We start from the raw sequence: 57,671 nt of genomic DNA on the forward strand, positions 1-57,671 counted from the left end.
CACATCATACTTATCCAAGTAAAAAAGTTTCTAAGGCTGACGCTGAAATTGTTGAATTGGGTACGCCGGAAACCGCTAACCACCGTATAATTAATAAATTGCTGGTAAATAGCGTATTGCCTACTTGTCAACTGCAAATGGGTATGACTGAGCTGAAAAGCGGAAGCGTTTGGAATACCATGCCTGCGCATACACACGATAGAAGAATGGAAGTATATTTCTACTTTGAAGTGCCGCAAGGACAAAGTGTATGTCATTTTATGGGTGAGCCTCAGGAAACCAGACATATCTGGATGCAAAACGAGCAAGCTGTAATTTCACCTAACTGGTCTATCCACTCGGGAGCAGGTACCAGCAATTATACCTTTATCTGGGGAATGGCAGGTGAAAACCTGGATTATGGTGATATGGACCATTGCGCAATTAATGATTTGAAATAATTATCAAACAATTTATTATGAAGAACCCATCATAAGCATACCGCTACAAACAGTAATGTATATGCTTATGATAGCTTCATAACCGAAAACAAAATATATACTCATGAAAATATTTGGCTTTTTATTGTTGTTTCCAGCCTTGTATGCGCCGGTAATGGCGCAAACCAAGGCTACCATCACGGTAAGTAACCCTTCAAAACTGGAAAGAACTAATGCTGTTGTTCCTGTAAACTGGAGTAGTGTTACCGCAAAATATCCGGCTATTGATACTGCCAATTTTAAGGTTGTAAATTCCTTAACAAAGAAGGAAGTTCCCTTTCAATTGGAGCGTCGTGGAGAAGCTACCGTTAAAAACCTTCTGGTGCAGGTTAGCTTGAAAGCAAATGGTAGTGCAAAACTGCTGATTGTACCGGGTAAACCGGCTGCTGTTGTTAAAAAAACTTATGGTCGTTATGTTCCTGAACGTTATGATGATTTTGCATGGGAAAACGATAAAGTGGCTTTCCGTATGTACGGAAAGGCATTGGAGACCAGAAAAGACAATGCTTTTGGAACTGATGTTTGGGTAAAAAGAACGAATAAGCTAGTCATCAATGAATGGTATAAAACCGGTGATTATCATACAGACCATGGTGATGGAATGGATTATTACAGCGTTGGTTTTACATTGGGTGCTGGTGATGTTGCTCCAATTATAAAGGATTCGATTGTTTTTGCTAAAAACTACCATTATTGGAAAGTATTGGATAACGGTCCATTACGTACTACATTCGAGTTGGGTTATGATGCCTGGGACGTGGCGGGTAAATCGGTAAAGGTTACAAAAACCATTTCTTTGGATGCTGGATCGCATATGAACAGGGTTGAAGCACTTTACACTTACAGTGGTGATGTTTTACCTGTAGCAGTGGGTATTGTAAAAAGGAAAGAACCTGGAACCATTTTAATGGATGAGCAACAAGGTATTGTTGGTTACTGGGAGCCTCAACATGGTGCTGATGGCACAACCGGAGTTGGTACTATTGTATTGGGAGAGAACTTAAGCATGGGTACTGATGTTAAGCATTTACTTACACGTGCATCGGCCACTAACAACAAACCTTTTGTTTATTATAATGGTTCGGCATGGAGTAAAGCAAATGAAATTACCAATGCGCAGTCATGGTTTAATTATCTGAGTAATTTTAAAAATCAATTACAGCAGCCTTTAAAGGTTAGTGTGCTGTAGTATTAAAAGAAATAAGAAAATGGCAATATTAGATTTATTTAATTTAAAAGGGAAAATAGCTTTAGTTACCGGTTGCAAACGCGGTATTGGTAAAGCAATGGCCGAAGCTTTAGCTGAAGCAGGAGCCGATATTATTGGCGTATCTGCTAATCTGGAACTGGATGGTAGTGATGTAGAAGTTGCGGTAAAGGAATTGGGGAGGAACTTTTATGCTTACCAGTGTAATTTTAACGATCGCGATTCTTTAAAAGCATTCTGTGAAAAAGTGAAAGCGGATCATCCCGTAATTGATATTCTGGTAAATAACGCAGGTACGATCCTGAGAAAGCCAATTGCTGAACATCCTGATGAGTATTGGGATGAGGTAATCGCGGTAAATCAAACTGCTCCATTTATCCTTACAAGGGAAATTGGCAGGGATATGGTTGAAAGAGGGAGTGGGAAAATCATTTTTACTGCTTCATTGTTAACTTTTCAGGGCGGCATAACTGTTCCGGGATATGCAGCCAGTAAAGGTGCAATCGGACAGTTAACTAAAGCTTTCGCTAACGAATGGGCAGCAAAAGGTGTAAATGTTAATGCTATTGCTCCCGGATATATCTCTACAGATAATACAACTGCATTAAGAGCTGATGAAAACCGTAGTCGTTCTATTATGGAGCGTATTCCTGCAGGTAGATGGGGTGAAGCTGAAGACTTTAAAGGTCCGGTTTTATTCCTGGCTTCTGAAGCTTCCAGTTACATGCACGGTACTGTTATGACGGTAGATGGTGGATGGATGGGCAGGTAATGTCTATACATTTTAAATAATATTTAAAAGCAGGCTGTTTTACAGTCTGCTTTTTTTATATTCGAAAACCAAATACCATAAACAAATGAAACACCGTTACTTATTAATTTCTTTTGTACTTCTTAGTACGAATATCGCCTTTGCGCAAAAGGAAACAGTTTATAAAACCTGGAACCCGGAGCAGGAGCAGACCAGTGTTGTTGCCGGACAAGGCTGGCATACGGGGATACAGAATTATTACGATCGTTTACCAGTAAAAGTTGAATCCACAGTTCGCAAACCGGTTTGGAGTTTATCTAAAAACAGCAGCGGTCTTAATCTTCAGTTTAAATCAGATGCTTCGGAAATTGTTGTAAAGTACAAGGTGACCGGACCAGTACAAATGTCACATATGCCTGCAACTGGTGTTAGCGGAGTCGATTTGTATGCAAAAGATGCTAAAGGCAATTGGATTTGGTCGGCAGGCAAGTTCTCCTTTGGAGATACCATTGTATACCGTTTTCCAAATTTAAAAACTACGGATAGTAAAGTCCGGGAATATACTTTATACCTTCCTTTGTACAATTCTGTAAAATGGATGGAAATCAGTGTGCCTGAGGAAAGTACTTTTACTCCAGGTTTAAGCAAGCAAAAACCAATTGTAGTTTATGGAACTTCAATTGCACAAGGTGCTTGTGCCAGTCGCCCGGGCTTAGCCTGGACTTCCATCGTAGGGCGTAAGTTAAATGTGCCGATGATCAATCTGGCCTTTTCTGGCAATGGAAGATTAGAAAAGGAGATTGTTGAATTGCTTCCTGAAATTGATGCCAGGTTATATGTATTGGATTGCTTACCTAACTTAACGGGAGCGGCTTTTACTAACGATGAAATTAAAAAGAGAATTGAAGATGCGGTAACTCATTTGCAGCTGAAAAAACCAGGCGTTCCAATCCTGCTTACAGAGCATGATGGCTATACCGATGACGGCATAAATTTAGAGAAGAAAAAGGCTTACGAGCGTGTAAATATTGCACTGAGAGCTGCTTTTGCTGCCTTAAAGGCTAAAGGTGTAAAGAATATATACACCCTAACAAAAGCAGAGATCAATCAGGACATTGATACCATGGTGGATGGAACCCATCCAAATGATATTGGCATGATGCGTTATGCTGATGCATACGAAAAAGCCATCAGAAAAATTAAATAGGCGTGTGGCAGCTACTATAGATTACTTTCTATAGCGCCTACTTTTTCACGATACAGGTCTAACGGCCCATCCAGCAATACCGCAATTACGGTCAGGTCTTTATCCAGCCGGGGTTGCGGTATTGGAATATAAATGATACCCGGAACCGCACTCCAGTAAAGCTTATTGAAGAGCTGAGGTTCGATCATCGTACCTTCTCCAACAATTCTAATCCTGCTGATCTTGTTTTTGATACCTTTTAAAGCAATAGGACCGGTTGGTGTTCCTTCAACAAAAAGATACAGTGTTTGCTTGTCTGCCGATAAAGCGCTAGCTCCCTGATAATGACCACCAGGTAAACCCTTGCTTGTTTTATATAAAGCTTCAGCATTTTTTGTGATCCAGTTGTACAACCCTGGAGATAGGGTGTTTTTATCTTTTTCAAGTCCTATTCCATCGACTGCAAGTGAGGTGTTCAGGAAAGGGTTGTTACCTGCATGCAATGAATTGGCAAGTTTTTTAAGTAGAAGCTGATCAGCAGTGCCTTTTTCTTTCAGGTCTGCAAAACTGGTGTTTGGCGTCGAAAGCTCATGTAATTCAATCGGCTGATCAAATTTTATAGCAATAACTGTTACATCCTGATCTGCTGCTGAAGAAGGAATTTTTACCAGTAGGTCGCTTCCTTTTTTGCTGAAGCTAGCTGCCATCTTTGTCCCTACAATTTTAGCGCTAACAGGCTGTGATTTGATGCCTCTCAGCAATAATTCTTCGTTGGTTTTAGTGGCCCAGTCAGCATAAACATAGAGTGTTTTTTTATCCTTAGATAAGGCTGTTTTTCCGCTGAAATGCCAGGCAGGAATTCCCGCCCTTGTACCATATATTGCTTCGGCATGTTTATTCGTCCAGCGGCCCAATTGCTTTAGGATGTTTACCTGCTCATCAGGAATGGTGCCATCGGCTTTAGGACCGATATCAAGTAATAAATTACCACCCATACTGATACAATCCACCAGTGTTCGGATGATCATATTAGGTGATTTATATTTGTAATCATAAGGCTGATAACCCCATGAATCGTTCATGGTATAACAAAGTTCCCAGTAGTCATTATCTGGCTTTAAAACGGGAATACCTTGTTCGGGTGTTTCATAATCTCCATGATGGTTTAAACGGGAGTTGATGATGATATTGGGATTGTATTTTTTAAGATTGCTCAATATTTTGGCACTTTGCCATTCTTCACCTGTATGCTCCCAGTCCCCGTCAAACCACAGCAGATCCGGTTTAAAACTGGCAGATAATTCATCAAGTTGTGTATGGAAATAGGTGCTGAACTTGTTCCAGCGGGCAGGAGCTTCTGCTAATTTGTATCTTTTACGTTCTCTTGTAAAGCCATCATAATCCGGGTGACTCCAGTCGGGCAAGGAGAAATAAATGCCTGTTTTTAATCCTGATTTTTTTAGTTCAGTCACAAAAGGGCTGATCAGATCCTTTTTGGCCGCACTGTTTTTTAGTGTAGTAGTCGCGTTCTCAGTTTTCGTATCCCATAAGGCAACACCATCATGATGCTTGCTGGTAATTACTGAGTATTTTGCTCCACTTCCTTTAATCAGTTTAACCCATTCCTGAGGGTTATAATTTGCAGCATTAAAACCATTGAGCTGCTTCATATAGTTATCGTGGCTCAGGTAATTGTTAAAAAATGACCATGATTCAGCAATACCGTTTACCGAGTAAATCCCCCAATGGATAAAAATACCAAGTTTGGCATCTTTAAACCACTCCATTTTTTGAGCTTTCGCAGAAATATTTTCTTTAGTTGTCTCCTGGGCAGAAAGCTTGCAAAGAGGAAGCAAAAACAATAGTATAAACAGGCTTTTAAATGGTGTGGTTCTAGTCATCATGGTTCAATAAATTATTTGCTAAGGTAAGATTTCTGATAGTTTAAAGGGCTTTGGCCGGTAATGACCTTAAAATGTTTATGAAAGCTGGCGAAATTATGAAAGCCGCTTTCATAACAGATTTGCTTTACATTCATACTGTCTTCTATCAGTAGTTTGCAGGCATGTCCAACGCGGATTTCGCTGATAAACTGGGTGTAAGTTTTTCGGGTTCTCGTTTTAAAATAGCGGCAAAATGAATTGGGACTGATGTTGGCAACAGCGGCCATTTCTTCCATCTGTATTTTCCTTTTAAAATTGGCCAGTGAATAGTTATAAATAGCATTGATCCGGTCATTCTCCGTTTCTTCAAAATTATTTCGGAAGCCTATTGATGATAATGGCTTATCCAGCGAGCTATTTTCTATAGCCAATAAGGCCTCCATCAAAAGAATGATTCTTCTGGGACCTGAGGCCAGGAGGATCTCCTCCATAAGTTCCCCAACGTGTTTTTTACTTTTGTTAATGATCTGAATTCCTCTTTGCGCTTTTTCCAGTGTTAACTTCATACCCTTGTTTTCAGGTAGCGAAAGAAAATGGTTTCCCCAAAAGTTTTCACAAAAATGAACTACAACAACATCGGCATTGTTTTCCTCACCTTCATTGAAATAGCTGTCGTCAAACTTCCAGTAATGGGGTAGATGGGCACCAACAAGGACAATGTCGCCCGAATTGAAACGTTTGATGCTATCGCCAATAAACTGTGTACCATTGCCTTTTTTAAAGTAAATCAATTCTACTTCGGCATGATAATGCCAACGGTTATTGATGTAAGGTACTTTGTCTCTCCTGGCACTAAATGAATTGACCAGATTGTTAGAAACTTTAAGTAGTTGAGGTTTCATGATATTCGGTTTGGTATTGGAATCTTAAATTTATAAAAATCTTTTATAATTACCTTATATCTGTCAATATTATGACGAATTATGCCAATATCGTTTAATCTATTTAATTTCAGCGCAAAAATTGTCTGTAACGACTTTATTTGCTTCATCTGTAACGAATAATATTCATACAGATCTAACGTTCTTAAATGCTTTCCCCTCTTAAAATAAATTAATGCTTAACTCAAAAACAAAAGGAACTATTTTTTTACTCGTATTGATTGGCCTGCTCTTCAATCAACAATTAAATGCGCAAACAAAAAGAGTAGTAAGCGGGGTGGTTAAAGACAGCACCGATTTGGGGATACCGAGCGCGCATATCCGTTTGATTGCAGGTAAGGATACCATAAATACGAGTTCTGATAGTGATGGTAAGTTTTTACTTAGCGGCATCAGGCAGACTGGTTTTGATATACTTGTTCGTGGTATTGGTTATAAGTCTCATGCTGGTAAGTATACATTTACCGACAAGCAAACTGAATTTGAATTGGGTGGGATCGTCTTAAAGCCTGATGTCCAGATGTTGGATGAAGTGGTTATTAGCGGAAAGGTCAGCCCGATAAGGGTAATGAAGGACACTATAGAATACAATACTGGAGCTTATGTGGTTAGGGAAGATGATCGGGTTGAAGATTTGCTAAAGCAGTTGCCCGGTATGGAGGTAGATGAGGAAGGAAAAGTAACCAGTATGGGTAAAGAATTGACCAAAATCAGGGTTAATGGAAAGGATTTCTTTACGGGAAATGTGAAGGAGTTCATCAAACAGTTGCCTGCAGAGATGCTTTCACATATCCAGGTAATAGATGATTATGGTGATGAAGCCAATTTCACTGGGATAAAAACTGGAGAACCCAGAAAAGTATTAAACCTGGTTACCAAACCTGAAAGAAACAGAGGGCGGTTTGGAAACTTCGGCAGTAATGCAGGGACGAACAATCGCTATGGATTTAATGCAACTGGAAATTTATGGAATGGGGATCGTCAGACAGGGATGAATACCAGCGTAAGCAATTCCAATAATAGTGCAGGAATGAGCCAAAGTATTCTTGCCGGGGGAAGTATCCGACAACCATTAAATAAGCAGCTTTCTATTAGTGGGGGGTATAATTTTAACCAGAACCGCAACGAAAATGAGATGGAGAGCGCTGTAGAAACGATTAATGAAATTGGAACAATTTATAATGATAATAACAGTAAGTCAAATCAAAAAAGTGCGGGCAACTCCGTAAATATAGATGTAAATGGTCGTTTGAAGGATGACTTTTTTCATGCTTCTGTGGGAGGGAATTTAACCAGTGATAAGTCAGTTCGTAAATCTAACTCAATCCAAACCGGAGCGATACGCCAGGACCAACTTAATGAAAGTGGGAGCAGCAATGACAATCCGGGACTTTCAACAAGTTTTAACTGGGGCAAGAGACTTGGTAAAAAGAAAAAGCGAACTGTTATGATAAATGCCGGAGCAAACATCAATAGTACCAATGGTGATGAGCATATTTTTACGCAAACAGGCTATTATGATAAGGAAGCAGATGTTTTGGTTAAGGATTCTTTACTAAACCGTTTAGTGGACACCAGGAATAAAACCAATAGTTTTAATGCCGGTTTTAGTTTTAGTGAACCCATTAGTAAAGCTACTGATACTGTAAAAAGAGAATCTATTGATTTAAGTTATGCACTTTCTTTAAATTCCACCAATAATAGCTTGCAAACAAGTGTTTTAGATGTGCAGGGAAGAACAAATCACGTTGATTCATTAAGCAATATATACACCTCTCAGTTCCTTAGTCATAATCTGAGATTGAGTTATCGATACAATTCAAAAGCGTATGATTACAGTTTTGGTTTATCCATGCAGCCAAGTACGCTGACCGGTAGTTATGAAGGTAGAGCTGATAAGGTCAATCAAACTACGGTGAACATGAGCCCGACTGCAGATGCAAGATTTTTACTTTCGAAAAGCCAGTCTTTAAACTTAAATTACAACGGATATACCACTGCCCCTCGTTTTGAACAGTTGCAACCTGTTCCGGATTCTAGAAATTTACTAAATGTAATTATTGGAAATCCAAACCTTAAAACATCCTTCAATCATTCTGTAAATATAGGTTACAGGTTATTTGGAAATACCAGTGGCAGAGCATTACAAATAGGTTTAAATGGCAATGTAGTCCAGAACCAGGTGGTAAGCAATGTTAGTCTAATCCCTGATACTTTAGGTGGTTTTAAACAGGAGACCCGTTTCGAGAATGCAAATGGGAATTACAACTTTGGAAGTAATTATTCGCTGTCCTTGCCTTTTGCAGAACGTAAGTACAACCTGTCGTTTGAAGGGAATTTAGGTTATTCAAATGCTGTAGTATACGCCGATAATGCGAAAAACTATAATCGGGGCATCAATTTTAGTCAATCGCTAAGAGCGTCCTTAAATACAAAAAAAGTATCGATGGGTACCAGCGTTAACTATAGTTTTAATGCGAATGATTATTCTTTGGCAACGGCAAATTCAAGGGATATAGAAACCTGGTCTTTTAATTTGAATTCCAGGATTATAGCTTCAAAATATTTATCCGGTCAGGTGAATGCTTCGAAGAGGATTAACAATGGTTACTCGATCAATTCAACCAACCCTTTATTGATAGGAGCAACCATTGAAACCACATTTTTAAAAAACCGAATGGCTTCCTTATCTCTTCAGGCAAGCGACTTGCTCAATCAGGGAAATACGGTAAATAGGATCATAACTAATAATTCAATTATCGACAGCCGTAGTAATCAGGTAACCCGCTATGTAGTGATGAATTTTTCTATGAGATTGCAGAATTTTGGTGGTAAGAAAAAGAGTTGAAAAAAGTGTGTTCAAACTTTCATTTATTAAAAAAGATAATTACATTTGAGCTTACCCTTTCGAGGGTATGTTTTTCATAGGTAGATGTAGGGTCGAAAATTAATTTTCGGCCCTTTTTTGTTTGGCCTGCTTCCGTATCTTTATACCAGTTATGAGGAAGAAGAAGAAAGTCATTATTGCCATTACAGGAGCCAGCGGCTCTATTTACGCTAAGTTATTGCTGGATAATCTCTTAAGGTTATCTGATCAGGTAGATAAGGTAGGTGTGGTGATGTCGGACAATGCCAAAGAAGTGTGGCGCTTTGAGTTGGGTAACGAAGAATATGATAATTACCCCTTCACTTTTTATCCAAAAATGGATTTCAACGCGCCCTTCGCATCGGGTTCTGCAAAATATGACACGATGATTATTATTCCATGTTCCATGGGAACCCTTGGTCGTATAGCTCATGGAATTTCAAATGACCTGATTTCAAGAGCTGCGGATGTGATCCTCAAAGAACGCAGAAAACTGATCGCAGTGGTTCGGGATACTCCTTTTAGCCTCATTCACATCAATAATATGAAGACGGTAACCGAAGCAGGAGGGATTATCTGCCCTGCAAGTCCTTCATTTTACAGTATTCCTAAAACGATCGAAGAGGTAGCGCAAACGGTAGTAAGCAGGGTTATCGACCTGGCAGGCTTTGAACAGGATAGTTATCGCTGGAATGAGGAATAATATCATCTAAAACCTTACCTTTGCAAAATTCTCAAACAGCTAATTCCGTTTGAGTAACAATAGATACAGAATGAAGAAAGTTGCATTTTATACATTAGGCTGTAAGTTGAATTTCTCTGAAACATCAACAATTGGCAGGTTATTTACCGACGCAGGGTATGCTGTTGTAGATTTTACAGATGCTGCGGATGTATATGTGATCAATACTTGTTCTGTTACAGAGCATGCAGATAAGAAGTGCCGTAAGGTAGTAAAAGAGGCCCTGAAATATGCCCCTAATGCATATATTACTATTGTTGGTTGTTATGCCCAGCTAAAGCCTGTCGAAATTGCTGAAATTGAAGGCGTGGACATGGTTTTGGGTGCGGCCGAGAAGTTTAGAATTGTTGAATTTATTTCCGACCTGACCAAGCAGCCTAAAGCTGTAATTCACCAGCAAAACATAGAAAAAGTAAATCATAATTTTATTGCCGCCTATTCTATCGGCGATCGTACCCGTACCTTTTTAAAAGTACAGGATGGTTGTGATTATCCTTGCACCTATTGTACCATACCTCTGGCGCGTGGCGGAAGCAGGAGCGATACCATCGAAAATGTAGTGAACCGTGCTCAGCAAATCGCTGAAAGTGGGGTTAAAGAAATCGTATTAACAGGGGTAAATCTTGGCGATTTTGGAATAAGAGATGGTAAGCGTGAAGATAAGTTTTTTGACCTCGTAAAAGCATTAGATGAGGTTGAAGGTATTGAACGAATCAGGATTTCTTCAATCGAGCCTAACTTACTAAGCAATGAAATCATTGAATTTGTAGCCACCTCGAAAAGATTTGTTCCGCATTTTCATATTCCGCTACAATCAGGTTCTAATAAAATATTGGGACTGATGAAGCGTCGCTACCAACGCGAATTGTATACCGAGCGCGTTGCTAAAATTAAAGCAGTGATGCCGAATTGCTGCATTGGCGTTGACGTAATTGTGGGCTTCCCGGGTGAAACCCATGAAGACTTTTTAGATACCTACCAGTTTTTGAATGAATTGGATATCTCTTACCTACATGTGTTTACCTATTCTGAACGTGAGCAAACAGAAGCTGCGGAGATGAAAGGTAGCGTTGCGGGAAGTACCCGTGCAGACCGTAGCAAAATGCTTCATATCTTGTCGGATAAAAAACGCAGAGCTTTTTACCAATCGCAATTGAATACTATTGGTGAAGTTCTTTTTGAAGACGATCAGAAAAATGGATTTATGCATGGTTTTACCAAAAACTATGTGAAAGTTAAAGCCAAGTATGACCCAGTTATGGTAAATGAAATCAAAACGGTTAAATTGGTCGAGTTAACGGCAGATGGTGAGGTAGAAGTTGCAGAAACACAAGAAGTATTAGCGCATTAATCTTATATTCGCATAAAACTATTTTAGCTTTATGTTTCCGACCGTATCTCATTTTATAGAATACCTTTTAGGTATACAAGTTCCGCTTCCCTTTAATACATTTGGTGTTTTCGTAGCCCTGGCCTTTATTGGCGGTTATTGGGCTTTTACAAAAGAATTTAAGCGTAAAGAAGCCCTTGGGGTTATACATGCAATCAAAAAAACGATTACCATTGGTAAACCCGCAAGTACCATAGAGATCGCTTCTAACGCAATTTTTGGTTTCCTGATCGGTTACAAACTTGTTTATGCATTATTAAATTATAAGCTTTTTGTAAGTGACGCTCAAACGGTATTGTTGTCTACCAAAGGAAATATCTTAGGCGGCTTATTCTTTGCCGGCCTATTTGCATACTGGGATTATCAGGAAAAAAATAAAGTAAAACTAGACAAACCTAAAGTCGTAGAAGTAACCCAGCATCCTCATGAATTAATGGGTAACCTGATTGTATGGGCTGCAGTTTGGGGCTTTTTAGGAGCCAAGATATTTGATAATCTAGAACACTGGGACAGTTTTGTAGCCGACCCAATTAATAGCCTGCTTTCTTTTAGTGGTTTAACTTTTTATGGCGGACTGATCTGTGGTGGTGCTGCAGTTCTATATATCGCCCGTAAAAATGGAATAAAGGTATTACATATGCTGGATATTGGCGGACCTGGGATGATGCTTGCCTATAGCATTGGCCGTATTGGTTGTCACATGTCGGGCGATGGTGATTGGGGGATTCCAAATCTAAATCCTAAGCCGGTTTCCTGGCTGCCTGATTGGCTTTGGGCATATTCTTATCCAAATAATGTTGCTAATGAAGGTGCACCTATCCCTGGATGCGTTGGTAAATTCTGTAATGAATTGGTTCAACCTGCATATCCAACGCCACTTTATGAAGTAATTGTATGCTTTATACTGTTCCTTATCTTATGGAAATTACGCGATCGTATTAAATTGCCGGGAATGATGTTTGGAATTTACCTGATGATGAATGGTGTGGAACGTTTCTTTATCGAACTGATCAGGGTAAATACTAAATACAATGTTGCAGGAATACAGTTTACGCAGGCGGAATTGATATCGTGTCTGATGTTTTTAGCTGGATTGCTGCTTGTCCTTTACTCGGTGAGAAATAAAGAAAAATTGGCTAATTACTAATCCTTATAGGTTGAATTACGAATTATTATGTTCTAAAGTGGTTGCCATCACCCGGCTGACCGGCAATTTCATCAGAAAAGAATCTATGAATTTTGATCCGAACGCGATTGAATTCAAAGGCTTGAACGACCTGGTTTCGTATGTGGATAAACATGCCGAAATTCAGTTGGTTAGAAATTTAACCAAGCTTATTCCTGATGCCGGATTCACTACTGAAGAAGAAACTGAAGATGTTAAAGGAGCGGTTTACAATTGGATCATAGATCCTCTGGATGGAACAACCAATTTTATTCATGGCATACCCACTTATTCAATTAGTGTTGCTTTGTATGAAGAGGATAAGCCTGTAATAGGAGTGGTTTATGAAATCAACAGGGGCGAGATGTTTTACACCTATAAAGGTGGCGAGGCTTATCTAAATAATAAGCCTATAAGGGTTTCTTCAAGATCTGTGCTGTCGGATAGTCTCCTGGCTACCGGATTCCCTTATCACGAATTTGATAAACAAGCTCAGTACATGCAACTTTTTGCCGAAATGATGCGTAGATGTCATGGTTTAAGAAGGATTGGCTCAGCAGCGGTAGATTTGGCTTATGTAGCCTGTGGCAGATTCGATGCCTTCTTCGAGTACAACCTGAACTCCTGGGATGTAGCAGCCGGTGCTTATCTGGTACAACAGGCAGGGGGACATGTAATAAACTTTGGTGGTGGTGATGAATTTATGGATAAACGGGAAATTTTAGCGACTAATGGTAAAGTTACCGGGGAAATTTTAACAACGATCAAATCGTATTTTTAAAAAGCTACGAATAATGTTTTAGCTAATGAAGTCATTATAAGGAACTTTTGGAGTGCCAGAAAAAAAATGTTGATTGAGGAACAAAAACCAGAAAATAAAATTAACAATCTAAAACTTTGAAAAACAAGCATGAAATTGCGTCAATCCGCCTTTAAATTTGTCTTTATGTTAATGATGAGCTTGGTGTCAATATCGCTCTATGCGCAATTGCCTGAAGAAATTCAATGGAAACACCTGGTAAAAACCTACTCCTCAGACAGCACAGAAATGGTATTAAGCCTTAACGGAAAAGCATTGCAGGGAAAGTATAAAATTCCTTTTGATGAAGGCGGTTTCGCGTTGTATACCATTAAAAATGGATTGATAAACGGAGAGGCTTTTTGGTATTCGAATGCCGGAAATATGGAATGTAAGCTCTATTACAAAAAAGGAGTACGTAACGGTTTAAAGGAAAACTATGATAGTGAAGGTCATATGTGGCTTCGTCAGGAATACAAGGATGGGAAGCAAGATGGTATAAGTGAAATGTATAGTAATGGCAAGCTAACTAATAAGGCGACCTATAAAGACGGTAAAAAGCACGGTGGGTCTTTTACCTATACCGGAGAACAGATAACTACAGAAAGTTATTATGAAAATGGTATGCAAAGTGGTCTTTATAAGACTTATGCCAATAATGGAAAAGTTATGCTTGAGTCTAATTTCAAAGACAATAAGCGTCATGGTTTGCATACTATGTATTCAAATGGGGTAAAAAACATGGATTTTATGTACGATAATGGCGAAAAACATGGTGTTGCACACATGTACAGGCCGGACGGTACAGTAGTTTTCGAGCATTATTATCTATTGGGAGAAAAAGTGAGCAAAGCTGATTTTGAAAAAAATCAACAAAATTCGACTAAAAAGTAGTGCATTTATGCTGTTAAAAGCCAGGATCGTAAAAGTGATTATAAAAAAAACAGGCTTGATTTTTATCAAGCCTGTTTTTTTTATAATCCAGAATGAACGGGCTTTTTTACAAAGCTTCCGATACTACTTCTTTTACTTCAGGAACCATACGTTGTAATAAGTTCTGAATTCCTGATTTAAGTGTAATTGTAGAAGATGGACAGCCGCTGCAAGAACCTCTAAGTTCTACAGTTACTACACCTTCATCAAATGATTTGTAGCTGATTGCTCCACCATCCTGTTCAACCGCAGGACGAACATAGTCATGCAGGATCTGCTGTATTTTAATCTCCAGTTCAGTTCCTTCGAATGCAGGAGCTTCTGCTGAAGCATCTTCTTTGATTTTGTATTCTGATTCAACTGCACCTTTAACAAACTCTTTCAGGATAGGCTCGATATCTGGCCATTCCGCATCCTCAGTTTTGGTTATTGTTACAAAATTACTTGCAAAGAATACACCATTTACAAAGTTGAATTTAAACAGTTCCTTTGCAAAAGGAGAGTGCTCTGCACTTTCTTTAGTCGCAAAATCTTCGCTGCCATTGATCAATAATTTATTGACCATGAACTTCATTGTAGCAGGGTTTGGTGTTTGTTCTGTATATACGTTGATCGTCATTGTCTTAATTTTTATACAAAAATAAATAATTCATTGCTTCAATTCCCTTCGCAGGTGTCTGTTTTAGGTCATTAAATCTTAAAACAGTATTAGAATACTCCAGTGTAATTAAATGGAGTGATTTTTTTCAATTCCACCTTAATTTGCTCATTTACATTTAAACCATCAATAAAATCAGCCATAGTAGTAGCTGTGATTTTCTGGTTGGTACGTGTAAGGTCTTTTAAAGCTTCGTATGGATTCGGGTAAGCTTCTCTTCTTAAAACGGTTTGGATGGCTTCCGCTACCACTGCCCAGTTGTTTTCCAGGTCAGCAGCAATCGCCTCATTGTTCAATAGGATCTTATTCAGACCTTTCAAAGTCGATGCCATAGCAATCACTGTATGCGCCATTGGTACGCCTACGTTTCTTAATACTGTAGAGTCTGTTAAGTCTCTTTGTAAGCGTGAAATAGGCAATTTAGCAGCAAAGAATTCAAATAAAGCATTGGCAATACCTGCATTACCTTCTGCATTTTCAAAATCAATAGGATTAACCTTATGTGGCATAGCCGACGATCCTACTTCTCCTTCTTTTATTTTTTGTTTGAAGTAGTTTTTAGAGATGTAAGCCCAGATGTCTCTATCCAGATCGATAATGATGTTGTTGATGCGTTTTAATGCATCACATTGCGCTGCAAACTGATCGTAGTGTTCAATTTGGGTAGTGTGTTGCGCACGGGTTAAGCCTAAAGCTTCGTTTACAAAGCGATTAGAGAAATTAACCCAATCAATGTTCGGATAAGCAATATGGTGCGCATTGAAATTTCCTGTTGCTCCACCAAATTTTGCGCTATTCGGAATGTTTTTAAGGTTGTTCAATTGAATTTCCAAACGCTCAGCGAATACCAGGAACTCTTTACCTAGTTTAGTAGGAGAGGCAGGTTGACCATGCGTGTGCGCCAATAAAGGCACATCTTTCCATTCATTTGCTAACTCTTTTATTTTTCCAATTAGTTGTTGGATGTTTGGATAGTAAACTTCATTTAAGGCTAGCTTAAATGTAAAAGGAATAGCGGTATTGTTGATGTCCTGTGAAGTTAAGCCAAAATGGATAAATTCTTTAAAGCTTTCCAGGCCCAGCAGGTCAAATTGCTTTTTTATAAAATACTCAACAGCTTTTACATCATGGTTGGTTACTTTTTCTGTGTCTTTAACCTCCTGTGCGTGTTCATCGTTGAATTGCTCATGAATCAAACGGAGTTTTGGATAGTTTGCTTTGTCAAACTGATCTAGTCCAGGTAATCCGGCCTCACATAATGAAATGAAGTATTCAATTTCTACATAGACTCTGTATTTAATTAATGCAGACTCTGAAAAATATTTAGAAAGGTTTTGGGTTGTATTTCTATAACGCCCATCAACCGGTGAAATAGCTTGAAGTGGAGATAAATTCATGAATGTAACTGTTTTTGCAAACGCAAAGGTAACATTATTAGCCGTTTTTATGAATTATGACTGGCTGAAATTGAATTTTTGGGCAATAAAAAAAGGCTTTGGAATTACCAAAGCCTTTTTTATAAGATCAACTTAGCTTAGTGAGCTGGAGCTGTAGTCTCAGTAGTAGTTTTAACTGTAGTGTCTTTTACAGCTGAATCAGTAACTGTAGTATCAACAGTAGTTACAGTTGTAGTTGAATCAACAACTGTAGTATCTGTAGATTCGCCAGTTTTTTCAGATGATTGACAAGCTGCTACTGATAAAGAGATTGCTAAAGCTAAAAAGCCAAATTTAAATGCGTTTTTCATTGTAATTCTATTTTAAATAATTAATTAATTTTATTGATTAATACCTGAAAGTTTAAAAGGTAACCCAGTGATTTCAAAAAAAAGTAAAATTATTTAAATAAAAATTCTTTTTAGTGTTATTTTACTGATTTACAATCGGATAAGTTTTTCAGGTCCTAATTCCGAGCCGCAAATATATCATCATTTATTTATTGTTTTCAAATTTATTTTCTTTTTATTTTAATAATGTTCGATAATGGGTTATAATGAGTCGGATAGATTCTTTTTCATTTTAGGTACGTTCCTTGTTAATACATGCGTTAAGAGATAATAGCAGAAAAAATATTTTTTTTAGCTAACATTGGGTTACCATTCACGTATAAAGGTATTAATTGGTGAGTAATAAGTTAAGCAGTTCAGTTCCAGAAGATAGAGAGGTTGTTTTAGGCATCTTAAATAACTCAGAAAAAGCACTAAATAAATTGTACACGGGGTATTTTCCGATGATATTACAATTTATATTGAATAATAACGGTGATGAGGATGATGCAAAAGATGTGTATCAGGAAGGAATCATTGTTTTATACAATAAAATTAAAAGTGGTAATTTTGAACTAAGCAGTAAACTAAAAACGTATATATATTCAGTTTGCAGAAGAATTTGGTTAAAGAAGCTTGCACAGCAAAGCAAAAAATCAAATAACGTTTCGGACTTTGAAGATGTAATGGCGGTTGAAGTGGATGTTGAACAGCACGAAGAGAAAGATCAGCAATTTGAAAAAATGCAGTCAGCTCTGACTCATCTGGGGGAACCATGTAAGACTATTATTCAGGATTATTATATAAATAACCTTTCAATGCAGGATATCTGTGAAAAGTTTGGCTATACCAATGCGGACAATGCCAAAACACAGAAGTACAAGTGCCTTCAAAGGTTAAAAAAGTTATTTTTTCAATCTTAAATTGATATGAGGAACGAGATAGAATTAGAAGGTATTATTGAAGATTATCTGAATGGTAAACTTAGTGATGAAGAATTGAAGAAATTTGAACAATTGCGTTTAAATGACCCGGCTGTTGATCATAAGGTTGTTGCTCACAAATTTTTCCTGGAATCATTAAACGATTACGCTTTAAAGGCTGATCTGAAAAGTAAAATGGACCAGATGCATGGGCAGATTGATGTTGCTGCATTAAGTAAAGAGGTTGGCCCACACCCTTCGTTTATTGTGAATTTATGGCGTAAAAATAAAGCTGCAGTGGCTGTTGCCGCCTCATTTATTCTGCTAACAGTAGTAACCCTGTATTCTATACAACAAACTACCCAGCAAAGCGGAAGCGTTGAACTGGTGAGCAGAGAGCTTGCAAGAATTAAAAATTCGCAAAGCAGCCTGATTAGAAAAATAAACTCTGATAACGTAACGAAAAATTTAAAGCCTGCTAATTTTGGCGGTACAGGCTTTGCCTTAACCGCTAATGGCTATATCCTAACTAATTTACATGTAGTGGATGGCGCAGATTCTGTATATGTGCAGGACAGTAAAGGCAATTCATTTAAAGCAGTTGTAAAACGTAAAGACTCTCAATACGATTTGGCCATTCTGAAAATTGTAGATGAATCATTCTCACCTTTATCTAGTCTGCCATACAGATTAAAACAAAATCCAATTGGTATGAGCGAATCGGTATATACGCTTGGTTTTCCTAAGGACGATGCAGTATATGGTGAGGGGTATGTGAGCTCTAAGACAGGTTATAATGGTGATACTACACAATATCAGGTTTCTATTCCGGTTAATCCAGGAAACAGTGGGGGCCCTTTATTAGATGAAGACGGTAATATCATAGGCGTAATCAGTGCAAAACAGAACCAGGTTGATGGTGCTACATTCGCTGTTAAATCTAAATACATTCAGGAAGCGCTAAACTCTATTCCTAATGATTCATTAGGTAAGAAAGTAGTCTTCAGCAAAAGAAATTCATTGCAAGGCTTAAGCAAGTCTAAACAGGTGAATAAAATAAAGGATTATGTATTTATGATCAAGGTTTATAAATAGTAGTTCCATAAATAGTATTGAAACCCCGAAACTAAATCACTAGTTTCGGGGTTTCTTTTTATATAAAACTTTCAATATGGATTTTGGAAAGGTACCAGCGAATGAACTTGCATCTGTTGATTTTACAATACCGGCAGATGGAAAACAGACTGCGCTAACGCTTGAAGGGCATAAACCGGTTAAAGATCCTTCATTTTATATAGGTTGCGCCAAATGGGGACGGAAGGAATGGTTAAATATGATTTATCCACCAAAGACCAAAGAAGCTGATTTTCTGGATGAATACGTAAAGCACTTTAACTCCATAGAGCTGAATGCTGTTTTTTACAGTATCCCGAATGCTGAACTAATCCGTAAATGGAGGTTGAAGGCAGAGGAAAACGCCAATAGCAATTTTGTGTTTTGTCCTAAATTCTCCAGAACAATCAGTCACATTAAAAGGTTAAAAGATGCGGAGGTGCCTACAGATCTGTATCTGGCAAGCATACATGAGTTTGGTAAGTTTTTAGGCCCTTGTTTTTTGCAGTTGGGCGATAATTTCGGACCAAAGAACATTGATGTCCTTGAAAACTACCTTAAACATCTGCCCGTAGATTTGGAGTTGTTTGTAGAAGTGAGACATGAAGACTGGTTTTCGGATGACACTGCGCGTACAAAGCTTTTCGAGATGTTAGCCAGACTAAAAAAAGGTGCCGTGATTACTGATGCGAGTGGCAGGAGAGATTGCCTGCATATGGAGTTAACCATCCCGGAAATCTTTATCCGCTTCGTGGGTAATGGCCAGGAACATCAGGCATCTGATTTTGCAAGGATAGATGACTGGGTAACAAGAATGAAATCATGGTTAGATCATGGGTTGAAAAGCGTTTATTTCTTTCTGCATCAGCATGATGAAAAAGATACACCGATTTTGGCTGATTATACCATTCAGCAATTCAATAAACATTTCAACGCCGGAATAGCTCCCATTAAATTTATAAATGATCCTAAAGAAATTACAAAACAGAGAGAATTATTTTAGATAGTATACTCAATTTGTAGACATTATTATTTACCTTGTAATTGTAATTATGTACACCTAAATATATAAAATTATGAGTTTAAGAATAGGGGACACCGCTCCCAATTTTAAGGCACAAACTTCTATCGGCGATATTGATTTCTATGAGTACTTAGGAGATAGTTGGGGTGTTTTATTTTCCCATCCCGCTGATTATACGCCGGTATGTACTACTGAGTTAGGACGTACCTCAGCATTAAAGTCTGAATTTGAAAAGAGAAATGTTAAAGTCTTAGCGCTAAGCGTTGATTCGGCTGAATCTCATAAAGGTTGGATTAAAGACATCAACGAAACCCAGAATACTGAAGTTGATTTTCCGATTATTGCAGATGAAGATAAAAAGATTGCTGATCTGTATGATATGATTCATCCAAATGCATCTGAGACCTTAACTGTACGTTCTTTGTTCATTATATCACCTGATAAGAAAGTGAAACTGATGCTGACTTATCCAGCCTCTACAGGACGTAATTTTAATGAAGTGCTGAGGGTAATCGATTCGCTGCAGCTTACTGCTAATTACAGCGTGGCTACACCAGCTGACTGGGAAGATGGAGAAGACGTAGTTGTAATGAACAGCATTAAAACTGAAGATATCCCGGCTAAGTTTCCCAAAGGACATAAAGTCATTAAACCATATTTGAGAATGACTCCTCAGCCGAATAAGTAATATGTTCGTTGCGTAAGTTTAACAAAAGAAGGCTGTACAAAAAAGTACAGCCTTTCTTTTTGGAGCAATGATTTAGTTAGAATGTCTTAGCGAGTGATTTGTAAAGATATTTACTTATTGTTTTTCGAAAAATACCCATTTGTAGGTATTTTTTGCTAATAATGTTGCTCAATAGTCGCATCAATTACGATGTACCCATCCTTTTTGCTTTCCGTAAAAATGAGAAACCGATGGTTGTCGGGTTTTATTTTATATTTTTTGACCAGGTTTTCTGCCTTATCTCTGTAATTGCGGACAATAACGTTACCAATAAGCTGCTTCTCCTTCTTTAATTCCCCGGAGCTGATTACCCTGTTTATTCTAAAAATCCTTCCCGGAAATTTACTGTTTATAATTTCACTGGTGTAAAGTTGCGTATGCAGATGTAGCTTTTCTAAGCCATAGGTTAGGCCGATCAGATTAAAAGCGCCGCCTTTTAATAAGGCTGTGTCAGGCTCATAGAGATAGCCGGAAGGTGTTTCTGCCAGGATATGTGTTTCTCGGGTTTCCTCATCACCTTTATAAAAGCTAAAATGCTTTTCAGTTTCATTTAAGGTGACGGAGGTTATTTTAACATTTAGTCCTTCAACTTTATCTATAACCCAAAGTAACTCCTTACACTCGTTTTTAACACTCACAATATGGATCTCAGATACATACTTCAGCTCCTTTAAACCCGCAGTGAGGTCTAAAAGAGGAGCCGTTTTAATAATTATCCGTGAAGATTTTTCTAATAGCAAGTCCAGATGCTCCACCACATTTGGTGTACAGTCTTTCAACATAAATACCTTCCCGGAAGTACTTCTCCTGGCCGGGTCAATGTAAATCGTATCGAATTTAGCTGTGGTATTTTTTAAATATTCGATGCCATCTGTAGCTAAGAACTCAATGTTATTTTGCCCTAAAATTCCGGCATTGTGAGCTGCTATTTCGGATAACTCGGGGTTTATCTCGCAATGAACTACCGAACTAACAACCTTCGCAAAATAGTGACTATCTACTCCGAATCCCCCAGTTAGGTCAATTAAGCTGTTTCCTATTGGAAGCTTTGCTTTATAAGCAGCGGTAGTTTCAGAGGAGCATTGCTCAATAGACAGCAAAGGAGGGTAGTATATACAGGAATGATTGTACCATTCAGGGAGCTTTCTGGCAGATTTGTTTTTCGCTGCAATCTGATTGGCAAGCTCCCTGGACTCAACTTCTTTAAACGGACTTTTAGACATAGCAATTTTATGCACATCATCGTTTAAATGATGGCTGATGAATTCCTGTACGGATTGATCTAAAATATGCTTGTTCAATGGCTTTTTATTCAGTTGGTTTTTTATCCCTCATTACAATCTGGCAAGTATTTCTACTTTTCACCTCCAGCAGGATGTTTTTATTCACCGTTACGCGGTCTATCGTTTCCTGGTTGTAATACCTTATGGTAACGAGTTCAACGTCGGTATTGTATTTTATTTTATAGTGTTTAGACAAGTCGGCTATTAGTTTTTGAAGCTTTTTTTCATTGTAGTCAAAGCTGATCGAAAAGCTGATGGCCGAGTTGAGCATCGTATTGATTTTAATCCGGTGCTCATGAAACAGGCTGAAAATATCGCTCAGGTTTTCCTCTATGATGAAAGAAAAATCTTTAGGAAATATCGACAGCAATACCTGATTTACCTTGAAAATAAAGGAAGGAATGGGCAGGTGATCTTTTAAATCTGTGATGTCGGTACCTGGCGCGTTAGGATTAACGAAGGAGCGTACATATAAAGGAATATTCTTATTCTGTATAGGCTTAATGGTTTTAGGATGGATAACCGTAGCACCATAATAAGCCAGTTCGATGGCATCGTGATAAGATAACTGAGGAATCCTTTCCGTTTCATCAAACCACTTCGGATCGGCATTTAAAACCCCTGGAACATCTTTCCATATGGTAACGGATTGTGCATTTAAGCAGGCCGAAAATATGGCTGCCGAGTAATCGGAACCTTCGCGACCAAGCGTAGTGGTGAAGTTTTCACTGGTGTTGCCAATAAAACCTTGAGTTACAGCAATATTTTTAGCTAAAAGCGGGGCCAGCGTTTTTTGTATATCGGCTTCTGTTTTTTCCCAGTTTACCAGTCCTTCACGATAGGTATTATCCGTGTGGATGAAATTACGTGCATCCAGCCATTTTACATTCTCGCGTAAAGTACCCAACCAAGCCGCAAGTATTTTCGACGAGACGAGTTCACCAATAGAAACAATCTGATCGTAAATGTAATCATGTGAATCGTTTGGCTCTTCCTCAATCAGCCAGTCGATTTCTACGAAAGTATTCGCTACATCGTTAAATATTGGGTGATTATGATCGGTAAAAAGCTCATTCAAAATATTAAAATGATATCCTTTTATTTCATCAAATATCTGATGTACATCATCCTGGCCATTTAAATAAGCTGTGGTAAGGTCTTCCAGTTTATTTGTAATTTTTCCCATCGCCGAAACAACAATGAGCAACTGATTACCTTTATGACGGTTTATAATTGAAGATACGTTTCTTACTCCATCTGCATCCTTAACTGATGCCCCCCCAAACTTGTATATTTTCATTGGTGATAATTTGTTTAATTCATTCATTTTGGTTTGTGCCCACACATCATGGTTTCATTAGTATATATTTTTAATTAACAGGATTTAGTAAGCCATTTGGTTTTGCAATGTCCTTTAGCGCTGTAAAAGGAATAAGTAATTCCGTTATGCCGTAGGCATAAGCCTTAATTTCATATGGATTATAAAGGAATTTGATCCCTTCTTTAGTGACGCTGAAATTCTGATTTAAACTGAATTTGTCGTTTTCAAAGAAATAATTGTCTTTCAAACTTACTCCCGGAGCAAGCTTCTCATTTTTTCTGAAGATATTTTCAGCAACAGCCGTCAGCTTTGTCATGGAGCCCGGGTTAAGCAGCGAATCCAAAATGATCTCCTGATGGTTTACCGGATCATAGTTCAGATAAACAAAAGAACTGTTAGGGTGGGCGCCACCTTCATAATTCACAAAAGTGAATAATAAAGATAAGTAATGAGGTTGTTGAGCTACCACTTCAACTTTCCCGTTCATGAACCAGGTTTGTCCATATCCCTTATTTTCTTTGCTGAAATCATCAAAGTTTTTAATAAACGAATTTGCGAAATCAAGGTATGAAGTGTAATTCTCACCTTCATTGCCTGCTTTTAATACTTTCTGCTGGATGAATTGGTTTATTTTTTCATCTGCAAACACCGGATAGGAGATTACAGCTTTCGAAGTATCGGAGACCTTTTCAACTACGATAGGGAATTTACTATACACCTTTACCGAGTCGTATTTAAAAGACAGTTCAGTGTCGACTGCCAAGCTGGTGCTATCCACAGTGTTCACAGATTTTTTTTCATTTTGACACGCTATAAAACTAATAGATATCAAAAATAGGGCGAGTTTCTTCATAGCGTTTTTTTTATGGTTTTAACTGCTTTTATTTGTTGATTTGCTCTTTTGAAAACGAAGCGTTTAACCAACCTGCTTCCAATTGCGCACTGTATTTATTATAAAAATTAATAGCCGGTTCATTCCAGTCCAGCACTTGCCAGTTCATTCCGTTAAAGCCTTTGTCTTTTGCTTCTTTAATGATGCTTTCAAAAAGTAGCTTGCCAATACCGCGGCCTCTGTATGCTTCCGTCACTATAAAATCTTCCAGATATAAACGACAGCCTTTCCAGGTAGAGTAGCGGGTATAATAAATCGCAAAGCCAGCAATAAATCCGTCCACTTCAACTACGAAGGCATTCCATACTTTATGCTCACCAAAACCGGCATCAATAAATTCTTCCAGCGTAACGGTAACCTCTTCGGGTGCTTTTTCATAAACAGCCAGCTCGTTTACGAGCTCCAGTAACCGCACACAATCTTCTTTTACAGCTGCCCTTATAATTATGCTCATTCTAATTTATAACTCCTCTTTGTAATGTTTAATCTTCCTTTTTCCAAAAATACTGCTACCAATGCGTACCATGGTGCTGCCTTCTTCAATAGCCAGTTTGTAATCGCCCGACATGCCCATCGATACTTCTTTAAAGTAATCTGCTTTTCTAAAGAAACTTACTTTTATGCCGTCAAAAAGCACTTTTAACTCGTTAAACTCATCTTTGGTTTGTTTCTCCAAAGCGTTGTTACTCGCTATACCCATTACACCTACAATGCGTACATTTTGCATAGCCGCAAATTCATCAGAACGAAGCAACTCTACAGCTTCATCAAAGCCCAGGCCAAACTTGGTGTCTTCATCTGCTATGTAAATCTGCAGTAAGCAATCAATTATCCGCTTGTTTTTAGCAGCCTGTTTATTAATCTCTGCCAATAATTTTAAGCTGTCTACAGATTGGATCAGACTAATGAAAGGAGCAATGTATTTTACCTTATTGGTTTGTAAATGTCCAATCAGGTGCCATTCTATATCTTGAGGTAGTTTCGCTTGTTTATCAACCAGTTCCTGTACAATGTTTTCGCCAAATACCCTTTGTCCGGCATTGTAAGCTTCTAAAACTGCATCTGCTTCCTGGTATTTAGATACCGCAATTAATTTAACGGATATCGGATCTAATTCGCTTTTATATTTTAATAAGTTATCTGCTATACTCATTTATCAGTATTTTTGGTAAAAATAACAACCTTAGCGAACTTTGTCTAAGAAATAATGATGTTTTCAAGCATAATGAAGAATTTTCTATATATCGTACTAATCTTTTTTTCTATTTCGGGATGTAAACCGGGGGTACCCAAAGATCTTATTCAGCCCGATGAGATGGCTAAAGTATTACACGATATTCATGTTGCGGATAGCTACCTGGGAATGGCAGGGCATCCGGATTCTATTAAGACAATGGCAGCAAGTTATTACAAGGGGATCTATAAAAAGTATGACATTGATTCGGCACTGTATGCCCGAAGCATGAAGTATTATCAGGAAGAGCCAAAAGTGTTGAACGATATTTATGTAAAAGTAACCGGCGAATTGACAAAAGAAAAAAACGCAATTACAAAGGCTGATTCTACTGTCAATGCAAAGGAAATCATGAAGATAAGGATGAAATTTGTCAGAGATTCAACCAGAACTGCTGATTCAACCTTTTGGGCTAACTTTCTGCTAAAAGATACCACGAAATTAAAAAAGGTCAATTTGAAAGATACTGCTCAGTTAAAAGATACAGTGAAAAAGAAAATTGACGTGATCAGATTAAAAATGGACTATAAAGGTCTGAAAGATTTAAAATAAGTATGTTATATCCGGAGAATTGTTTGGAGCGTTTGGGGTTTAATGAGGTTAAGCAACTTATATATAAACACTGTCTGAGCCCTATGGGCGAGCAAATGGTTGGGAAGATGCAGGTGATGACCAAATTCGACCAGATCAATAAGTTTTTAAGGCAAACCTATGAGTTTAAAAGTATCCTCGAAAACCAGGAGCCTTTACAAATCAGTACATTTTTTGACATTAAAACCCTGGCCGAAAAGATCAGGGTAGAAGGTACTTATCTGGTAGAGGATGAACTACACCAGATGTACGCCTCATTGCAAACCGTATTTTCAGTACTTCGGTTTTTTGATGAGCGTAAGGAAGTATATCCCAATCTGGAGGCGCTGTTTGAGCACTTACCTGTTGAAAAGAACATCCTTAAAAAGATAGAAACAGTACTCGATCCAAAGGGTAAAATCAAGCCTAATGCCTCACCTGAACTGCAAAATATTATTGGTGATATCGCCAAAACAGAGCAGGATGTGCGCAAGCGTATGGATTCGATCTATAAGCAGGCAGTTGGTAACAACTGGGTAGCCGATGGAAGTTTAACCATACGTGATGGCCGGATGTGTATTCCGGTACTGGCCGAGAATAAAAGAAAACTAAGAGGGTTCATTCATGATGAATCGGCTAGTGGACAAACGGTATACATTGAGCCTGAAGAGGTATTCACGCTGAATAATAAGCTGCGCGATCTGGAGTTCGATAAAAGAAGAGAGATCATCAGAATATTGATCGCGCTTACTAACGACCTGAGGCCATATACGCCACTACTATTATCCTACCATGGTTTCCTTACCAAACTGGATTTTGTAAGAGCTAAAGCTTTATTTGCGATAGATGTAGAGGCTGATATGCCTATACTGATTAAAGAGGCTAAAACCAGGTTGGTTAATGCAACGCATCCCTTGCTTTATCTTTCTTTTAAAGAAGATAAAAAGACTGTTGTACCATTAAATATTCACATCAATGATGACTTAAGGATTGTATTGGTTTCCGGTCCCAATGCCGGCGGTAAATCTGTCTGCATGAAAACCGTGGGGCTATTACAAATCATGGTACAATCAGGTTTGCTCATCCCTGTTCACGAATCAAGTGAAGTAGGGATATTCGACAATATCTTTGCTGATATCGGTGACGATCAGTCTATAGAGAGTGATTTAAGTACTTACAGTGCCCACTTAACTAAAATGAGGTATTTCGTAGCTCATGCTACGCCAAAATCTCTGGTGCTGATTGACGAGTTTGGTACAGGTACCGATCCGCAATTTGGTGGTCCTATGGCCGAAGCCGTACTGGAAGTGCTGAACAATAAAAAAGTAAGAGGGGTAATCACTACCCACTACTCTAATTTAAAGCTGTTTGCCGGTAATACACCTGGATTGGAAAATGCTTCAATGCTATTTGATAATGGTAAGATGAAGCCTATGTATGTGCTGGAAATTGGTAAACCCGGAAGTTCTTACGCCTTTGAAATTGCGCAGAACATTGGTTTGCAAAAGGAAGTACTGGAACTGGCAAGAGCAAAAACCGGAACCAATCAGAACAGGATAGATAGTTTGCTGGTAGATCTGGAACGTGAGAAAAAACAGATCTATGATACCAAGCTTCATTTATCTAACCAGCAAAACAAGGTTAAAAATCTGGTTGCAGAGAATGAGAAGTTGCAGCTGTTCCTGGAAGAGAACAGAAAGCAGCTGATCAAAGAAGCGAAGCTCGAAGCACAATCAATCATCAAGAATGCCAATAAGCTGGTAGAGAATACCATTGCCGAGATTAAAGAGAAACAAGCTGATAAGTTAGTTACTAAAGAATTGCGACAAAATCTGCAGAAGGTGCTGGTGCAAAATCAGGTAAAGGAAGAGAAGAAACCGGAAGTAGTACAACCTTTAAATACGCCAATTGTGGTGGGCGACTGGGTGCAGCTGAACAATAGTGAAACTATGGGCCAGGTTTTAGAAATTAACAGAGATAACCTGGTGTTGGCATTGGGCGATTTACGCTCTGTTGTAAAGAAAAATAGGGTACAAAAGATTAGCAATAAGCAGGCTAAGAAAGTGGCTCAGAGTAGCTCTTACAGTGGCAGCATTTCCGAAGCGATAAGCAGTTTTAATGCAGAACTCGATCTAAGAGGGATGCGTGCCGAAAATGCACTCCATGAAGTTGAGAAGTATTTAGACAAATCGATTATGCTTGGTTTTCCCGTTGTTAAACTTATTCATGGTAAAGGTGATGGTATATTGAGAAAACTAATCCGGCAATACCTTAAAAAATACAGTCAGGTAAACAGGGTGGAAGATGAGCATGCCGACAGGGGAGGAGATGGCATTACCTATGTTTATTTTAATTAAGTAAACATATTTAGAATGAGGGTGTTATAATTATAGGCTAATCTGTTTTGGTCACTATATATACACAATCATGAAAACGCTTGCTATAAGTTTTTTTGCATTGCTGTTCGCTTTTTATGCCTGTAAAAAGAATAGGCTTCCAGGCGATAAGCAGGAAGTGCAACTCCCCGATTTGGAGTTAAAAACACGGGTACTCCTTACGGGGCTTTCGCACGTATGGGAAATGGTTTACGGACCGGATCAGCAATTGTGGATTACCGAACGAGGTGGTAAAATCAGTCGTGTAAATCCGCAGACAGGCGCTATTACGCTGCTGCTTAATGTACCCGACGTGGTATCAAATGGGGAAGGTGGACTGCTGGGAATGGCCATCAATCCTCAATTTACCAACAATCCCTGGGTATACATCGTTTACAATTATACCGCTCCCTCCGGATATAAAGAGAAAGTAGTCAGGTATAATTATTCAGGAGGAACTTTAAACAGTCCTGTAACCATTATCGACCTGATCCCTGCCTCATCCATTCACAATGGATCAAGGTTGTTGATAACAGCAGACCAGAAGCTGCTGATTACAACCGGAGATGCAAATGTTGCCGATAATGCGCAAAACACCGCCTCCTTATCAGGTAAAATATTGCGCGTAAATATGGATGGGACAGTTCCGGCAGACAACCCTTTACCCGGTAACAGAATATGGACATATGGACATCGTAATCCCCAAGGACTGGTGGCTGTAGGTGATAAGCTATATGCTTCCGAACATGGACCTAATAATGATGACGAAGTGAACCTTATTATAAAAGCCCGGAACTACGGCTGGCCTATTGTTGAAGGCTTTTGTGATAAGAGTGCTGAACAGGTCTTTTGTGCCGCAAATAATGTTGCAGAGCCACTAATGGCCTGGACACCCACTATCGCTACATGTGGACTTAGCTATTACAATTCCGATTTTATTCCGCAGTTTAAAAACTCATTGTTATTGCTTAGCTTAAAAGGATCGAGGCTTACCCAGTTGAAATTGAGTGAATCCGGGGATAGAATACTGGGTAGTAAAGATTTTTTTGTTAGTGAATTTGGGCGCCTAAGGTCCATCTGTCAGTCGCCCGATGGTAAAATATACATTGGTAGCAGTAATGGTAGTGTCGATAAGATCATAGAAATTGCTAAATAAGTTGGTTGGTACGCTAGATATAGTATAATTTAGCACCAAAATCAAATGATATGATCAATAAAGTTGTTTCAGGTGCAGAGGAAGCTATAAAAGATATTCAGGACGGCAGTGTTTTAATGCTTGGTGGATTCGGTTTATGTGGCATCCCCGAAAACTGTATCACTGCACTGGTAAAAAAGGGAGTTAAAGAATTAACCTGTATTTCTAACAATGCAGGGGTAGATGATTTTGGAATCGGACTGATGCTTCAACAGCGTCAGGTAAAAAAGATGATCTCTTCCTATGTTGGCGAAAATGCTGAATTTGAGCGTCAGCTGTTAAGCGGCGAACTTGAAGTTGAGCTGATCCCTCAGGGCACACTAGCTACAAGATGTATGGCAGCTGGATATGGAATGCCGGCAATCTTTACACCAGCAGGTGTAGGTACCGAAGTAGCAGAAGGCAAAGAAGTAAGAAACTTTAACGGTAAAGACTACCTGATGGAATATGCTTTTGATGCGGATTTTGCTATTGTAAAGGCCTGGAAAGGTGATACCGCAGGCAATTTAATTTATCGCTCTACCAGCCGTAATTTTAATCCCGTGATGGCTATGGCCGGTAAAATTACCATTGCTGAAGTAGAAGAACTGGTTGAAGCAGGAGCGCTTGATCCTGATCAGATCCACACCCCAGGCGTGTTTGTTCACCGTGTTTTTCAGGGAGCAGATTACGAGAAAAGAATTGAACAACGTACAGTCAGAACTAGAGGATAATCCTATAAAATATTTATATGCTGGATAAAAATGGAATTGCGCAGCGCATCGCAAGAGAAATACGTGACGGATATTATGTGAACTTAGGGATTGGTATTCCAACATTGGTAGCCAATTATATCCCTGAAGGAATAAATGTAGTGCTACAGTCTGAAAATGGACTGCTGGGCATGGGCCCATTCCCTTTCGAAGGAGAAGAGGATGCCGACTTAATTAACGCCGGAAAACAAACCATTACTACTTTACCGGGATCGTCAATCTTCGATTCTGCATTGAGCTTTGGGATGATCAGAAGTCAGAAAATAGACCTGACCATTCTTGGAGCAATGGAAGTATCAGAAAATGGCGACATAGCCAACTGGAAGATACCTGGTAAAATGGTTAAAGGCATGGGCGGAGCAATGGATTTGGTTGCCTCGGCAAAAAATATCATTGTAGCCATGCAACACGTAAACAAAGCTGGCGAAAGTAAGTTGTTGCCTAAATGCACCTTACCGCTAACAGGGGTAAATTGCATCAAGAAAATTGTAACTGAACTTGCTGTACTGGATGTGTTGCCTGAAGGAGGCTTTAAATTAATTGAGCGCGCACCAGGTGTAAGCGTTGATTTCATCAGACAAGCCACCCTAGGGAAGCTGTTTGCAGAGGATAATGTACCGGAAATGATATTTTAAGTCAAACAAAAAAGGAGCCGATTAAAGGCTCCTTTTTTGTTTTTATAACTGCTTGTTCCTGCAATATTTTTCTTTTAAATCTACAGAGATCTCTTCTGTAATCCTGATAATGTCTTCAGGCGTATCGTTATTATTGATAACGATCGTGTCACATGATTCCTTGTAAGGAAGTAAAAATTCTTTGTAAGCCGGTACCACATGATTGTGCCATTTGTACAACACATCATCCTCAGGATAGCCACGTTCCATGCCATCACGTTTTATACGACGTTTTAAGGCGACAGTTTCTTCTGCTTCTACAAAGATCCTGTGATCCAGCAGTGATGCAATCTCATTGAAGTGAATGATAAAAAGCCCCTCAACAATGACGATGGGAGCAGGGTTGATTTCAAGGATTTTTGTTACCGCAAGTGGATTGTTAAAATTGTATTCCTTTTTATAGATAACCTCACCGCTAATCAGCTTTTTGATGTCAAACAGAAACTGTTGATCATCAATAGTAGAGGGTAGGTCGAAATTGTATAATTTATTCTCTTCCTGTGTCATCTCTCCCGCAGGGAAATAATAATCATCCTGCGAAACCAGTGTCACCTCATCATTTTTAAAATGATGTAAAAAAGAGTTTAAAAAAAAAGTCTTGCCAGAGCCGCTGCCTCCGGCAATACCTATAATGAAAGGCTTATTGTTCATTGTCTTGTCCGCCGTATGTTAAATTGCAATAAAATCTTTTATCTAAAGCACCAAGTGCATCAGCAACAGCTTTTGTCATTACAATGATAACATCTTTTGTCGACTCATTCTCTGTGAATTTGCCAACGACCTTGGCAAAGGTCGACCTATTGGTCATAGGATTAGTAATTTTCATTACTGTTCCTATTGGGGCCGAACGGTGTAACACCAACATTTTTGAAGGATCAAGATCCGCATCAGCAATCCATATGCCGGTACCTTTTTCATCCATTTGGTTCAAGCCATATCTGCTTGCAGGTAACCTTAACGAAGGATCTTTGATAGAATTTAAAGTGTCTGTATTTGTTTCAGAGGTAGTGGCCGCATTTTTTGCCGGGTACTGCCCCCTGATTAATAATTTCTGGCCTACACGTAAACTATTGTCTGTAAGGTTATTTTTTGCCTTCAACTGATCCATGGTCATTTTATAGGTTGTTGCTATAGAATACATGGTCTCATTAGAAGCTACCTTGTGCTCAAGAAATTCTTCGGGTTTAGCGTCAACCGCGTCTTTTTTCTTAGCGGGCTTTTCTGATTTTTTATACCTGTTTTCAGGAGGAATCTGTGTTTTTACAACAGTTTCTTCCGCTTTTGGCTGTACAGCTGGCACCTGAGCCTGTTGCTGATTCTGAGCCGGTTGTTCAGCAGGTTTTCCCGGCATTTTCAACACCTGTCCAATGCTAAGATTAACAGAATTCATGTTGTTTACCCTTTTGATCTCATTCACCGTTGTGCCATACCTTTCAGCAAGCATATTCAGATTTTCTTTTTTCTGTACAATGTGCTCAGCCAACTCGCCATCTGTAGTAGCCGGAGCAGCAACAGCTGGCTGGTTCTTGCGATTAGCCGTAGTTGTAGCTGCAGGAGCTATAAATGGTAGGTTCGTAGGTACTTTAAGGATGACACCAATCTGCAGGAACTTGTTGTCATTAAAGCTCATAATGTCTTTTGGGACAACATTGTAACGTCTGCCGATAGAGTAATAGGTGTCTTTAGCAACAACCTGATGGATAATAAGTTTCTTTCCTTTGTAGTTCTCAACTCCTATTGAATCCCTGGTAATAGCGCTTGCGGCAGACAGGTTAAGAAGCAGAGCAAATACGGATACTATATAATGTTTATGCATTAAAATCTTTGTAAAATTTAAAGGGCAATTATACGAATAATATAAATAACGTGCCGAATTCGAATATTAAACGTTCATTTTTGTACTGTATTGCCCCCTTTCCTAATATTTGAGCAAACCATTCTTTTAGTCATCTGTTATAGTTTCAACAATCCTGCTATTGGGAATGAAACCATCATCTCTAGGAAGGCTTCATCACCGATAAAAGGCAAATCATATATTAATGAAAAACTAATTTAAATATAATGGATGCAAAAGAAATCAGTTTAAAAGAAAAAAGCGTAAAACCGGTAGTTGATATGTTAAATGATTACCTGGCAAATTATCATATCCACTATCAGAAATTAAGGGGTTGTCACTGGAATATTAAAGGTCAGAATTTCTTTACACTACACCTCAAGTTTGAAGAATTATATACCAATGCACAACTTACTATAGATGAGATTGCAGAACGCGTGTTAACATTGGGTAAACCACCCCATAGCCGTTTTGCTGATTATATTAAAGAATCGACTATTCAGGAAGTCAATACTATAGGTATGAAAGACCTGGATATGGTAGAAGCTATTCTGAGCGATATGGCTAAGCTGATTGAATTAGAACGCGAACTGCTCAACGCTACTGTTGAAGCAAATGATGATGGTACCAATGATATGGTCAACAACTTTATGCAGTTCAAAGAGAAAAACACCTGGATGCTACGCTCATTTTGTGGCAAGAAATAGTAAGGTATGGTAAGAATGAAAAGGGGATGTTCAAAAGACATCCCCTTTTTTAATTTGTCGTCTTTTATACCTTTCTTTAATATCTTTGAACCGATGGGATATAAAAGTTTAGCAGATTGCGTTGCCGATTTAGAAAAACACGGCCATTTGATTCGGATAAAAGAAGAAGTTGATCCATACCTTGAAATGGCTGCCATTCATTTGCGTGTTTATGAGCAAAATGGCCCGGCACTCTATTTCGAGAAAGTAAAGGGAAGTAAGTTCCCGGCAGTATCTAACCTCTTTGGAACATTGGAACGTTCTAAGTTCATGTTCAGAGATAGCCTACCTAAAGTAGAACAACTGGTAAACCTGCGTTCTGATCCTGTTAAAGCATTAAAAAATCCATTAAAAATACCGGGCATAGGTTTCACAGCACTTACTGCACTGCCTTTAAAACAAAGCTTTTTTAAGTCGGTATTTAGTAAAACTACCATAAGTGAACTGCCGCAGATTGTAAACTGGCCAATGGATGGGGGACCATTCATTACCATGCCGCAGGTATATACCGAAGATATCGACAAACCTGGAGTATTAAATGCTAACCTGGGTATGTATCGCATCCAGCTTGCAGGTAATGATTACGAACTAAACAAAGAAATCGGGCTCCATTATCAGATTCACAGAGGGATAGGGGTACACCAGTCTAAAGCCAATGCTAAGGGACAACCTTTAAAAGTGAGCATATTTGTAGGCGGACCTCCTTCACATCCGCTTGCTGCGGTTATGCCGCTACCCGAAGGCTTATCAGAAATGACATTCGCTGGTGCCCTGGGTAACCGACGGTTTCGCTATTTTTATGATGAAGAAGGGTTCTGTATCTCTGCAGATGCAGATTTTATCATCACAGGTACCGTTTACCCGCAAGAAAACAAACCGGAAGGTCCTTTTGGCGATCACCTGGGTTATTATAGCCTTACCCATCCTTTTCCTTTAATGAAGGTGCATAATGTTTACCACCGCAAAGATGCAATATGGTCATTTACCGTGGTGGGCCGACCGCCACAGGAAGATACCAGCTTTGGAGCATTGATCCATGAAATTGCAGGGTCAGCCTTGCCTAAAGAAATTCATGGCTTAAAAGAAGTAAATGCTGTTGATGCTGCCGGTGTACATCCTTTGCTGTTTGCTATTGGAAGTGAACGGTATACGCCTTATTTAAATGAGCGCAAGCCACAAGAAATATTAACCATTGCTAACCATATACTAGGGAAAAATCAGCTTAGTCTGGCTAAGTACCTGTTTATCGCAGCAAGAGAGGATGATGAACATCTGGATACGCATGATCTATCGGGCTTTATGCAGCATGTGCTTTCAAGAATGGATTTCCGTACCGACTTACATTTCCATACACATACGACCATAGATACACTGGATTATAGTGGCGACGGGTTAAACAGCGGCTCGAAGGTTGTTTTTGCTGCTGCCGGGATTCAGAAACGAATATTATCAGGCGAATTGCCTAAAGGATTCCAGTTGCCGGAGCCATTTGGTCATTATCAGATGGCAATTCCTGGTGTATTGGCCTTAAAAGGTAATCGTTATCTTGATGCAGCTCATGCAGAGCAGGAGATGGTTTTATTAAACCAACATTTAAAAGATCAGCAACTGGATGGTTTAGCATTAATCGTATTATGTGATGATCATGAGTTTACCGCTGCCAATATCAATAACCTGGTTTGGATTACCTTTACAAGAAGTAATCCGGCTTCAGATATACATGGTATAGGAAGCTTTATCAGTAATAAACATTGGGGCTGTACAGGTCCCGTTATTATTGATGCCCGTAAAAAGCCGCATCATGCTCCGGAACTGATTAAAGACGAAAACGTAGAAAGAGCTATTGAAAGGTTTGGCGGGAAAGGTGCCTCTTTACACGGTATTATTTAGCGTATTCGTCATACTGAGTGCATAAAAAAAGGCGCCTGATCATATCTATGACCAGACGCCTTTGTATACAGGGATGTTTGTTTAAAATCTAACGCCAAAAGTTAGGAATACATTGTTGTTTCCATTCTTTATCGATGCAACAGGTTGCGTTCCATCATTCAATGCATACGGGCTATTTCTATTTTCCGATTGAACACGTTGATAAGCCAGGTCAATATAATACTCACTCAAGCGGAATCCTAAACCTGCACTATAATATTGAGTGCCGTAGGTATTATTATCATCGTCCTTGAAAGGACTGCCGTTTAATCCATAACCGGCTCTTAAACTCACATTATTAAGTTTGTACTCTCCACCAACTCTATAATTTACTGCAGAAGAATAAAATTCTTTGATCTCTGCATTATCATTGATAAGGTTTTGATCAGCCATACCGCCTCCGTCCTGAGATAAACGCGCAGTTGAATAATCTACAAAATCAACATCAGCAGAAATGATCGCTGTTCCACCTAATACATAACTGGCACCTAAAGACCCTTTTGCAGGAGTTTTTAGTCTGTAAGTATAGTTATAATTCAAAGGGCCAATTCCATTTGGTTGTTTTTCACCAGACAGGGTAGTAGTCAGGTTTTCAGCAAATGCATCTTCCATATACAACCAGGTTGGACTTTGGTAAGTTGCTCCAATTCTGAAAGTTGAAACGGGTCTGAATATTACACCTAATTTTAGGTTGATACCTGAACCATGGGTTTCCTGACTTGTTAAATAAGAGAAATTGTAATCCTCCTGCGGGCCTAAACCAACCGGGCCATTGTTGGGATCTCCATTGTAAGTCTGTAAAGTGCCTTTTTCATTATATTCCGAATCATTGATGTAGCGAACATTAACCATACCTACGCTTGCACCAATGTACAATTGGTTGGAGATGTTCATGGCGCCTGAGAAATTTACTTCGGAAGTAGATCCTGAAGATTTTTGATTTTTACTTTGCAGATTGCTGCCAATAAAAGGTTCTGCTGAATGCCCCGGAAATCCAGGTGCATTATAGTTCATCAGGTAATTCTGGTAAGCCAATCGCTCTAAAGAGTTTTCCGGAAGCACTCCATTGTCGTCCATCGTACTGTTGGCTACTTCCGAGAAGTAATCACGCATAGAGTTTGCTTCATTCGTTCCGTTATAGCTGAAGCTTTCTGTATAATCATTGTTTCTGCTGTAACCAATACCAAATACAAAACTCAAAACACCTTTGTTTTTGTCTCTGCCCTGCATTTTATAAGTAGGGTTATACCAAACTACACCTGCCTGATTGATATTCAGTTTGTTTTCCGAAGCGTTGGTCCGCTGACCAAGGTAATCAGATTTGGAAGTAGCATTGTTAAATTCAGGAGTTAAACTAAATTCAGATCTGGTAAAAAGACCTAAACCCGCAGGGTTACCATTTAAGGAACTCATATCTCCACCAACGCCAATCTGTGCATTTCCCATCCCTTTAAAACGTGCAGAACTACCATAGTTACTGTTAGAGAAACGGATAGCATCTCCGGCATATTGTGCATATGTTGTACCTGTGGTGGCTACTATAACCACCATAAGCATCTGTGTAAATTTCTTCATCTTCGTATTTCGCTTAAATTATCTGCCGCCTCTGGTTGGTCTGCTTGTTCCGCCGCCGCCACCGCCGCCTGAACTACCACCACCGCCTGAACCGCTTTCACTTCTCGATGGAGGATTGTATGAAGGAGGTGGGGTATATGATTCTCTCGCAGGAGGTCTTGATTCCGTTCTGCTAGGTCTTGAGCTCTCAGAGGATGGTCTGGTAGCAGGTCTCGATTCTGTTCTACTCGGTCTTGAACTCTCAGACGATGGTCTGGTCGTAGGTCTTGTACCTTCCGTTCTGCTTGGTCTGGTACCCTGAGTATTTGGTCTTGTTGCAGGATTATAATCGCCTCTCGACGGTCTGCCTGAACTTATAGTGGAACCCGCACTCTGACCTCTCGACGATCTCGGTTGCATATAACTGGTAGTACCTCTATTACCTATGTAACTATTGTTTCCTCTGTTTGGTCTTGGACGATAATCCTGTACGTTCGTAGTTCTACCAGTGTAAAATCCGCCACCCCAGTAGCCACCACCCCATAAACCACCACCATAGTAACCACCGCCATAGTAACCATTGCCGTAGTAATTGTTATATCCGTAGAAGGGTGAATAATAGTTGCCCCAACCACCATAGTATGGAGAATTCCATATAGAACCGTAAAAAGGACTATAACCAAATCCCATACCGAAGCCTAACGACATGCCATAATTGCCATACCATCCACCATCAAAATATGGGTCGTAATAGCCCATAAATGAAGGGTTGGCATAGGAAAATCTATTTATACGTGAAGAATAGTCCATGTCATAGAAAGGATCACTTGTTCCGTAATCGTCTTCCTGATCATCATATTCTGATTCTCTTACAGGAACTTGCTGTCTATACTCCTTGGCCTGCGCTACAGAGTTATAAACATCATCGTTGGAATTCTGCTGCGCTAACCTGGGCGCAGAGCATGACGAGACAACCAGTGTTGTCAGGGCCAGCATTCCGGTGAATAAATAAATTGGTTTCATAACTATATCCCTTCTTTGTGTGTTGTGTGTTTTTGTAGGTATAAATTTATAGATTTGTAACCTACTATACAAGGTACTTAACACAAAAAACGTTCCAAACAGTTATGAGCAAAGGTATTACAAGCAAAAACGAAGATTATTCCCAGTGGTATAACGACATTGTTATAAAGGCGGACCTGGCAGAGCATTCATCTGTCAAAGGATGCATGGTTATTAAGCCCTATGGATACTCCATTTGGGAGAAGATGCAGGCGGTTTTAGACCAAAAATTTAAAGATACAGGTCATAGCAACGCTTATTTTCCTTTATTCATCCCCAAGTCATTTTTTTCTAAGGAAGCATCGCACGTTGAAGGTTTTGCGACAGAATGTGCAGTCGTGACACATTACAGATTGAAAAATGATGGGAATGGCAATATCATTGTCGATGAAACCGCAAAATTAGAAGAAGAATTGATCGTAAGACCAACTTCTGAAACCATCATCTGGAACACCTATAAAGGTTGGATCCAGTCATACCGCGATTTGCCTATTCTTGTTAACCAATGGGCTAACGTAGTAAGATGGGAAATGCGTACCCGTTTGTTTTTGCGTACTACAGAGTTTTTATGGCAGGAAGGACATACTGCACACGCTACTTCTGACGAGGCAATTGCTGAAACCAGACAGATGTTGGATGTATACGCTGATTTTGCAGAAAACTGGATGGGCTTACCGGTAGTTAAAGGTGTTAAAACGCCTAACGAACGTTTTGCCGGTGCACTTGATACCTACTGTATCGAGGCGTTAATGCAGGATGGAAAAGCTTTACAGGCAGGTACTTCTCACTTCCTGGGACAAAACTTTGCTAAAGCTTTTGACGTGAAGTTCACCAGTAAAGAAGGTAAACAAGAACACGTATGGGCTAGCTCATGGGGTGTTTCTACCCGTTTAATCGGAGCCCTGATTATGGCACACAGTGATGATGCCGGATTAGTATTGCCACCTAAACTTGCCCCAATACAAGTAGTGATTGTGCCAATCTATAAAACTGATGAAGAATTGCAAAAGATCAGCGCATTTGCTACTGAGTTAAGTTCAAAACTAAAAAGTATGGGTATCTCAGTTAAGTACGATGACCGTGATACGCAACGTCCAGGATTTAAGTTTGCTGAATATGAACTTAAAGGTGTTCCAATTCGTTTAGCTATTGGCGGTAGAGATATGGAAAATGGTACTGTTGAACTTGCACGTAGAGATACAAGAGAAAAACAAACTGTAGGACAGGATGGTTTAGAGATCTTTATCGTTCAATTGCTGGATGAAATTCAGAGAAGCATTTACAATAAGGCTTTTAACTATAGAGAAGAGCATATCACAGAAGCTAATTCATATGATGAGCTGAAAGAATTGTTAGATACTAAAGCCGGATTTATTGCTGCGCATTGGGATGGAACTCCAGAAACCGAGCAAAAAATCAAGGAAGAAACAAAAGCAACCATCAGATGTGTGCCTTTAGATAATAAACTGGAAGATGGAGTTTGTATCTATTCAGGTAAGCCATCTAAACAACGTGTGTTGTTTGCAAGAGCGTATTAGTATTTATTATTTACGATTTACACGTTTTGATTAACGATTAATAACAGGATTATGAAATTTGCAACAAAAGCTATCCATGCGGGTCAGGAACCGGATCCAACTACCGGGGCGGTAATGACGCCTATATATCAAACCTCTACCTACTGGCAGAAATCGCCGGGAGATCATAAGGGCTTTGAATATTCAAGAGGTACCAACCCAACACGTGTAGCACTGGAAGCTTGTTTGGCAGCTTTGGAAAACGCTAAACACGGATTGGCATTTTCAAGCGGTATGGGTGCAACCGATGCTGTAATGAAATTATTGCAGCCGGGTGATGAGGTGATTACAGGGAACGACCTATACGGTGGTTCTTACCGCATCTTTACCAAAGTTTATGCGAAATACGGCATCAAATTTCATTTCCTGGATCTTTCAAAACCAGAAAATATATTGCCATATATCAACGATAAAACAAAGCTGGTTTGGATAGAAACACCAACTAACCCAACCATGCAGATTGTTGACATTGAGGGGATGGCAAAGATTACCAAAGAGCGTAACCTGTTGCTGGCGGTAGACAATACATTCGCTTCACCTTACCTGCAAAACCCAATGGATATGGGGGCCGACATTGTGATGCACTCCGTTACCAAATACATCGGCGGTCACTCTGATGTAGTTATGGGCGCTTTGCTGGTTAACGATGACGAACTGTATAAAAGCCTTTGGTTTATTTACAATGCTTGTGGTGCTACTCCTGGTCCGCAAGACGCGTTTTTAGTGCTTAGGGGGATTAAAACGCTTCACTTACGCATGAAAGCACATTGTGAAAATGGCGCTAAGGTGGCTCAGTTCCTTAAAAAACACCCTAAGGTAGATAAAATCTACTGGCCGGGTTTTGAGGATCATCCTAACCATGATATTGCTAAAAAACAAATGCGTGATTTCGGTGGCATGGTGTCCATCACTTTAAAGGGTGCCGACTTAAAGGAAACTTTTAGAGTGGCGAGTTCATTTAAAGTTTTTACACTTGCAGAATCTTTAGGCGGGGTAGAGTCACTGATCAATCACCCAACCAGCATGACGCATGGTTCTATCCCTAAGGAAGAACGTGAAAAGGTAGGGGTTACCGATAACCTATTGCGTTTAAGCGTAGGCGTAGAGGATATCGACGATCTGATTGCTGATCTGGAACAAGCACTTAAATAGAAAGATTTGGAATTTTTAGAACTTAAGGATTTCCTGGATATGAAGGTTGAGCAGTATAACAGGCCAAACTTCATCCAAAATGATCCGATCTGCATACCACATCAGTTCTCAAAAAAACAAGATATCGAAATTGCCGCATTTTTTGCGGCAATTTTAGCTTGGGGACAACGCAAAACCATTATCAATAAGTGTAATGAGTTGTTTGCGCGTATGGATAATGATCCGTATAACTTCATGTTACACCATAATGATAGTGACTTGAAAAGACTTTTAGGCTTTAAGCACAGGACCTTTAATGACACGGATTTGCTGTATTTTGTATCGTTTTTCCATCAGCATTATCAGCAGTTTGATAGTCTGGAGGCCGCCTTCCTGGCGCCGGGGGATACATTTCAGACGGATTTCTTATCGGATCAGGTGATAGGTAACTATGCAGGATATGCATCTTCCAGTTGCATGCTTCCTGAACTTGGTCAGCAAAGCCCTAAAATTGAAAGATCGCTCAATTATTTCAGGTCGTATTTTTTCTCTTTACCTGATTACCCGAGACGAACGATTAAGCATGTTTCTTCACCGATGCAGAAGTCGACCTGTAAACGTTTAAATATGTTTTTAAGGTGGATGGTGCGTAAAGACAATAAAGGTGTTGATTTTGGAGTGTGGAATACGCTTAAACCTGCTGATCTGATTTGTCCCTGTGATGTGCATGTGGATAGGGTCGCGCGTAAATTGGGACTGATTGAACGCAAGCAAACGGATTGGCGCACTGCTGTAGAATTGACGGTTAAGCTGCAGGAGTTTGATCCGGTAGATCCGGTTAAGTATGATTTTGCTTTGTTTGGTCTTGGTGTAGAAGAGAAGTTTTAATAATTCTACATTTTGAACTTGCTGCATTGTAAAAAATGATTGTTATGCTCGGACTGGAACCTTTTGCCCGCTTCGCTTAGAAGGCAAAAATTCCTAGGTCCTCACATTAACAATCATTTTTTTGGGATGCAGAAAAACTACAGAAGAAAACCCATAGTAGAAAAACCATAGTGTAAATTTTAGTTGCTACTCAAATGCAGATCTATTTCTGGAAGCAGACAACAATAGCATAGCTAGCCGAAAGTCATAGGGGTAAAATTATAGCAGAAAAATCATAGCTTTAACCTTAGCTAGTATTCAAATTCAAGATGATCACTTTCAAAGCAGAAATAGAGCGTTTTGCCGAAATGGGCGAAAAATCAGGTTGGACTTATGTTTTTATTCCTCAAGCCATTGCCAATCAGATTAAAGCAGATTGCAGGAAGAGCTTTAGGGTTAAAGGCTTGTTAGATCAGGTTGAAATTGAAGGGGTATCATTAGTGCCGATGGGAGAGGGTAACTTCATTATGGCCTTAAACGGCAGTATGCGTAAAAAGCTAAAGAAAGATTTGGGGGCAGTGTTGGCATTGCAATTGGAAGAAGATACGACCTTTAAAATACTGATGCCGGAGGATCTGGAACTATGTCTATCCGATGAGCCGCACCTGCTTAAAAACTTCTTAAAACAGCCCAAATCACATCAAAACTGGTACATCAACTGGCTCAACAGTGCTAAGACAGAGCCCACGCGTACCAAACGTATTGTAAAGATTGTATCAGCAATGGATAAGGACTGGGATTTTGGAACTATGATGCGCGACGGTAGGCCGCGGGAATAGTTACTGCCCGATAGTTCTATCATATTTTCTGAACCAGCTCGAAAATTTCATCTGTATTACACCTAGAAATGCTTCCCTGAATATACGGGTACTCATTTTTGAGGTACCTTCTGTGCGGTCGGTGAAGATAATAGGTACTTCAACCACATTAAATCCGTACTTAATAGCTGTGAATTTCATTTCTATCTGGAAGGCATAGCCCACAAACTTAATCTTGTCCAATGGGATGGTAGCTAAAACCTTGCGACGGTAGCATTTAAACCCTGCTGTTGCATCTTGAATATTAATACGTGTAATCAATCTTACATACATAGAAGCGAAATACGACATGAGCACTCTGCTCATTGGCCAGTTTACCACATTCACTCCATTTACATAGCGTGAGCCGATGGCTAGGTCGGCACCATTTACACAAGCTGATCTCAAACGTACCAGGTCATCAGGGTTATGCGAAAAATCGGCATCCATCTCAAAGATGTACTCATATTCCGGTCGCTCCAATGCCCATTTAAAGCCATGGATATAAGCGGTACCTAAACCTAGCTTACCTCTGCGTTCTTCTAAATGAAGGGCGGGAAATTCAGCCTGTAAGCGCTTGACAATATCAGCCGTGCCATCAGGAGAGCCATCATCGATAATTAAAATCTCAAAAAAATAATTTAATGAAAAAACTTTTCTTATGATTTTCTCAATGTTTTCTTTCTCGTTATAGGTTGGAATTATTATAAGGCTATCTGACACGTAAAATAAATTGAATTGCGAAATTATGGAATCTAAATGAAAAACCCTCAGTATATAAAAACACTGAGGGTCTAAAATTAGTTAAATTACAGTTATTTTACTTCCTGCATAAGTTTCTTTACAATAGGCGAGATTATAAGTAATACTACACCCGCAATTAAAGCATATATGGCCAGCTGTTTGTATCCATCCGTATAGGTCATTAGTTTTTGAGTTAAAGAGTCACCCGTATGACCTTTAGATAAACCAGCCCCTAAAATCCCGGCAACGTATTGTCCGTATGCACTGGCTAGAAACCACATGCCCATCATCACGCCCTGAAGCTTGGTAGGTGATAATTTAGTCATGATCGAAAGTCCAATAGGAGATAAACACAACTCACCGAAAGTCAGCACCAGGTAAGCCACAGTGAAAACATCAAGTGAAGCTATGCCCTGTACAGTTGCGAAAAAACGCGTGGCGTAGAAAACATAAAAGGCACCGGCCAGAAATAAGAAGGCCAAACCAAATTTTACTACCGTATTGGGCTCTATCTTCCTTTTAGCTAAACCAAGCCATATCAAGCCAATTATTGGCGCAAATATGATTACGAAAAGCGAGTTAGCGGCATTGTTAACGCCATTCGGATCCAGCTTAATGCCTAAAACGGTATTGTCTAGATTCTTTGCTGCAAACAGACTTAAAGAGCCACCGCTCTGTTCAAAGAAAGCCCAGAATAAAATAGAGAAGAAAATAAACACCAGGGCGGCCATTAGCTTCTTACGCTCTGCCCAGCCATATTTAGTCATCTCATAAATTAAATAGATGAGGGTTGCAGGACCAATAGTGTACATAAACCAGTCGGTATACTGTGTTTTGGCGACCATGATCATAATCACCGGAATAACGGCTAATGAACCCGCATAAACCGCGTAATCGTACCACTTTCTATTGATGATTTTACCGTCTTTGGTTTCATCATTCTTAAATGGTGATAATCCGATTGGACCTAAGCTTTTTTGGGTAAATAAAAAGGTGAGCAAACTGATGGCCATTACGATGCCAGCCAGACCAAAAGCCAGGTGCCATGAGTATTGTTTTCCTATTGCAATACAAGCGTAACCACCTAATAAAGCACCAATGTTGATACCAGAATAAAACAAAGAGAAACCAGCATCACGACGGGTATCGTTACCTTTGTACAAGGTACCTACCATTGTAGAAATATTCGGCTTGAAAAAACCTGTACCTACAACTGTAAAACTAATACCGAGGAAAAAGAACTGATGCGGATCGTAGGCCAGAATAGCACTACCCAAAATCATTAAAATACCGCCCCAGAACAATGATTTCCGGAAGCCTAGTATTTTATCGGCAAACAAACCGCCAATGAAAGTAAATGCATAAACAAAGGCCTGTGTAGCGCCATATTGTAAATTTGCATCTTCATCTTTCATGAATAATTGTGTAACCATAAAATAGGTGAGCATACCACGCATTCCGTAAAAGCAGAAGCGTTCCCACATTTCTGAAAAGAAAAGTGACCAGAGTTGTTTAGGGTACTTGCCTTTAAAATTCTGAATTTCTTCAAGTGATGGTTGATGAGCCATACAATCTATGTTTTTAAAATATAAATGTAAAAATAAAAGTCTTTAGAACTGCTTCTAAAGACTTTATATTTAATGTTTTAAATGTTATCTAACACCACCCATTAGCTTTTTGAGTACCGGGTGCAGTAGTATTACCAGGGTACCTGCTACTATCGGTACAACGGTAAATATGAGGAAGAATGTAGATAGTGAGTATTCTTTGGTAATGTTCTCGATCTGACCACCAATGATGGCTGCTAACTTGTTACCAATAGCGATAGCCAGGTACCACATACCAAACATGAATGCAATCATACGTGCCGGAACCAGTTTAGATACATATGATAATCCAACCGGTGATAAGCACAACTCTCCCAATGTATGGAAAAGGTAGGCTAGCACTAACCAGACCATTGATACTTTTACGCCTGCTGCAACACCATGAGAACCGAATGCCAATAAGCCGAAACCTATTGCCATAATGATTAATCCCATACCATACTTTATAGCTGCTGGTGGATTGAATTTACTGTCCCAAACTTTAGAAACCATAGATGCACAAGCAATGATAAAGAATGAGTTTAGAATAGAGAACCAGGATACAGTGATTTCTGAACTTGTAGCAGTGAATTCACGGTAAAGCATCCAGATAACGATACCCCAAACGAAGGTAAAGCATACAAACTGTGCAATGTTAGAACCCGGAGCCTTTTTGAAAGTCTGCTGAGATAGTTTAATTACTACATAAGTGATCAATATAAGTGGAACTACTGTAAGTAAAGTATTCACTATGTTGAACATGATTAAAGAGTTTCCGGCTAAAGTACGGTCAACACTATCACGGGCAAAAATAACCAGTGAAGATGCACCTTGCTCAAATGACATCCAGAAGAAAATGGTGAAAAAAGCAAACACGATTACAGCAATCATACGGTCGCGGATAATCGGAGTGTAACGGATCAATCTCCAGATAATCAGGATAAAGAATAGGATCAGACCAACAATAACAACTACTGATTGACCTTGAAGACCAGCTACTTCAAAAGGGAACAGGTTGATTTTAGCAATTTTTGCCAATGGATCTCCGAAAGCATACAATAAACCAATAATCGTAGTTGTAGCGATAAGGATTTTGTCTACTAATGTGAATGGGTTTAATTTATCTTCTGCATTGGTTGATGCGTTATTTGCATTGTCAGCAGCCAATCTTGAAGCTTTGGTTGGCTTGTCGCCAATCGTACCAAAAATAGGTTTAGCTAACCAGAACTGAAGTGTACCTAAAAGCATGAATACGCCCGCTAAACCAAATCCCCAGTGCCAGCCTACTTTTTCAGCTAAATAACCGCAAAGCATCATTCCGAAAAATGCACCTGCATTTACACCCATATAGAAAATGGTATAAGCACCATCCTTTTTCTCAGGGAAGTCCTTATACATTTGCGATAGGATAGAAGTCATGTTTGGTTTAAAGAAACCAGTACCGATTACTAAACAAGCTAATCCTAAATATAAGAATAAGGATGATTCAATAGCCATGAACGCGTGTCCAACGGTCATAATTGCTGCCCCAATAACTACGGCCCAGCGGTAACCTAAAAATTTATCGGCAAGAATACCACCAAAAATAGGCGTGATATACAAAAGCATGGCGTAAGTTCCGTAAAGTGCACCAGCATTTTCTGCTCCCCAACCCCAACCAGAGAATGGACTTCCTGATATTACTGCCGTAGTAAGGAAGTTGATTAATAATACCCTCATCCCATAGAAAGAGAAACGCTCCCACATTTCCGTGAAGAAAAGTACAAACAATCCCGAAGGATGTCCCATCACCTTACTCTCGAAAAAGTTATTTGGTGTGTCCAAACTTTGTGTATTCATATTAGTTTTTTTGTGTATTGAAGTTTAGTTAGTTATTATATTTTGTTTTTTTATTTTAATGTTCAATCAGCTTTTGGCAATTCTATTCAAGCTGCTTTTGCAGTTTTCAGTTTTTAAATGCTTGTTATTCTGCTTTTTATTCTCGGTGTTATTTTGGCTTAACTTAGCTTGTCAGCGCTTTAACGGCATATAGGCCCTATAAACGATCGCGCAAGATAGGTACATGGCGGCAAACTCACAAATTTTAATCGGGATTGAATCGGCATGGTCATCATTAAAGCTTTGGTGGGACTTTATTTTTCTTATCTGCCGGATCACCGTAGAACTCATCATTCGCGTTAGGGTCATTCTTCATCTCAACATTTTCAACCAGTTTTAACCTGCCTCCAACAATTCTGTAGGCATCAAAACTCAGGTCGGATGCGTAATATTCGAAATTCCCTTCCATTTCAGGGGTAAAGGGGGCAAGGTGATCAAATACAATCATGTTTACCGACTTGTCGAGGGTCAGGGTCATTGAATTCAGCTTATTGTATTCAAATACAATCCTGCTTTGAGGTTTGCTACCTTTCGGTCCATCAAATATGGCTTTTCCAAATACGGGCTGGTCGGCTTTATCGAATGAGAGGATATCGATTACTTTCTTAGACGTTTTTGCATTATTTCCTTTCCAGCCAATTAGTACATAATAAGGTTGACGGCCATTCGTGATCACCGGGATAACCTGATAATAACGTGCACCATACCAGTTTTTGTTTCCGGTAATCTGGTTTACGTCTTTAATATTGTTCGTATCATCAATTAAGGGATACATTTTTAGCTTTCCATCTTTTGTGGCCATTTGTATGGTGCCAAAAAAGCGGTAGCTACCGTCATCATTTTTAATGTACCAGGTGAAAATCCTTAGCGCGTTGTCGGCCGATTTCGTGATGGTGATTCTTTTTAAGGAATCGAAGTCAAAGCTAAATGAAGAAGGAGTTTTTAAAGCGGTTACCAGTGTTTTGATGAATTGCGAGTTTGCGGTAAGACGTTCCGAATCATTTGTTGCATTGAAAGTTGCATCGCTTAGGCGCTGTAATGTGTCCTGATTATTTTTCAGGCGCGTAGCATTCGTCAGATTAAAACTATGCTGAGCCGAAACGTATGTTCCGGCACAGCATAATATAAAAAGTATCATTAAAGGTTTTAAAGCCTTAATCATCTAGCTAAGGTTTTCAATGACCATTGCACTGGCTCCACCGCCACCGTTACAAATTCCTGCTACACCAATTTTACCATTGTTTTGTGATAAAACAGAAAGTAGTGTGACTACGATCCTGGCTCCTGAAGCACCTAGTGGATGTCCTAAAGACACGGCACCACCATTGATGTTTACTTTGTCAGCATTTAATCCCAACTCTTTATTGTTGGCAAGGGAAACTACTGAAAACGCTTCATTGATTTCGAAGAAATCAACATCTGCAATTTCTTTTCCAGCTCTTTTCAATGCAAGAGGAATAGCTTTAGCTGGGGCTGTGGTAAACCATTCAGGGGCTTGTTGTGCATCAGCATAAGCTAAAATTCTTGCCAATGGTTTTAGGCCCAGTTCTTTTGCTTTATCTGCACTCATTAAAATAAGTGCTGCGGCGCCATCATTTAAAGTCGATGCATTTGCTGCGGTTACTGTACCACCTTTCTGAAACACAGGTTTCAGTCCGGGAATTTTATCGAATTTTACTGCAAAAGGCTCTTCATCTTTATTAATAAGGGTGATGTCGCCTTTACGGTCTTTAACTTCTACTGCAATAATTTCGGTATCAAATTTACCTTCAGTTTGTGCAGCCTGTGATTTTTTGTAAGAACTGATGGCAAAAGCATCCTGATCTTCACGGCTAATTCCGCATTCTGTTGCGCATAGTTCGGCAGCAGAACCCATGTGATAATCGTTATATACATCCCACAGGCCGTCTTTAACCAGTCCGTCGGTGATTTGACCATGACCTAAACGGTAACCATTTCTGGCTTTGTCAAGGTAATAAGGTACATTACTCATGCTTTCCATACCGCCGGCTACAACGATTTCGTTCTGACCTAAAGCAATACTTTGTGCAGCAAGCATAATAGCTTTGGTTCCCGATGCACAAACTTTATTGATAGTGGTTGATGGAACATCCGGTAATCCGGCAAATTTAGCCGCCTGTGTTGCAGGAGCCTGGCCAACATTAGCAGATAAAACATTGCCCATATAAACCTCTTGAACGTCAGCTGGTTTTATTCCGGCTTTTTCAACAGCGGCTTTAATGGCAAACCCTCCGAGTTGAGTGGCGGAAAATCCTGATAATGAACCACCAAAACTCCCTATTGGGGTTCTTACTGCAGATACAATTACTACTTCTTTCATTAATGTTTTTTAGTTAGTTATAAGCAAAGTTAAGTAATTGGGATGTATAGGTGGTTAAAATGCAGGTAATTTAACTTTTACAATTGAGAATTGTGTTTATTTCTGATCTGGCAGGTGTCTGTTGATATCAAGTCTAGGTGCCCTTCGACTAGCCTCCCAGTACGAAAGGAGGAAAAAAGGTAGATCAAAGGAGGATCGTAGGAGATTCAAAGGATTGGCGGTCCTTTGAATGGCGTATTTAGCTCCTTTGATGGACCTAAATTTAAAACGGTGTAGTTGGAGGAAAGTAGAGGGGGTTACCGAGATAAGGGATACCATTTAAATACGATATACTGATGAAATTGTATTATTTTTGAATATAAATCAATTCACATCGCTTTGGCAAAGATCAGAAAGAATTCTCATAAGGTACTGTACAGGAAGTATTCGTCCAACATCAAATACATCATGATGGTGCTTTCGGTATTAATAATTACCACTTTTTTACCTAAACAACCCCGATTCAGGTATGAATTCGAAAAGGGGACGATATGGAGAAATAAAGATCTGGTATCGCCATTTAGTTTTGCTATTTTAAAAACTAATCCTCAGGTTGATACGGATAAAAAGGATGCGATGGATAATGTTTTGCCTATTTACAAGCTAAACAAAGATCTGTTTAATGTGGTGGAGGACGCTTTTTCAAACGAGTTTGATGTTAAATGGCGATCTAATGCTTTTCCGGAAACTGAAAGTCATGTTTATAAGCAGGCTGCCTTGAAATTGCTTAAGTCTATTTACGACAAAGGGATTGTTGCTATAAATAATAAGCATGTAAAGGGGAGTTCAGGTCATTACGATTTCTCTTTGTTGAGGAATAATATTTCAAAAACGGTAAGTACTCACGACGTTTTTACGGTACAATCTGCATTAGAATATTTTAAGGAGAACTTCACTTCGGTAAATCTGAAAATGAAGGAGGCTGTTGTAAATCTGGCGGAGGATCATTTGCAACCCAATATTATTTTTGATGAGAAGATGACTAGTGTAGTACAAGCCAGTATGGTTAGCAGTCTTTCAACCACACGTGGGATGGTACAGAAAGGAGAATTGATTATTGCAAAAGATAACGTGGTTGATGATGAAATTTATCAGAAGTTGTTGTCGTTTAAAGAGGCTTACGAAGCGCAGACTAAAACGATAGGCGACCGCAGGGTCGTTTATTACGGGCAGATTTTGTTGGTTGGCTTTATTGTGAGCTTGCTGATGGTATTCCTCAAATTGTTTAGGAAAGATATTTTTGCTGATAACAGGCAGCTATCGTTGATTCTGTTGGTGATCACCATCATGCTGCTGGCTTTAACATGGGCCATTAAGCTCGATTTGCCGAGTTTATATTATATACCTTATTGTATTGTTCCCATTATCATTCGGATTTTATTTGATACCAGGCTTGCGCTTTACCTCCATCTATTGGTAGTACTGATTTCGGGTTTCTTTGTTCCAAACAGTTTTGAATTTGTGTTCTATCAGGTTACTGCGGGTATGGTAGCTATTTATAGCATCCGGAATTTGATTAAGCGGGAGCAACTGCTTTTATCGGCCTTATTTATTCTTTCTGCTTATTTCATCTCATTTGTGGGGATATCCTTACTAAGGGAAGGTTCTTTTTCACAGATAGAATGGATTAATTTTGTGCCTTTTATTGTTAGTGTGATGCTATCGCTATTGGCCTATCCACTTATTTATGCATTCGAGAAGATGTTTGGTATTACTTCGGATGTGGCTTTAATTGAGTTAACGAATACGAACAACAAACTTTTGAGGGAGCTGGCATTTAAAGCTCCGGGAACCTTTCAGCATTCTTTGCAGGTGGCTAACCTTGCTGAGGCTGCTATATTTAAAATAGGGGGGAACTCTTTGCTGGTAAGGGCAGGGGCGTTGTACCATGATATTGGTAAGATAGAGAACCCGCAATATTTCATAGAGAACCAAAATACGGCGCAGAGCCCGCATGATAAGCTGCCTTATGAGCAGAGTGCCCAGATCATTATTAAGCATGTTCATAAGGGCATAGAAATTACACGTAGATATCAACTACCGGAAAGTGTGATCGATTTTATCAGAACGCACCATGGAAATACACGGGTTGATTATTTTTATCAGTCATTTTTAAAGAATTCTCCGGAGAAATTTGTGGATGAAAACATTTTCAGGTATCCCGGACCGATCCCTTTTTCGAAAGAAACTGGTGTATTAATGCTGGCAGATTCGGTGGAAGCTGCGTCGAGAAGTCTAAAAAATCCGGATGCTCAGAGCATAAATGACCTGGTTGAACGGATCATTAACTACAAATTGGAACAAAATCAATTAGATAATTGCGATATTACATTTAAAGACATTGAGACTATAAAGTTGATATTCAAGACGATGCTGATGAGCATTTATCATGTCCGAATAGATTATCAACAAACTGTGTAATTTTTTTTTTGGAAACATAAATGAATTACTATATTTGCACTCCCTCAGCACGGATATGCAGAGGTTAATCGGAGGGATGCCTGAGTGGCCGAAAGGAACAGTTTGCTAAACTGTCGTACTGGCAACGGTACCGAGGGTTCGAATCCCTCTTCCTCCGCTGAAATAAAAAAGTAAAGAAAATTGGATTTGTAATATTAAAATCGTTTCTTTGCAATCCCTTCGAAAAAGGGAAAAACAGATACCAAGTTCGGGGTGTAGCGTAGCCCGGTATCGCGCCTGCTTTGGGAGCAGGAGGTCGTAGGTTCGAATCCTGCCACCCCGACCAAACTACTTGGAAGAGTAGTTTAATTTTGACCAGTAAAAACAGATACCAGTTCGGGGTGTAGCGTAGCCCGGTATCGCGCCTGCTTTGGGAGCAGGAGGTCGTAGGTTCGAATCCTGCCACCCCGACACAACAAAAAATACCTTTAGATCTTACGATCTAAAGGTATTTTTGTTTTCAGCCTTTTAAATATCAGTCATATTTCATTTTTTTATATCTAATTACATATAGAAGTTATTTGGGTTTATTTTTTATATGCATTTGAGTATAATTTATTATATTTGTTTATGATCGTTGCAAATACATATAATGAAGACGTTAGCTAACTTGGTGAAAGAAAAAAGAAAGGAAGTAAATCTTACACAGGAGGAATTTGCGGAGCGGGCAGGTGTAGCACTTACAGTTATCCGCAAGATTGAACAGGGTAAAGAGAATTTACAGCTCGAAAAAGTAAATCAGGTATTAAAAATGTTTGGTCATGTATTGGCTCCTGTGAGTGATAAAGATTTATAAATAACGAAGAAGTCATGAGATGTGCCGAAATACATTATAGAGATATAGTAGCTGGTATGCTTACCGAAACCGATGACGGTGATTATATTTTTCAATATGACTTATCCTATGTGAAAGAATTCCCTAAGCAGTTTATCACTTTTACAATGCCAGTTAATGCACTTCCATATGTTAGTAATCGCCTGTTCCCATTTTTTGAAGGATTAATTCCGGAGGGGTGGCTACTTGATATTGCTGCTAAGAATTGGAAAATTAATCAAAACGATCGAATGGGATTGTTATTAGCCTGTTGTCAGAACTGCATCGGAGCGGTTAGTGTTCACTTAATTCCTGGAACTGATGGATAGAAATTGTTTGTATTGTTATGAACCATTAGATATAGGCGAAGATGTTGATTTTCATGAAAAATGTAGTTTTGAATTTTTCGGAATGAGGAAAGCACCGCTTCTTACTTATTCTCTTGATCAGATGTCGGACTTGGCCAGAGATGTAGTTGAGAGAAGTATCGCTGTTCCTGGAGTACAGCCAAAATTATCTTTGTCACTTGTTAACGCTGCAGTAGGCGACGGTCGTAAAGGGCGATTAACAGTTGTTGGTGCCCTTGGAGGGAATTATATTTTTAAACCACCACCAGATATTTTTCCTGAAATGCCCGCTAATGAGCATTTGACGATGAGGATGGCTGAGGCTTTTGGCATTTCTACGGTAAAATCAAGTTTGATCAGACTAGCTTCTGGTGAGCTTTCCTATATCACAAAAAGAATTGATCGGACAAATGCTGGAGAGAAGATTCATATGCTGGATATGTTTCAGATTTTAGAGGCCTTTGATAAATATAAGAGTTCAATGGAAAAAGTGGGAAGGGCCATCGGTGAATACTCTAAGAATACATTGCTTGATAAGTTGCATTTTTATGAACTTAGTATATTTAGCTTTCTGACCGGGAATAATGATATGCACCTGAAGAATTTCTCACTTATAAATCTGGGTGATAATTGGTCCTTGGCTCCAGCTTATGACTTACTTAATGTGGCTATTGCAAATCCAGATGACAATGAGGAACTGGCATTAACACTTGAAGGGAAAAAGAAAAAACTGAAACGGGAACATTTTGAAAGATTTGGCAAATTGCTTGGATTAAATGATAAGCAAATAAAAGGAGTGTTTAATCGGTTCAATAAAAATAAATTGGAGGCTTTGAAGTGGATTAACCAATCATTTTTGACAAGTGATTTTAAGGAAAAATATATTCTTGTTTTAGAAGAGCGATATGCAATACTTTTTGCAGATTAATAATTTTTTATACTATTTCTGGAAGCACCAAAGCCGCTAATAACCTCAAATCGGGAAGAAAAAGGTTCGAAATAAGTACAGGGAAGACGACACACGTAGAATCAAATTCTATCAAAACCCTCTAAATTGTGATAATTTAGAGGGTTTTTGTTTTTTTCATATCAAAGAAAAACAAAGAATATCAAGGTCTTTATTCCATTGTTTTAGATGATGAAGTAAGCGTAAAATCTGCATGTTGCCAGGAGTCATCCAGAGCCAGTTTTATTTTTGCTGCTTCGTTATTTTTGTTTTGCTTTAGCAAAGATTGGTGTAGTCCGGTAAGTGCCCATCCATTCTTTTTCCAGATTTGTAAATCCTGCAGATATATTTGCTCCGCTTCACTGTATTTTTCTGCATGAAGCAGTACCGCGCCCAAGTGGTGTCTAACGGAGAAAAACCAGTCGGGTGGTTCGTTGTAATTCAGGTTGTCTTCTAAAGCGACGGCTTCCCTGAGCGACTGGATTGCCCGGTTTGTTTCAGCTTGTTTTACTGCGATGCCCGCATGCAATACTTTTGAGGCAATCTGTACCAGATCGGCCATGGTATTAATATCCCATACCGTTAAGTGTTTCAGAATGGTGTCGGCAGCCAGGACGGAGAGTTTATTCATTTCCTTTTTTGCATTAGGGATGTCTTTATTGCCCAAATAGGCCATGCCTCTTGCATAATGCCAGATGGCCTGAGGATACACCATATCATCGGGTGGGAGGGGGAGCGAAAGTATGCTCTCCCACATCCCCAGTTTTACTGCTACATAATATGGGATGGTATAGTAATGTTGTAGCGTAGCCCAGGCCGGCTGCCGCATAATACCTATGGCGGTATGTTTTTGAACCTGCAATGCAGCTTGCCATGCCAGCGCTGAATTGCCTTCAAGTGTTGCCGTGGCAGCCAGAAAGTGAAAGTTGTGTGGATAATAGGCCAGCGGATATACGCCTTGTGCATGGCAGGCACTACTGTAAATGCTGTCTGCTTTTACGGCATTAATATTTGACAAAGAACCCAGATGATAATGGCCGGTATTGATGTAAATATGGGAGGGCATATGTAAAAGATGTCCGGCACCGGTTACCAGGGTACCCAAAAGCCGGGCGCTTGCCAATGCCTTTTCGGGGCTAGCCGAAGCTTCCATTGCGTGGATGTAAAAGTGGTGGGCTCCGGGGTGGGGTGGATTGATCTTGATGAGATGCTCCAGTACCGCTACAAGTTCCGGTGTCCAGGGCTGCGGTTTCTTTGTCTTCTTTTGATACAAATCCCAGGGATGCAAATCCATCAACGATTCAGCATAAAGCACTCCGATATCCAGATCAGAAGGGTATAAGCGGTAAACCTTTTTCATGGCCGCTGCATAGGCTATGTCAAGTGGTTTACGGTCTACAGGTGGTTGCGCCACGTAGCGGGCAGACAGTGCGCTAATCAATGCCTTTTCTTTAGGGGTACAGGTGTTGGCCAGTTGCTCAGCTTTGAGTAATGCTTCATAAGCCCGTTGAAAGTTGTCTTCTTCCATACCACCGTTGTAATTTGGCCCCAACACATAGGCAAATCCCCAATGTGCCATAGCACATACCGAATCCAGTCTAATGGCTTCATAGAAAGACCTTGCAGCTTCTGCATGATTAAAGCCGTAAGCGAGCATCATCCCCTGATTAAAATAATCCTGTACCTCTTTGTTTGTAGTCGAGATTTTAAAATTAATTCCACCAAGATTCTTCAGCATAGGCGCTTTCCGACCAGAACTATACCAATCTTTGTCGTTAACAGCTGGGCTGTAACAGACTGCTACCTGCCTTTTGTTTGCCACCAATTCCTTTTGTTTTGATGAATTGTTGTTGTGGCAGGACAGGAGAAAAGCGAAAGCAGGAAGAAGATAGATATGTTTCATATAAAGAGTAGGTTTTATGGAACAGAAACAATTATTAAAAATAAGCAAAAAATTATGATATAATTATCAGCAAATATTAATTTATTTTTACTTGATGAAAGCTTTGATTTACTTCCTTAGGAATTTGTTTTAGTTGATAGTCTGCAGGTTACAGTTAGTAAGGTTTAAAGGGTTTTATCATTTACTAGTATTTTAATGGCTATTTTATGTCGAATATTCTTTCAAATACATATCACTGAAAACCCGGATGAATGCGGGAAAATATTTCTTATTTTATATTAAATAAATATTATAAAAATGATGAAACAAGTATTAATCGGTGAATTCATGCATGAAGCAGAAAACACAAGAAAGTTATTATCATTGATTCCGGACAGTCGTAGTAATGAAAACACTGAGTGATGGTGGCTATCTTCAGTTTATCAAAGCATTACTTTCTATTATTACTTTTCTGGAAGTGCCAAAGCCGTCAATAGCTTTAAATCGTGAATAAGCTATTATTGTCCTTCGATAAAAAGTAAAAATGACTTCTTAAAATTACAAATTGAATAACACCTTATTAAACTAAAACCATTTGCGGCATTTTGTGTTTAACTATAAACGATAATGTTTAAACGGGAGACAGTCGAGAGACAGCCTCCTTTTTTGCCTAAGATTTAAGTGTCAATTCTGATGTATATAAAGGCTTAAAATATGTGCAACATTTTGTACATAAGTTGTAAATCACATGGACACTTCTTAAAGTTAAATTTGAAAAAAAAAAACAACTTATGAATAAAATCTCTACACATGCCGAAGGAAATGGGCCTATTAAAGTGCCAATTTCAAAAAATGAGGAGGAATTTATTGTGATTAATATGATTTCTGGAATTATTCCTCCTTCTTCATATAGTATTGTCCCTGCTATATTTGAAATAGACCCAAAATTATATGAAAAGAGTTATGGGCCTGATATTTATGTTGCCTGTAGACAATTCTTAAAAGAAAACTCAGCTGATAAACCCCCTTATATATATGAATTTAGAGGTGTTGGTGTTATTCGTGCTCCACGGGGATTACTTTAGGTAGGTAAACAGACCAAACCTTCAACGGGATTCTATTGTTATAGATGCACGAGAGCGTTAATTTGGGGTTCATCGAAAGATGGCCCCTTATTTAGTTTAGGTCCTTTTCTATTGTGCTGATATCCTGTCGTAAAATTAAGTTGAGTTCGTTCGGATGCTCCAGCATAGGGAAATGACAGGTTCCGTTCATGATATTTAACTGGTAATCCTTCCCCTTAAGTTGTTTTAGAGCAGCTTCATTGGTGGGGATATAGTTCACGTTGATCAGGTAGAGTTTGATGTTCAATACTGGTAGTAATTCTTTTTCCATTTTATCGATTTCGAAAAATTCAGCGGTGGTTTGAATACCCATGGGCGGATAGGCGTTATGGTAATCCTTAACACTTCAGCATCTACCTGCTAAAAAGCTAGAGAAAATGAAGGTAAAGGAAGTTGGTTCGATGGCACTTCAAGGATCGAATTTCGATTTAAAAAAGGAAGGTGAAGCCCTTACCTTTTTTAGGATGCTGCATTTCTTCGAATTTGCTGATCTCCGCACTGAGAAGCATTTTGTATTCGTTATCCATAAACGCCCTGAAAATATTGATATCCTCTTGTTTACGTGTATCGATAAGTGCTTGATAATAATCTGTTTTTGTCTCGTTATGTACGATTGCAAGTGGAAGTCTAAAAACCGCTTGAATATAGTTCATCAATAATCTTGAAGTTCTTCCATTACCATCGTAGAAGGGATGAATGCTGACCAAATTTAAGTGTGCATCATAGGATAAATTCAGCTGCTCTCGCATGCTTAAATCCTGTTGCATTCGTCCAGCAAGATCGAAAGCTAAATTTTTTGTTAGTGCTTCAACTTTATTGAAGTTAGGGAAGTATGTTTCACCAGCAACTACATTTCCTTTACGAAAGGCTCCCGTAGCGGCATCGATAGTTCCAAACACGGTATTGTAAGTGCTTGCTGTATTTTTGACAATGAAGGAATTTAATTTTTGAATAAATTCTGGAGTAATTACATGCTTGGTTTTGGCTTGTTCCAATGCGTACTGAAGTGCAGCATAATGATCAGTTACCATTAGACTTTCATGCAAAGGCTTACCTTTTGGCGTCAATCCTTCAGTAAGTAAAACCTGAGTTTCAACTTCAGTAA

The 57,671-nt window shown here is 39.2% G+C and carries 52 protein-coding genes and 3 tRNA genes (2 of these 55 running past the window's edge); 33 read left to right on the plus strand and 22 right to left on the minus strand.

Features of this window, described 5'->3' with window-relative positions:
- The 4 genes from kduI to B9A18_RS10295 all read left to right on the plus strand — a co-directional run.
- Window positions 1-440, plus strand: the 3' portion of a protein-coding gene (kduI, locus tag B9A18_RS10280) for a 5-dehydro-4-deoxy-D-glucuronate isomerase (RefSeq protein WP_084289205.1). Its footprint begins 403 nt before the window's first position; the window shows 440 of its 843 coding nt (coding positions 404-843); its start codon lies beyond the left edge, outside the window; the stop codon is at window positions 438-440.
- Between the two features lie 103 nt (window positions 441-543).
- Entirely contained in the window at window positions 544-1,668 is a 1,125-nt protein-coding gene (locus tag B9A18_RS10285; RefSeq protein ID WP_084289206.1) for a DUF4861 family protein, read from the plus strand.
- Window positions 1,669-1,693: 25 nt separating this feature from the next.
- Entirely contained in the window at window positions 1,694-2,458 is a 765-nt protein-coding gene (locus tag B9A18_RS10290; protein WP_200816347.1) for an SDR family oxidoreductase, read from the plus strand.
- A gap of 85 nt (window positions 2,459-2,543) precedes the next feature.
- Entirely contained in the window at window positions 2,544-3,644 is a 1,101-nt protein-coding gene (locus tag B9A18_RS10295) for an SGNH/GDSL hydrolase family protein (RefSeq protein WP_084289208.1), read from the plus strand.
- A gap of 14 nt (window positions 3,645-3,658) precedes the next feature.
- Here the strand turns inward: B9A18_RS10295 and B9A18_RS10300 are convergent, their stop codons facing one another.
- Together B9A18_RS10300 and B9A18_RS10305 are read right to left on the minus strand one after the other, a co-directional pair.
- The gene (locus tag B9A18_RS10300; RefSeq protein ID WP_235005288.1) at window positions 3,659-5,527 is read right to left on the minus strand and encodes an alpha-L-fucosidase; all 1,869 of its coding nucleotides are present in this window, start codon (window positions 5,525-5,527) and stop codon (window positions 3,659-3,661) included.
- An 11-nt stretch (window positions 5,528-5,538) separates the two neighbouring features.
- Window positions 5,539-6,408: an AraC family transcriptional regulator gene (locus B9A18_RS10305; protein ID WP_084289210.1), complete on the minus strand. Its 870-nt coding sequence runs from the start codon at window positions 6,406-6,408 to the stop codon at window positions 5,539-5,541.
- A 214-nt stretch (window positions 6,409-6,622) separates the two neighbouring features.
- On the opposite strand from B9A18_RS10305, the gene B9A18_RS10310 reads away from it, so the two are divergent.
- The 6 genes from B9A18_RS10310 (at window position 6,623) to B9A18_RS10335 (ending at window position 14,303) form a co-directional block, all read left to right on the plus strand.
- A complete protein-coding gene (locus tag B9A18_RS10310) occupies window positions 6,623-9,295 on the plus strand; it encodes an outer membrane beta-barrel protein (RefSeq protein WP_084289211.1) in 2,673 nt (890 codons plus the stop codon).
- Window positions 9,296-9,446: 151 nt separating this feature from the next.
- The gene (locus tag B9A18_RS10315; protein WP_084289212.1) at window positions 9,447-10,016 is read left to right on the plus strand and encodes a UbiX family flavin prenyltransferase; all 570 of its coding nucleotides are present in this window, start codon (window positions 9,447-9,449) and stop codon (window positions 10,014-10,016) included.
- Window positions 10,017-10,086: 70 nt separating this feature from the next.
- Complete coding sequence (gene mtaB / locus B9A18_RS10320) at window positions 10,087-11,406, plus strand: tRNA (N(6)-L-threonylcarbamoyladenosine(37)-C(2))-methylthiotransferase MtaB (protein ID WP_084289213.1); 1,320 nt, start codon at window positions 10,087-10,089, stop codon at window positions 11,404-11,406.
- A gap of 31 nt (window positions 11,407-11,437) precedes the next feature.
- On the plus strand, window positions 11,438-12,592 hold the full coding sequence (locus B9A18_RS10325) for a prolipoprotein diacylglyceryl transferase (RefSeq protein ID WP_084289214.1): 1,155 nt from the start codon (window positions 11,438-11,440) through the stop codon (window positions 12,590-12,592).
- 10 nt (window positions 12,593-12,602) lie between these two features.
- A complete protein-coding gene (locus tag B9A18_RS10330) occupies window positions 12,603-13,391 on the plus strand; it encodes an inositol monophosphatase family protein (RefSeq protein ID WP_084289215.1) in 789 nt (262 codons plus the stop codon).
- A 165-nt stretch (window positions 13,392-13,556) separates the two neighbouring features.
- Window positions 13,557-14,303 carry a toxin-antitoxin system YwqK family antitoxin gene (locus B9A18_RS10335; protein WP_235005289.1) on the plus strand — a complete coding sequence of 249 codons (747 nt, stop codon included), beginning with the start codon at window positions 13,557-13,559 and terminating at the stop codon, window positions 14,301-14,303.
- A gap of 106 nt (window positions 14,304-14,409) precedes the next feature.
- On the opposite strand, the gene B9A18_RS10340 is transcribed toward B9A18_RS10335, so the two are convergent.
- The 3 genes from B9A18_RS10340 to B9A18_RS10350 form a co-directional block, all read right to left on the minus strand.
- A complete protein-coding gene (locus B9A18_RS10340; RefSeq protein WP_084289216.1) occupies window positions 14,410-14,961 on the minus strand; it encodes a NifU family protein in 552 nt (183 codons plus the stop codon).
- Window positions 14,962-15,050: 89 nt separating this feature from the next.
- Complete coding sequence (gene purB / locus B9A18_RS10345; protein ID WP_084289217.1) at window positions 15,051-16,397, minus strand: adenylosuccinate lyase; 1,347 nt, start codon at window positions 16,395-16,397, stop codon at window positions 15,051-15,053.
- Window positions 16,398-16,534: 137 nt separating this feature from the next.
- A complete protein-coding gene (locus B9A18_RS10350) occupies window positions 16,535-16,747 on the minus strand; it encodes a hypothetical protein (protein ID WP_084289218.1) in 213 nt (70 codons plus the stop codon).
- 374 nt (window positions 16,748-17,121) lie between these two features.
- Here B9A18_RS10350 and B9A18_RS10355 point away from each other — a divergent pair, with 374 nt between their 5' ends.
- The 4 genes from B9A18_RS10355 (at window position 17,122) to B9A18_RS10370 (ending at window position 20,513) form a co-directional block, all read left to right on the plus strand.
- A complete protein-coding gene (locus tag B9A18_RS10355) occupies window positions 17,122-17,688 on the plus strand; it encodes an RNA polymerase sigma factor (RefSeq protein ID WP_084289219.1) in 567 nt (188 codons plus the stop codon).
- A gap of 6 nt (window positions 17,689-17,694) precedes the next feature.
- The gene (locus B9A18_RS10360) at window positions 17,695-18,783 is read left to right on the plus strand and encodes a S1C family serine protease (RefSeq protein WP_084289220.1); all 1,089 of its coding nucleotides are present in this window, start codon (window positions 17,695-17,697) and stop codon (window positions 18,781-18,783) included.
- 76 nt (window positions 18,784-18,859) lie between these two features.
- A complete protein-coding gene (locus tag B9A18_RS10365) occupies window positions 18,860-19,804 on the plus strand; it encodes a DUF72 domain-containing protein (protein WP_084289221.1) in 945 nt (314 codons plus the stop codon).
- A 73-nt stretch (window positions 19,805-19,877) separates the two neighbouring features.
- Entirely contained in the window at window positions 19,878-20,513 is a 636-nt protein-coding gene (locus tag B9A18_RS10370; RefSeq protein ID WP_084289222.1) for a peroxiredoxin, read from the plus strand.
- Window positions 20,514-20,668: 155 nt separating this feature from the next.
- Here the strand turns inward: B9A18_RS10370 and B9A18_RS10375 are convergent, their stop codons facing one another.
- The 5 genes from B9A18_RS10375 to B9A18_RS10395 form a co-directional block, all read right to left on the minus strand.
- Complete coding sequence (locus B9A18_RS10375; protein WP_084289223.1) at window positions 20,669-21,853, minus strand: THUMP-like domain-containing protein; 1,185 nt, start codon at window positions 21,851-21,853, stop codon at window positions 20,669-20,671.
- A 7-nt stretch (window positions 21,854-21,860) separates the two neighbouring features.
- Window positions 21,861-23,135, minus strand: a complete 1,275-nt coding sequence (locus tag B9A18_RS10380; RefSeq protein WP_084289353.1) for an aspartate kinase — start codon at window positions 23,133-23,135, stop codon at window positions 21,861-21,863.
- A gap of 70 nt (window positions 23,136-23,205) precedes the next feature.
- On the minus strand, window positions 23,206-24,009 hold the full coding sequence (locus B9A18_RS10385) for a DUF3298 and DUF4163 domain-containing protein (RefSeq protein WP_084289224.1): 804 nt from the start codon (window positions 24,007-24,009) through the stop codon (window positions 23,206-23,208).
- 28 nt (window positions 24,010-24,037) lie between these two features.
- Window positions 24,038-24,502, minus strand: coding sequence for a GNAT family N-acetyltransferase (locus B9A18_RS10390; RefSeq protein ID WP_084289225.1), 465 nt, complete (start codon window positions 24,500-24,502; stop codon window positions 24,038-24,040).
- A 6-nt stretch (window positions 24,503-24,508) separates the two neighbouring features.
- Window positions 24,509-25,201, minus strand: a complete 693-nt coding sequence (locus B9A18_RS10395; protein WP_084289226.1) for a YggS family pyridoxal phosphate-dependent enzyme — start codon at window positions 25,199-25,201, stop codon at window positions 24,509-24,511.
- A gap of 72 nt (window positions 25,202-25,273) precedes the next feature.
- Here B9A18_RS10395 and B9A18_RS10400 point away from each other — a divergent pair, with 72 nt between their 5' ends.
- The 5 genes from B9A18_RS10400 (at window position 25,274) to B9A18_RS10420 (ending at window position 30,809) form a co-directional block, all read left to right on the plus strand.
- Window positions 25,274-25,834, plus strand: a complete 561-nt coding sequence (locus B9A18_RS10400) for a DUF4296 domain-containing protein (RefSeq protein ID WP_159452626.1) — start codon at window positions 25,274-25,276, stop codon at window positions 25,832-25,834.
- A gap of 2 nt (window positions 25,835-25,836) precedes the next feature.
- Window positions 25,837-28,209, plus strand: coding sequence for an endonuclease MutS2 (locus B9A18_RS10405; RefSeq protein WP_084289228.1), 2,373 nt, complete (start codon window positions 25,837-25,839; stop codon window positions 28,207-28,209).
- A 70-nt stretch (window positions 28,210-28,279) separates the two neighbouring features.
- On the plus strand, window positions 28,280-29,383 hold the full coding sequence (locus B9A18_RS10410) for a PQQ-dependent sugar dehydrogenase (RefSeq protein WP_084289229.1): 1,104 nt from the start codon (window positions 28,280-28,282) through the stop codon (window positions 29,381-29,383).
- A 50-nt stretch (window positions 29,384-29,433) separates the two neighbouring features.
- Window positions 29,434-30,135 (plus strand): CoA transferase subunit A, encoded by a 702-nt coding sequence (locus B9A18_RS10415; RefSeq protein ID WP_084289230.1) that lies wholly within the window; start codon window positions 29,434-29,436, stop codon window positions 30,133-30,135.
- 17 nt (window positions 30,136-30,152) lie between these two features.
- Complete coding sequence (locus B9A18_RS10420; RefSeq protein ID WP_084289231.1) at window positions 30,153-30,809, plus strand: CoA transferase subunit B; 657 nt, start codon at window positions 30,153-30,155, stop codon at window positions 30,807-30,809.
- A 42-nt stretch (window positions 30,810-30,851) separates the two neighbouring features.
- On the opposite strand, the gene B9A18_RS10425 is transcribed toward B9A18_RS10420, so the two are convergent.
- Window positions 30,852-31,499: a uridine kinase family protein gene (locus B9A18_RS10425; protein ID WP_084289232.1), complete on the minus strand. Its 648-nt coding sequence runs from the start codon at window positions 31,497-31,499 to the stop codon at window positions 30,852-30,854.
- Complete coding sequence (locus tag B9A18_RS10430) at window positions 31,489-32,664, minus strand: septal ring lytic transglycosylase RlpA family protein (RefSeq protein WP_084289233.1); 1,176 nt, start codon at window positions 32,662-32,664, stop codon at window positions 31,489-31,491. The genes B9A18_RS10425 and B9A18_RS10430 overlap by 11 nt, the downstream gene beginning before the upstream one ends.
- A gap of 245 nt (window positions 32,665-32,909) precedes the next feature.
- Here B9A18_RS10430 and B9A18_RS10435 point away from each other — a divergent pair, with 245 nt between their 5' ends.
- Together B9A18_RS10435 and B9A18_RS10440 are read left to right on the plus strand one after the other, a co-directional pair.
- Window positions 32,910-33,389: a Dps family protein gene (locus B9A18_RS10435; RefSeq protein ID WP_084289234.1), complete on the plus strand. Its 480-nt coding sequence runs from the start codon at window positions 32,910-32,912 to the stop codon at window positions 33,387-33,389.
- 93 nt (window positions 33,390-33,482) lie between these two features.
- Window positions 33,483-35,318 (plus strand): UbiD family decarboxylase, encoded by a 1,836-nt coding sequence (locus tag B9A18_RS10440; protein ID WP_084289354.1) that lies wholly within the window; start codon window positions 33,483-33,485, stop codon window positions 35,316-35,318.
- Window positions 35,319-35,399: 81 nt separating this feature from the next.
- Here the strand turns inward: B9A18_RS10440 and B9A18_RS10445 are convergent, their stop codons facing one another.
- Complete coding sequence (locus tag B9A18_RS10445) at window positions 35,400-36,932, minus strand: OmpP1/FadL family transporter (RefSeq protein WP_084289235.1); 1,533 nt, start codon at window positions 36,930-36,932, stop codon at window positions 35,400-35,402.
- An 18-nt stretch (window positions 36,933-36,950) separates the two neighbouring features.
- The gene (locus B9A18_RS10450) at window positions 36,951-37,934 is read right to left on the minus strand and encodes a hypothetical protein (protein WP_144009454.1); all 984 of its coding nucleotides are present in this window, start codon (window positions 37,932-37,934) and stop codon (window positions 36,951-36,953) included.
- A 104-nt stretch (window positions 37,935-38,038) separates the two neighbouring features.
- On the opposite strand from B9A18_RS10450, the gene proS reads away from it, so the two are divergent.
- From proS to B9A18_RS10470, 4 genes are all read left to right on the plus strand, one after another.
- Window positions 38,039-39,511 (plus strand): proline--tRNA ligase, encoded by a 1,473-nt coding sequence (gene proS, locus B9A18_RS10455; protein WP_084289237.1) that lies wholly within the window; start codon window positions 38,039-38,041, stop codon window positions 39,509-39,511.
- A 51-nt stretch (window positions 39,512-39,562) separates the two neighbouring features.
- A complete protein-coding gene (locus tag B9A18_RS10460) occupies window positions 39,563-40,702 on the plus strand; it encodes a cystathionine gamma-synthase (RefSeq protein ID WP_084289238.1) in 1,140 nt (379 codons plus the stop codon).
- A gap of 6 nt (window positions 40,703-40,708) precedes the next feature.
- Window positions 40,709-41,569, plus strand: coding sequence for a TIGR02757 family protein (locus B9A18_RS10465; protein ID WP_235005290.1), 861 nt, complete (start codon window positions 40,709-40,711; stop codon window positions 41,567-41,569).
- A 308-nt stretch (window positions 41,570-41,877) separates the two neighbouring features.
- On the plus strand, window positions 41,878-42,387 hold the full coding sequence (locus B9A18_RS10470; RefSeq protein WP_084289239.1) for a YdeI/OmpD-associated family protein: 510 nt from the start codon (window positions 41,878-41,880) through the stop codon (window positions 42,385-42,387).
- Here B9A18_RS10470 and B9A18_RS10475 read toward each other — a convergent pair whose 3' ends face one another.
- The 5 genes from B9A18_RS10475 to B9A18_RS10495 form a co-directional block, all read right to left on the minus strand.
- Window positions 42,388-43,128, minus strand: a complete 741-nt coding sequence (locus B9A18_RS10475; RefSeq protein WP_084289240.1) for a polyprenol monophosphomannose synthase — start codon at window positions 43,126-43,128, stop codon at window positions 42,388-42,390.
- 92 nt (window positions 43,129-43,220) lie between these two features.
- Window positions 43,221-44,717, minus strand: a complete 1,497-nt coding sequence (locus tag B9A18_RS10480; protein ID WP_084289241.1) for a peptide MFS transporter — start codon at window positions 44,715-44,717, stop codon at window positions 43,221-43,223.
- Window positions 44,718-44,801: 84 nt separating this feature from the next.
- Complete coding sequence (locus B9A18_RS10485) at window positions 44,802-46,574, minus strand: peptide MFS transporter (protein ID WP_084289242.1); 1,773 nt, start codon at window positions 46,572-46,574, stop codon at window positions 44,802-44,804.
- Between the two features lie 274 nt (window positions 46,575-46,848).
- Entirely contained in the window at window positions 46,849-47,751 is a 903-nt protein-coding gene (locus B9A18_RS10490) for a hypothetical protein (RefSeq protein ID WP_235005291.1), read from the minus strand.
- Between the two features lie 24 nt (window positions 47,752-47,775).
- Entirely contained in the window at window positions 47,776-48,954 is a 1,179-nt protein-coding gene (locus B9A18_RS10495) for an acetyl-CoA C-acyltransferase (protein ID WP_084289244.1), read from the minus strand.
- A gap of 378 nt (window positions 48,955-49,332) precedes the next feature.
- Here B9A18_RS10495 and B9A18_RS10500 point away from each other — a divergent pair, with 378 nt between their 5' ends.
- From B9A18_RS10500 to B9A18_RS10530, 7 genes are all read left to right on the plus strand, one after another.
- The gene (locus B9A18_RS10500) at window positions 49,333-51,414 is read left to right on the plus strand and encodes an HD family phosphohydrolase (RefSeq protein ID WP_084289245.1); all 2,082 of its coding nucleotides are present in this window, start codon (window positions 49,333-49,335) and stop codon (window positions 51,412-51,414) included.
- A gap of 70 nt (window positions 51,415-51,484) precedes the next feature.
- Window positions 51,485-51,571, plus strand: a tRNA-Ser gene (locus B9A18_RS10505).
- A gap of 91 nt (window positions 51,572-51,662) precedes the next feature.
- Window positions 51,663-51,739, plus strand: a tRNA-Pro gene (locus B9A18_RS10510).
- A gap of 51 nt (window positions 51,740-51,790) precedes the next feature.
- Window positions 51,791-51,864: transfer RNA gene (locus B9A18_RS10515), tRNA-Pro, on the plus strand.
- Between the two features lie 181 nt (window positions 51,865-52,045).
- Window positions 52,046-52,249, plus strand: coding sequence for a type II toxin-antitoxin system Y4mF family antitoxin (locus tag B9A18_RS10520; RefSeq protein ID WP_084289246.1), 204 nt, complete (start codon window positions 52,046-52,048; stop codon window positions 52,247-52,249).
- Window positions 52,250-52,263: 14 nt separating this feature from the next.
- A complete protein-coding gene (locus B9A18_RS10525) occupies window positions 52,264-52,596 on the plus strand; it encodes a HipA N-terminal domain-containing protein (RefSeq protein WP_084289247.1) in 333 nt (110 codons plus the stop codon).
- Entirely contained in the window at window positions 52,589-53,542 is a 954-nt protein-coding gene (locus tag B9A18_RS10530; RefSeq protein ID WP_084289248.1) for a HipA domain-containing protein, read from the plus strand. The genes B9A18_RS10525 and B9A18_RS10530 overlap by 8 nt, the downstream gene beginning before the upstream one ends.
- Before the next feature lie 190 nt (window positions 53,543-53,732).
- Here the strand turns inward: B9A18_RS10530 and B9A18_RS10535 are convergent, their stop codons facing one another.
- Window positions 53,733-55,463, minus strand: coding sequence for a tetratricopeptide repeat protein (locus B9A18_RS10535; protein ID WP_084289249.1), 1,731 nt, complete (start codon window positions 55,461-55,463; stop codon window positions 53,733-53,735).
- Between the two features lie 770 nt (window positions 55,464-56,233).
- On the opposite strand from B9A18_RS10535, the gene B9A18_RS10540 reads away from it, so the two are divergent.
- Complete coding sequence (locus B9A18_RS10540) at window positions 56,234-56,527, plus strand: hypothetical protein (protein ID WP_084289250.1); 294 nt, start codon at window positions 56,234-56,236, stop codon at window positions 56,525-56,527.
- 91 nt (window positions 56,528-56,618) lie between these two features.
- Here the strand turns inward: B9A18_RS10540 and B9A18_RS10545 are convergent, their stop codons facing one another.
- Window positions 56,619-56,837, minus strand: coding sequence for a hypothetical protein (locus tag B9A18_RS10545; RefSeq protein WP_144009455.1), 219 nt, complete (start codon window positions 56,835-56,837; stop codon window positions 56,619-56,621).
- A 157-nt stretch (window positions 56,838-56,994) separates the two neighbouring features.
- Window positions 56,995-57,671, minus strand: partial view of a Fic family protein gene (locus tag B9A18_RS10550; protein WP_235005292.1) — the 3' portion only. Its footprint extends 145 nt past the window's final position; the window shows 677 of its 822 coding nt (coding positions 146-822); its start codon lies off the right edge, out of view; its stop codon occupies window positions 56,995-56,997.

It is taken from the genome of Pedobacter nyackensis (genome assembly GCF_900176505.1).
Lineage (GTDB): Bacteria > Bacteroidota > Bacteroidia > Sphingobacteriales > Sphingobacteriaceae > Pedobacter > Pedobacter nyackensis.

Excerpts from the sequence above, each read along its gene's own strand:
- B9A18_RS10535 (WP_084289249.1), bottom strand. The coding sequence starts at position 55,463 with ATGAAACATATCTATCTTCTTCCTGCTTTCGCTTTTCTCCTGTCCTGC.
- B9A18_RS10370 (WP_084289222.1), top strand. The coding sequence starts at position 19,878 with ATGAGTTTAAGAATAGGGGACACCGCTCCCAATTTTAAGGCACAAACT.
- B9A18_RS10335 (WP_235005289.1), top strand. The coding sequence starts at position 13,557 with ATGTTAATGATGAGCTTGGTGTCAATATCGCTCTATGCGCAATTGCCT.
- B9A18_RS10385 (WP_084289224.1), bottom strand. The coding sequence starts at position 24,009 with ATGAAGAAACTCGCCCTATTTTTGATATCTATTAGTTTTATAGCGTGT.
- B9A18_RS10420 (WP_084289231.1), top strand. The coding sequence starts at position 30,153 with ATGCTGGATAAAAATGGAATTGCGCAGCGCATCGCAAGAGAAATACGT.
- B9A18_RS10365 (WP_084289221.1), top strand. The coding sequence starts at position 18,860 with ATGGATTTTGGAAAGGTACCAGCGAATGAACTTGCATCTGTTGATTTT.
- B9A18_RS10300 (WP_235005288.1), bottom strand. The coding sequence starts at position 5,527 with ATGATGACTAGAACCACACCATTTAAAAGCCTGTTTATACTATTGTTT.
- B9A18_RS10530 (WP_084289248.1), top strand. The coding sequence starts at position 52,589 with ATGGATAGAAATTGTTTGTATTGTTATGAACCATTAGATATAGGCGAA.
- B9A18_RS10430 (WP_084289233.1), bottom strand. The coding sequence starts at position 32,664 with ATGCATAAACATTATATAGTATCCGTATTTGCTCTGCTTCTTAACCTG.
- B9A18_RS10425 (WP_084289232.1), bottom strand. The coding sequence starts at position 31,499 with ATGAACAATAAGCCTTTCATTATAGGTATTGCCGGAGGCAGCGGCTCT.
- B9A18_RS10390 (WP_084289225.1), bottom strand. The coding sequence starts at position 24,502 with ATGAGCATAATTATAAGGGCAGCTGTAAAAGAAGATTGTGTGCGGTTA.
- B9A18_RS10305 (WP_084289210.1), bottom strand. The coding sequence starts at position 6,408 with ATGAAACCTCAACTACTTAAAGTTTCTAACAATCTGGTCAATTCATTT.
- B9A18_RS10450 (WP_144009454.1), bottom strand. The coding sequence starts at position 37,934 with ATGAAACCAATTTATTTATTCACCGGAATGCTGGCCCTGACAACACTG.
- B9A18_RS10480 (WP_084289241.1), bottom strand. The coding sequence starts at position 44,717 with ATGGCTCATCAACCATCACTTGAAGAAATTCAGAATTTTAAAGGCAAG.
- B9A18_RS10315 (WP_084289212.1), top strand. The coding sequence starts at position 9,447 with ATGAGGAAGAAGAAGAAAGTCATTATTGCCATTACAGGAGCCAGCGGC.
- B9A18_RS10415 (WP_084289230.1), top strand. The coding sequence starts at position 29,434 with ATGATCAATAAAGTTGTTTCAGGTGCAGAGGAAGCTATAAAAGATATT.
- B9A18_RS10395 (WP_084289226.1), bottom strand. The coding sequence starts at position 25,201 with ATGAGTATAGCAGATAACTTATTAAAATATAAAAGCGAATTAGATCCG.
- mtaB (WP_084289213.1), top strand. The coding sequence starts at position 10,087 with ATGAAGAAAGTTGCATTTTATACATTAGGCTGTAAGTTGAATTTCTCT.
- B9A18_RS10325 (WP_084289214.1), top strand. The coding sequence starts at position 11,438 with ATGTTTCCGACCGTATCTCATTTTATAGAATACCTTTTAGGTATACAA.
- B9A18_RS10310 (WP_084289211.1), top strand. The coding sequence starts at position 6,623 with ATGCTTAACTCAAAAACAAAAGGAACTATTTTTTTACTCGTATTGATT.
- B9A18_RS10545 (WP_144009455.1), bottom strand. The coding sequence starts at position 56,837 with ATGGAAAAAGAATTACTACCAGTATTGAACATCAAACTCTACCTGATC.
- B9A18_RS10520 (WP_084289246.1), top strand. The coding sequence starts at position 52,046 with ATGAAGACGTTAGCTAACTTGGTGAAAGAAAAAAGAAAGGAAGTAAAT.
- B9A18_RS10405 (WP_084289228.1), top strand. The coding sequence starts at position 25,837 with ATGTTATATCCGGAGAATTGTTTGGAGCGTTTGGGGTTTAATGAGGTT.
- B9A18_RS10525 (WP_084289247.1), top strand. The coding sequence starts at position 52,264 with ATGAGATGTGCCGAAATACATTATAGAGATATAGTAGCTGGTATGCTT.
- B9A18_RS10435 (WP_084289234.1), top strand. The coding sequence starts at position 32,910 with ATGGATGCAAAAGAAATCAGTTTAAAAGAAAAAAGCGTAAAACCGGTA.
- B9A18_RS10350 (WP_084289218.1), bottom strand. The coding sequence starts at position 16,747 with ATGAAAAACGCATTTAAATTTGGCTTTTTAGCTTTAGCAATCTCTTTA.
- B9A18_RS10440 (WP_084289354.1), top strand. The coding sequence starts at position 33,483 with ATGGGATATAAAAGTTTAGCAGATTGCGTTGCCGATTTAGAAAAACAC.
- B9A18_RS10340 (WP_084289216.1), bottom strand. The coding sequence starts at position 14,961 with ATGACGATCAACGTATATACAGAACAAACACCAAACCCTGCTACAATG.
- B9A18_RS10410 (WP_084289229.1), top strand. The coding sequence starts at position 28,280 with ATGAAAACGCTTGCTATAAGTTTTTTTGCATTGCTGTTCGCTTTTTAT.
- B9A18_RS10540 (WP_084289250.1), top strand. The coding sequence starts at position 56,234 with ATGAATAAAATCTCTACACATGCCGAAGGAAATGGGCCTATTAAAGTG.
- B9A18_RS10470 (WP_084289239.1), top strand. The coding sequence starts at position 41,878 with ATGATCACTTTCAAAGCAGAAATAGAGCGTTTTGCCGAAATGGGCGAA.
- B9A18_RS10445 (WP_084289235.1), bottom strand. The coding sequence starts at position 36,932 with ATGAAGAAATTTACACAGATGCTTATGGTGGTTATAGTAGCCACCACA.
- B9A18_RS10380 (WP_084289353.1), bottom strand. The coding sequence starts at position 23,135 with ATGAAAATATACAAGTTTGGGGGGGCATCAGTTAAGGATGCAGATGGA.
- purB (WP_084289217.1), bottom strand. The coding sequence starts at position 16,397 with ATGAATTTATCTCCACTTCAAGCTATTTCACCGGTTGATGGGCGTTAT.
- B9A18_RS10400 (WP_159452626.1), top strand. The coding sequence starts at position 25,274 with ATGAAGAATTTTCTATATATCGTACTAATCTTTTTTTCTATTTCGGGA.
- B9A18_RS10485 (WP_084289242.1), bottom strand. The coding sequence starts at position 46,574 with ATGAATACACAAAGTTTGGACACACCAAATAACTTTTTCGAGAGTAAG.
- B9A18_RS10460 (WP_084289238.1), top strand. The coding sequence starts at position 39,563 with ATGAAATTTGCAACAAAAGCTATCCATGCGGGTCAGGAACCGGATCCA.
- B9A18_RS10495 (WP_084289244.1), bottom strand. The coding sequence starts at position 48,954 with ATGAAAGAAGTAGTAATTGTATCTGCAGTAAGAACCCCAATAGGGAGT.
- B9A18_RS10295 (WP_084289208.1), top strand. The coding sequence starts at position 2,544 with ATGAAACACCGTTACTTATTAATTTCTTTTGTACTTCTTAGTACGAAT.
- B9A18_RS10490 (WP_235005291.1), bottom strand. The coding sequence starts at position 47,751 with ATGATACTTTTTATATTATGCTGTGCCGGAACATACGTTTCGGCTCAG.
- B9A18_RS10360 (WP_084289220.1), top strand. The coding sequence starts at position 17,695 with ATGAGGAACGAGATAGAATTAGAAGGTATTATTGAAGATTATCTGAAT.
- B9A18_RS10285 (WP_084289206.1), top strand. The coding sequence starts at position 544 with ATGAAAATATTTGGCTTTTTATTGTTGTTTCCAGCCTTGTATGCGCCG.
- proS (WP_084289237.1), top strand. The coding sequence starts at position 38,039 with ATGAGCAAAGGTATTACAAGCAAAAACGAAGATTATTCCCAGTGGTAT.